49 protein-coding genes, 3 tRNA genes and 2 pseudogenes are annotated in these 57,338 nt (G+C 55.1%); 7 read left to right on the plus strand and 47 right to left on the minus strand.

Annotated elements, in window-relative coordinates:
• Positions 1-150 precede the first annotated feature (150 nt).
• The 5 genes from xerD to AC6CDK_RS03340 all read right to left on the minus strand — a co-directional run bounded on the left by xerD (position 151) and on the right by AC6CDK_RS03340 (position 8,020).
• Positions 151-1,038 (minus strand): site-specific tyrosine recombinase XerD, encoded by an 888-nt coding sequence (gene xerD, locus AC6CDK_RS03320; protein WP_192905648.1) that lies wholly within the window; start codon positions 1,036-1,038, stop codon positions 151-153.
• A complete protein-coding gene (glnD, locus tag AC6CDK_RS03325; protein WP_039644415.1) occupies positions 1,035-3,743 on the minus strand; it encodes a [protein-PII] uridylyltransferase in 2,709 nt (902 codons plus the stop codon). Before glnD ends, xerD begins: the two co-directional genes overlap by 4 nt.
• A 40-nt stretch (positions 3,744-3,783) precedes the next feature.
• On the minus strand, positions 3,784-5,130 hold the full coding sequence (locus tag AC6CDK_RS03330) for an N-acetylmuramoyl-L-alanine amidase (RefSeq protein WP_226048433.1): 1,347 nt from the start codon (positions 5,128-5,130) through the stop codon (positions 3,784-3,786).
• A gap of 46 nt (positions 5,131-5,176) precedes the next feature.
• Positions 5,177-7,792 (minus strand): DNA mismatch repair protein MutS, encoded by a 2,616-nt coding sequence (mutS, locus tag AC6CDK_RS03335; RefSeq protein ID WP_192905649.1) that lies wholly within the window; start codon positions 7,790-7,792, stop codon positions 5,177-5,179.
• 153 nt (positions 7,793-7,945) lie between these two features.
• Positions 7,946-8,020 (minus strand) — tRNA-Cys (locus AC6CDK_RS03340).
• Positions 8,021-8,217: 197 nt separating this feature from the next.
• On the opposite strand from AC6CDK_RS03340, the gene AC6CDK_RS03345 reads away from it, so the two are divergent.
• Positions 8,218-8,403, plus strand: coding sequence for a hypothetical protein (locus tag AC6CDK_RS03345; protein ID WP_082833129.1), 186 nt, complete (start codon positions 8,218-8,220; stop codon positions 8,401-8,403).
• A gap of 6 nt (positions 8,404-8,409) precedes the next feature.
• On the opposite strand, the gene pgsA is transcribed toward AC6CDK_RS03345, so the two are convergent.
• Entirely contained in the window at positions 8,410-9,003 is a 594-nt protein-coding gene (gene pgsA, locus AC6CDK_RS03350; protein ID WP_039644404.1) for a CDP-diacylglycerol--glycerol-3-phosphate 3-phosphatidyltransferase, read from the minus strand.
• An 8-nt stretch (positions 9,004-9,011) separates the two neighbouring features.
• Positions 9,012-9,620: a lytic transglycosylase domain-containing protein gene (locus AC6CDK_RS03355; RefSeq protein WP_039644399.1), complete on the minus strand. Its 609-nt coding sequence runs from the start codon at positions 9,618-9,620 to the stop codon at positions 9,012-9,014.
• A gap of 215 nt (positions 9,621-9,835) precedes the next feature.
• Here AC6CDK_RS03355 and nadB point away from each other — a divergent pair, with 215 nt between their 5' ends.
• Genes nadB through AC6CDK_RS03370 form a run of 3 tightly spaced genes read left to right on the plus strand, consistent with a single transcriptional unit; the run spans position 9,836 to position 11,944 of the window.
• Positions 9,836-11,431, plus strand: coding sequence for an L-aspartate oxidase (gene nadB, locus AC6CDK_RS03360; RefSeq protein ID WP_066357355.1), 1,596 nt, complete (start codon positions 9,836-9,838; stop codon positions 11,429-11,431).
• A gap of 7 nt (positions 11,432-11,438) precedes the next feature.
• On the plus strand, positions 11,439-11,735 hold the full coding sequence (locus AC6CDK_RS03365; protein ID WP_039644395.1) for a chorismate mutase: 297 nt from the start codon (positions 11,439-11,441) through the stop codon (positions 11,733-11,735).
• Positions 11,735-11,944 carry a hypothetical protein gene (locus tag AC6CDK_RS03370; RefSeq protein ID WP_039644393.1) on the plus strand — a complete coding sequence of 70 codons (210 nt, stop codon included), beginning with the start codon at positions 11,735-11,737 and terminating at the stop codon, positions 11,942-11,944. Before AC6CDK_RS03365 ends, AC6CDK_RS03370 begins: the two co-directional genes overlap by 1 nt.
• 2 nt (positions 11,945-11,946) lie before the next feature.
• On the opposite strand, the gene amrB is transcribed toward AC6CDK_RS03370, so the two are convergent.
• From amrB to AC6CDK_RS03405, 7 genes are all read right to left on the minus strand, one after another.
• Positions 11,947-12,750, minus strand: a complete 804-nt coding sequence (amrB, locus tag AC6CDK_RS03375; RefSeq protein ID WP_192905650.1) for an AmmeMemoRadiSam system protein B — start codon at positions 12,748-12,750, stop codon at positions 11,947-11,949.
• A gap of 76 nt (positions 12,751-12,826) precedes the next feature.
• Complete coding sequence (scpB, locus tag AC6CDK_RS03380) at positions 12,827-13,411, minus strand: SMC-Scp complex subunit ScpB (RefSeq protein WP_066357353.1); 585 nt, start codon at positions 13,409-13,411, stop codon at positions 12,827-12,829.
• Positions 13,398-14,204: a segregation and condensation protein A gene (locus tag AC6CDK_RS03385; RefSeq protein ID WP_066357351.1), complete on the minus strand. Its 807-nt coding sequence runs from the start codon at positions 14,202-14,204 to the stop codon at positions 13,398-13,400. Before AC6CDK_RS03385 ends, scpB begins: the two co-directional genes overlap by 14 nt.
• Entirely contained in the window at positions 14,201-15,184 is a 984-nt protein-coding gene (gene trpS, locus AC6CDK_RS03390) for a tryptophan--tRNA ligase (protein WP_066357349.1), read from the minus strand. The genes AC6CDK_RS03385 and trpS overlap by 4 nt, the downstream gene beginning before the upstream one ends.
• Positions 15,185-15,249: 65 nt before the next feature.
• Positions 15,250-15,930: a site-2 protease family protein gene (locus AC6CDK_RS03395; RefSeq protein ID WP_066357347.1), complete on the minus strand. Its 681-nt coding sequence runs from the start codon at positions 15,928-15,930 to the stop codon at positions 15,250-15,252.
• A 144-nt stretch (positions 15,931-16,074) separates the two neighbouring features.
• Positions 16,075-17,487 carry a type I glutamate--ammonia ligase gene (glnA, locus tag AC6CDK_RS03400; protein ID WP_039644381.1) on the minus strand — a complete coding sequence of 471 codons (1,413 nt, stop codon included), beginning with the start codon at positions 17,485-17,487 and terminating at the stop codon, positions 16,075-16,077.
• Positions 17,488-17,525: 38 nt separating this feature from the next.
• Positions 17,526-17,864, minus strand: coding sequence for a P-II family nitrogen regulator (locus AC6CDK_RS03405; protein WP_010942480.1), 339 nt, complete (start codon positions 17,862-17,864; stop codon positions 17,526-17,528).
• Between the two features lie 437 nt (positions 17,865-18,301).
• Between AC6CDK_RS03405 and AC6CDK_RS03410 the strand changes: the two genes are divergently transcribed.
• The gene (locus tag AC6CDK_RS03410; RefSeq protein WP_066357344.1) at positions 18,302-19,060 is read left to right on the plus strand and encodes a M23 family metallopeptidase; all 759 of its coding nucleotides are present in this window, start codon (positions 18,302-18,304) and stop codon (positions 19,058-19,060) included.
• A gap of 18 nt (positions 19,061-19,078) precedes the next feature.
• On the opposite strand, the gene hrpB is transcribed toward AC6CDK_RS03410, so the two are convergent.
• Genes hrpB through AC6CDK_RS03435 form a run of 5 tightly spaced genes read right to left on the minus strand, consistent with a single transcriptional unit; the run spans position 19,079 to position 26,324 of the window.
• Entirely contained in the window at positions 19,079-21,619 is a 2,541-nt protein-coding gene (hrpB, locus tag AC6CDK_RS03415) for an ATP-dependent helicase HrpB (RefSeq protein WP_192905651.1), read from the minus strand.
• A 35-nt stretch (positions 21,620-21,654) separates the two neighbouring features.
• Positions 21,655-22,341 (minus strand): HAD family hydrolase, encoded by a 687-nt coding sequence (locus AC6CDK_RS03420; RefSeq protein WP_192905652.1) that lies wholly within the window; start codon positions 22,339-22,341, stop codon positions 21,655-21,657.
• Positions 22,342-22,351: 10 nt separating this feature from the next.
• Positions 22,352-23,170, minus strand: coding sequence for a phosphatase PAP2 family protein (locus AC6CDK_RS03425; RefSeq protein ID WP_192905653.1), 819 nt, complete (start codon positions 23,168-23,170; stop codon positions 22,352-22,354).
• A 5-nt stretch (positions 23,171-23,175) separates the two neighbouring features.
• The gene (locus AC6CDK_RS03430; RefSeq protein ID WP_066357342.1) at positions 23,176-23,565 is read right to left on the minus strand and encodes a VanZ family protein; all 390 of its coding nucleotides are present in this window, start codon (positions 23,563-23,565) and stop codon (positions 23,176-23,178) included.
• A 5-nt stretch (positions 23,566-23,570) separates the two neighbouring features.
• Positions 23,571-26,324 (minus strand): SLBB domain-containing protein, encoded by a 2,754-nt coding sequence (locus AC6CDK_RS03435; RefSeq protein WP_192905654.1) that lies wholly within the window; start codon positions 26,322-26,324, stop codon positions 23,571-23,573.
• A gap of 238 nt (positions 26,325-26,562) precedes the next feature.
• Between AC6CDK_RS03435 and AC6CDK_RS03440 the strand changes: the two genes are divergently transcribed.
• Positions 26,563-28,002 (plus strand): MBL fold metallo-hydrolase RNA specificity domain-containing protein, encoded by a 1,440-nt coding sequence (locus tag AC6CDK_RS03440; protein WP_039644369.1) that lies wholly within the window; start codon positions 26,563-26,565, stop codon positions 28,000-28,002.
• A gap of 54 nt (positions 28,003-28,056) precedes the next feature.
• Here AC6CDK_RS03440 and AC6CDK_RS03445 read toward each other — a convergent pair whose 3' ends face one another.
• The 7 genes and pseudogenes from AC6CDK_RS03445 to AC6CDK_RS03475 form a co-directional block, all read right to left on the minus strand.
• Positions 28,057-29,706, minus strand: coding sequence for a capsule assembly Wzi family protein (locus AC6CDK_RS03445; RefSeq protein ID WP_039644367.1), 1,650 nt, complete (start codon positions 29,704-29,706; stop codon positions 28,057-28,059).
• A 150-nt stretch (positions 29,707-29,856) separates the two neighbouring features.
• Positions 29,857-31,266, minus strand: coding sequence for a sugar transferase (locus AC6CDK_RS03450; RefSeq protein WP_039648216.1), 1,410 nt, complete (start codon positions 31,264-31,266; stop codon positions 29,857-29,859).
• A gap of 422 nt (positions 31,267-31,688) precedes the next feature.
• Positions 31,689-32,945: a glycosyltransferase gene (locus AC6CDK_RS03455; protein ID WP_496639714.1), complete on the minus strand. Its 1,257-nt coding sequence runs from the start codon at positions 32,943-32,945 to the stop codon at positions 31,689-31,691.
• Positions 32,946-32,987: 42 nt separating this feature from the next.
• Positions 32,988-34,112, minus strand: coding sequence for a glycosyltransferase (locus AC6CDK_RS03460; protein WP_082833128.1), 1,125 nt, complete (start codon positions 34,110-34,112; stop codon positions 32,988-32,990).
• A gap of 24 nt (positions 34,113-34,136) precedes the next feature.
• On the minus strand, positions 34,137-35,489 hold the full coding sequence (locus AC6CDK_RS03465; RefSeq protein WP_082833127.1) for a glycosyltransferase: 1,353 nt from the start codon (positions 35,487-35,489) through the stop codon (positions 34,137-34,139).
• 313 nt (positions 35,490-35,802) lie between these two features.
• Entirely contained in the window at positions 35,803-36,639 is an 837-nt protein-coding gene (locus AC6CDK_RS03470; protein ID WP_152609731.1) for an SAM-dependent methyltransferase, read from the minus strand.
• A gap of 58 nt (positions 36,640-36,697) precedes the next feature.
• Positions 36,698-37,009, minus strand: a pseudogene (locus tag AC6CDK_RS03475) (integrase core domain-containing protein); the annotation flags it as partial.
• 70 nt (positions 37,010-37,079) lie between these two features.
• Between AC6CDK_RS03475 and AC6CDK_RS03480 the strand changes: the two are divergent.
• Positions 37,080-37,259: pseudogene (locus AC6CDK_RS03480) on the plus strand (transposase); the annotation flags it as partial.
• 71 nt (positions 37,260-37,330) lie between these two features.
• Here AC6CDK_RS03480 and AC6CDK_RS03485 read toward each other — a convergent pair.
• From AC6CDK_RS03485 to AC6CDK_RS03585, 21 genes are all read right to left on the minus strand, one after another.
• Positions 37,331-38,392, minus strand: coding sequence for a glycoside hydrolase family 26 protein (locus tag AC6CDK_RS03485; protein WP_145915396.1), 1,062 nt, complete (start codon positions 38,390-38,392; stop codon positions 37,331-37,333).
• A gap of 40 nt (positions 38,393-38,432) precedes the next feature.
• Positions 38,433-39,572, minus strand: a complete 1,140-nt coding sequence (locus tag AC6CDK_RS03490) for a hypothetical protein (protein WP_145915395.1) — start codon at positions 39,570-39,572, stop codon at positions 38,433-38,435.
• 6 nt (positions 39,573-39,578) lie between these two features.
• Positions 39,579-40,382: a 6-hydroxymethylpterin diphosphokinase MptE-like protein gene (locus AC6CDK_RS03495; RefSeq protein WP_201132279.1), complete on the minus strand. Its 804-nt coding sequence runs from the start codon at positions 40,380-40,382 to the stop codon at positions 39,579-39,581.
• Positions 40,376-41,011 (minus strand): HAD family hydrolase, encoded by a 636-nt coding sequence (locus AC6CDK_RS03500; protein WP_039644359.1) that lies wholly within the window; start codon positions 41,009-41,011, stop codon positions 40,376-40,378. Before AC6CDK_RS03500 ends, AC6CDK_RS03495 begins: the two co-directional genes overlap by 7 nt.
• On the minus strand, positions 41,008-41,679 hold the full coding sequence (locus AC6CDK_RS03505; protein ID WP_052269405.1) for a cyclase family protein: 672 nt from the start codon (positions 41,677-41,679) through the stop codon (positions 41,008-41,010). Before AC6CDK_RS03505 ends, AC6CDK_RS03500 begins: the two co-directional genes overlap by 4 nt.
• Complete coding sequence (locus AC6CDK_RS03510) at positions 41,676-42,599, minus strand: NAD-dependent epimerase/dehydratase family protein (RefSeq protein WP_192905001.1); 924 nt, start codon at positions 42,597-42,599, stop codon at positions 41,676-41,678. Before AC6CDK_RS03510 ends, AC6CDK_RS03505 begins: the two co-directional genes overlap by 4 nt.
• 118 nt (positions 42,600-42,717) lie before the next feature.
• Positions 42,718-43,644 (minus strand): phosphoglycerate dehydrogenase, encoded by a 927-nt coding sequence (locus AC6CDK_RS03515; protein ID WP_039644356.1) that lies wholly within the window; start codon positions 43,642-43,644, stop codon positions 42,718-42,720.
• A 7-nt stretch (positions 43,645-43,651) separates the two neighbouring features.
• The gene (locus AC6CDK_RS03520) at positions 43,652-44,428 is read right to left on the minus strand and encodes an HpcH/HpaI aldolase family protein (protein ID WP_039648207.1); all 777 of its coding nucleotides are present in this window, start codon (positions 44,426-44,428) and stop codon (positions 43,652-43,654) included.
• 8 nt (positions 44,429-44,436) lie between these two features.
• Positions 44,437-45,108, minus strand: a complete 672-nt coding sequence (locus AC6CDK_RS03525; protein WP_039644354.1) for an acylneuraminate cytidylyltransferase family protein — start codon at positions 45,106-45,108, stop codon at positions 44,437-44,439.
• A gap of 4 nt (positions 45,109-45,112) precedes the next feature.
• Complete coding sequence (locus AC6CDK_RS03530) at positions 45,113-46,141, minus strand: class I SAM-dependent methyltransferase (RefSeq protein ID WP_145915393.1); 1,029 nt, start codon at positions 46,139-46,141, stop codon at positions 45,113-45,115.
• Between the two features lie 3 nt (positions 46,142-46,144).
• Positions 46,145-47,512 carry a hypothetical protein gene (locus AC6CDK_RS03535; protein ID WP_066357334.1) on the minus strand — a complete coding sequence of 456 codons (1,368 nt, stop codon included), beginning with the start codon at positions 47,510-47,512 and terminating at the stop codon, positions 46,145-46,147.
• 71 nt (positions 47,513-47,583) lie between these two features.
• A complete protein-coding gene (locus tag AC6CDK_RS03540; protein WP_066357333.1) occupies positions 47,584-48,069 on the minus strand; it encodes a NanQ anomerase/TabA/YiaL family protein in 486 nt (161 codons plus the stop codon).
• A gap of 21 nt (positions 48,070-48,090) precedes the next feature.
• Positions 48,091-49,281 carry a GumC family protein gene (locus tag AC6CDK_RS03545; protein ID WP_192905002.1) on the minus strand — a complete coding sequence of 397 codons (1,191 nt, stop codon included), beginning with the start codon at positions 49,279-49,281 and terminating at the stop codon, positions 48,091-48,093.
• 172 nt (positions 49,282-49,453) lie between these two features.
• Entirely contained in the window at positions 49,454-50,152 is a 699-nt protein-coding gene (locus tag AC6CDK_RS03550) for a hypothetical protein (protein ID WP_039644346.1), read from the minus strand.
• A gap of 50 nt (positions 50,153-50,202) precedes the next feature.
• The gene (locus tag AC6CDK_RS03555; protein ID WP_226048180.1) at positions 50,203-51,204 is read right to left on the minus strand and encodes a hypothetical protein; all 1,002 of its coding nucleotides are present in this window, start codon (positions 51,202-51,204) and stop codon (positions 50,203-50,205) included.
• 126 nt (positions 51,205-51,330) lie between these two features.
• Entirely contained in the window at positions 51,331-54,501 is a 3,171-nt protein-coding gene (locus AC6CDK_RS03560) for an IPT/TIG domain-containing protein (protein WP_192905003.1), read from the minus strand.
• Positions 54,502-54,763: 262 nt separating this feature from the next.
• Positions 54,764-54,838: transfer RNA gene (locus AC6CDK_RS03565), tRNA-Glu, on the minus strand.
• A gap of 71 nt (positions 54,839-54,909) precedes the next feature.
• A tRNA-Gln gene (locus tag AC6CDK_RS03570) sits at positions 54,910-54,984 on the minus strand.
• Positions 54,985-55,270: 286 nt separating this feature from the next.
• Positions 55,271-55,810: a 2-oxoacid:ferredoxin oxidoreductase subunit gamma family protein gene (locus tag AC6CDK_RS03575; protein WP_066357331.1), complete on the minus strand. Its 540-nt coding sequence runs from the start codon at positions 55,808-55,810 to the stop codon at positions 55,271-55,273.
• Between the two features lie 15 nt (positions 55,811-55,825).
• Entirely contained in the window at positions 55,826-56,569 is a 744-nt protein-coding gene (locus AC6CDK_RS03580; protein WP_010942505.1) for a thiamine pyrophosphate-dependent enzyme, read from the minus strand.
• A 7-nt stretch (positions 56,570-56,576) separates the two neighbouring features.
• The coding region (locus AC6CDK_RS03585) for a 3-methyl-2-oxobutanoate dehydrogenase subunit beta (protein WP_496639715.1) at positions 56,577-57,338 on the minus strand (762 nt) is incomplete at its 5' end.

Below are 57,338 nucleotides of genomic sequence, written 5' to 3' on the forward strand. Positions count from 1 at the left end.
ACGCCTGGAGCGGCGTTTTCCCGCCCAGTTCCGGCATCGGCTCGTCGGACATGCCATCTCCGAGTAACACAATGTACTTCATGTCAGTTCCTTTCATCACAGGATCAGGATTTCACTTCACGTTACCATCTCCACACCCTGACCGGCATTTCAGCCGCGCGGGTGAAATTGCTCGTGCAGACGCTTCAGCCGCTTGCGGGTAACATGGGTATAAATCTGGGTTGTTGAGAGATCCGCATGGCCGAGCATGGCTTGCACGCTCCGCAGGTCCGCTCCGTTTTCGAGCAGATGGGTGGCGAACGAGTGCCTGAGCGTGTGGGGCGAAATTCCCTTCAGAATGCCGGCCTGCCTTGAGCGTTTCTTTAGTATATTCCAAAAAGCCTGACGAGTCATCCGTTCACCGAGCCTGCTGAGGAAAAGAAAGAGGCTCTCCCCGCCCCGGCCCAGTTGCGTCCTGGCCGAGGAAAGATAGAGCGCTACGGCGGCACAGGCCGCCTCGCCCATGGGGACCAGCCGTTCCTTCCCCCCTTTGCCCACGGCCATGAGGTAACCGGCCGAGGTGTTCACATCCCTCGTGCGCAGACCCACCAGTTCGGAAACCCGGAGGCCCGTCGCGTAGAGCAGCTCCAGCATGGCTCGGTCCCGCACCTCGATGGGGGCATTGCCGGCCGGCGCGGCCAGAAGCATCTCCACCTCCCGGCCGGTCAGGACCTGGGGCAGCTTGGCCAGAACGCGGGGCGCCTCGATGATGCTGGTGGGATTGGTTTCGGCATATCCTTCCACCAGCAGGAAGCGGTGAAACATCCGTACTGCGGACAGGGCGCGGGCGCGGCTCCTGGCGCCGAGTCCCGACTCCTTGAGGTGCGCCAGGAAATCCGCCACATGAAGCGGGCGGACAGCGGCAGGATCAGCTCCCGCGTGCTGCTCGACATAAGCCAGATAACGGTTCAGGTCCCTGGCATAGGACTCCACCGAATTGCGGGCAAGCCCCTTCTCGACCACCAGATAGCCAAGAAAAAGGTCCAGGTGCTGGTTCATTCAGCCAACTCAACCGCGGCCAGGAGTTTTTCCCTGATCTCCTCCAGCCGCTCGGCACTGGTGATCTTGTGGCCGAAGATATCCTTCACGTAAAAGACGTCCGCCACCTGGTCCACCTTGGTGGAGATCTTGGCAATGCCGATGTAGAGACCCAGGTCCGTGAGCGTGCTCGTCATCCGGTAAAGCAGCCCGATCTTGTCGTGGGTATAGACATCGATGACGGTGTAGTCCGACGACACCTCGTTGTCGATATCAACCCGCGAGGGAAAGCGGGGCTTGGGCCGCTCCGTCAGAAGCGTCGGCCTCTGGCGTTTGGCCACCAGGGAAGCCACCCGGATCTTTCCGGTCAGAATCTGGCGCAGGTCTCCATCGACCCGGTTCCAGCGGCGCTCCTCGGTTATGATGAACCCCTGCGGCGAATTGACCTGAAGGATATCGAGGACTTTACCGTTGGAGCTGGTGTGTATCTGGGCCCCGAGGATATTGATGCCATTGGCTGCCATGACCCCGGTAATCATGGAAAACAGGCCGGGGATGTCCCAGGTGCAGATGGAATAGGTCGAATAACCGCCTTCCTGCACGTGCGTCACCTGCGTGAGGACGCCGCCCGGTTCCAGGGCATGGAGGATCTTCACGTGCTCGGCAATGACGGGCGCGGGATTGGACAAAATATGGCGGATGGTCATGGCGCGCAGCTCTTCCCTGACCGCGGCGGCGGGATACTCGTCGCCCAGAAGCTCGACCACCTTCCGCTTGACCTTCTTTACCCGCTCGCTGTGCGCTTCAAGCCTGAAATCGCCCCGTTCGAGGACGTTAAAGGCTTTCTCGTACAACTCCTGAAGGAGCCTCGCCTTCCATTCCGTCCAGACATCCGTGCCCACCGCCCTGATGTCGGCATAGGTCAGCAGGTAGAGCATCTTCAGGTTTTCGCTCTTTTCCATCTGGCGGGCAAATTGGACGATCATCTTCTCGTCGTGGAGGTCGCGACGCTGGGCAATGTGAGCGAAGAGCAGATGCTGCCGCACAAGAAACTCCAGGCGCCCGCTGTCCTCCTTTGAGAGCCCCATGCGCCGGGCAATGGTGGGCATCATGGCCGCACCCTTTTCCGCGTGGCCGCCACCCTCGCCCTTGCCGATATCGTGGAACAGAACCGCGAGAAGGAGCAGCTCCCGCTTGTCTACCTGGCGCACCAGCGAGGTAAGCAGTGGCAGATCCTTTTCGTGCTCGCCCCGCAGCAGCTTGACGATCTCTTCCACCGCAAAGAGCGAATGCATGTCGACCGTGTAGATATGGTAGAGATCGTGCTGGACCTTGCAGTAAATGTGGCCGAATTCGGGAATGAAGTGGTTGAGGAACTCAAGATGATGCATCAGGCGGAGCGTTTCGGGCACCCCCTTGTCACTGCGGAGGATGGCGAAGAACGACTGGTTCACCTCCCGGCTGCGCCGGAACTTGTCATTGACCAGATGGAGATTCTTGCGTATCAGCGACTTGACGCCAACGCTGATTTCCACGCCGTGCTTCTGGGCATACTCGAAGATCTTCATGAGCCGGGCAGGCTCTTTCTCGACTACCGATTCATCGGGGATGACAAGCTCCCCCTTGAGAATGTAAAACCCGTCACCAATGGGACGGCGAGTAAAGTACCCCAGAATCCTGAAGGCCCCTTCCTCCTTCCTCATGCAGCGGGCAATGAGTGATGAGGCCAGGTGTTCAACCCGATTGGCGTGCAGGTAGTAATCACGCATGAACTCTTCGACGGCGAGGGTGCGCGCCGAATCCTCGTAGCCGAAAAACGCTGCGAGTTCCGTCTGAGCCTCAAAGGTGAGCTGGTCGTTCTTGCGGCCTGCGAGAAAATGGAGCTCGTTCCTGACGCGCCAGAGATAGGAGAGCGCCTCATGGTAGGAGGCCAGCTCATCCTCGGACAGAACCCCCTTCACCACCAGTTCCTTGGGGTCCTTCACCTTGTACTTGATCTTCATGACCCACAGGGCCGTATGAAGATCCCGCAGGCCCCCTTCGCTCTCCTTCACGTTGGGTTCCAGGAGATAGACCGATGAGCCGTATTTCTCCCTCCGCTTACGCAGTTCCGCCACCTTGTCCCGGATGAACGAATCACTCTTCTTTGCCAGGATCTGGGTCAGCATCACCTTCTCGAACTCGCGGAAAAAAACCCGGCTACCCGCCAGCACCCGGGAGTCCAGAAGTGCCGTCCGCACGGTCAGATCCGAGCTGGCCATGTCCACGCAATCCTGCAGCGTGCGGACGGAGTATCCCACATCCAGGCGCATGTCCCACAGGAAATAGAGGAGCTTCTGAGCGATATCCTCCACCCGCGCGGCATCCTTGCCGCCATAGAGGAACATCAGGTCGATGTCCGAATGGGGATTCAGTTCGCCGCGCCCATAGCCGCCAATGGCCGTGAGCGTCAGGTGCTCGCGGCCCCGTCCCGGCTGGGCCACGTCCCGCGTGATGCTCCTGAAAAGCTTGCGGATGAGGGTATCGGTCATGGCGGTGATATGCTTCACCACCGTCGTGCCGGCCGCCCCGCCACGGTGGATGGCCTTGATCTCCTCGCGGTAATGGGTGAGGAAGTGCTTGCTGGCGGCAAGGTAGAGCGGTCGTTTTTCCTCAAAGGATGCCCGGCCGGCGTCGCCGCTCTCCTGGAAGGTGTCGGGGAAGTATCGGTCAATGTCGAATTGCATATCACCTCGATGAATATAGGGTGCGTGTTCCGACTGCCGCTTACTTGAGGCTGGAAATGTATGCCTTGATTCCCTCCAGGACGCCTTCGGCGGCTCGTTCCTGATAAGAGGAATCCCTGAGGCGCTCTTCTTCGGCCTCGTTGCTGATGAATGCTGTTTCCACCAGGATGCTCGGCATGGTGGCACCCACCAGCACGTAGAACGGCCCCTGCTTGACCCCCAGGTTTTTGGTGGACGGATAATGTCCCTGGAGCTTGCGGTAGAGAGCCTTCTGGACCTCCTCGGCCAGATGAGCTGAGTCGTTGAGCTTGTAGTTGGCCATGAGGTCGAAGAGGATCGCCTGGAGGAGACTTACCTTTTCCAAGGACGTGCCGTTCTCGCGGGCCGCCAGTTGCGCGGCCTTCTCGGTCTTGGCCAGGTTGAGATAGTAGGTCTCGATGCCCGATGCGCCGCGATTGAGCGAGGCATTGGCATGAATGGACACAAAGAGGTCGGCGTTCACCTTGTTGGCGATGGCAGTTCGCTCCTCCAGGGGGATGAAGACGTCGGTGGAACGGGTCATGACCACATCAATCCCGAGCTCGTCACGGAGTTTTTCCGCCAGGTTGAGCCCGATGGCCAGCACTACGTTCTTCTCCTGGGTACCATGGGCGCCCACAGCGCCCGGGTCGTGGCCGCCGTGGCCGGGATCCACCACAATGCGCCTGATTTTGCCCGGTTTGAACCGTGCTCCCGCACGGGGCTTATCTTCCCTCGGCTCGATCTTCTTCGGCTCGGCCGCCACTGCCGGGGCCGGCTGGATTTGCTCCGTGAGACGGCTGATCTCCAGGGGACGCACCCCCTTCACGTCAATGATGATCCGGAAGGGATCCGATAGGGGGAATACCTTGTAATCCTTCACATTCTCGACATCGAGCACCACTCGTACCACATCAGCGCGGTACTGACCCACCCGGGCGGTCTTCAGCAAGCCGTCGCCGACCGAGAGATCCTTCACGCCGGGACCGAGGCGCGAAGCGTTCAGGTCGATGTAGATACGGGAAGGATTCGCGTCGGACACGTGCTGCTTGATCTGGTTGGATTCAAACCGCACCTCCCGGTCCAGTGTTATGACGACCCGCGTGTAATCGGGGTTCGACCAGTAGCGGACATCTGTTATCAAAGCCAGTGCCTCGCCAGCCGCTGCGCCGTTGCTCTCCGCGGGCTTGGCGGTCCCGGCCCCGCCGGGGGCAGATTTTCGCGTCTCAGCTCCCCCTGTCTTTTTCGTCGTGGTCACCCTGGCTGCGGAAGTCTTCTTTCGTGCCGCCTCCTTGGTGACCGTACCCTTTTTCGAGGCGGTCCCTTCCTTTGCGTGAATATCCGCAACAAAGAGCAGGCTCCAGGACATCAGCACCAACAAAAAACCATATGTCAGCGTGCTTCGCATCACGACCTCAGACCATCCTTTTCAACTCGTCCAGAATATTGAGCGCTTCAAGGGGGGTAAGGGCTGCAATATTCAAACCAGCAATCCGCCGGCGCAGCAGGTCATCACCCTGGTCGAAGAGGGACATCTGCGGCGACGGTTTTGGCGTTCCGGCCCTTTTACCCCGGGCGATACGCGGTATGCCCCCCTCGGCATACTCTCCCTTTTCGAGGTTGTGGAGAATCTCTTTGGCCCGCTCGATGACCTCCTGCGGAAGTCCGGCCAGGCGGGCCACCTGGATGCCGTAGGAGTGGGAGGCCCCTCCCTCGACGATCTTGCGGAGAAAGATTACCTGATCGTTCCACTCCTTCACCGCAACGTTGCAGTTCTTTACCCTGCTGCGCGTCACCGCAAGCTCGGTCAGCTCGTGGTAGTGGGTGGCAAAGAGGGTCTTTGCCGCGCACCGCTCCGTGTCGTGCAGATACTCGGCCACGGCCCAGGCAATGGAAACCCCGTCAAAGGTAGAAGTTCCCCGGCCGATCTCATCGAGCACGACCAGGCTGCGCGGCGTTGCATTGCGCAGAATCGCCGCGGTCTCCATCATCTCGACCATGAAGGTCGATTGGCCCCGCGCCAGGTTGTCCGACGCGCCAACCCGGGTGAAGATGCGGTCGACCACGCCGATGCGGGCTTCGTCGGCGGGCACGAAGGACCCTGTCTGGGCCATGAGAACGATCAGGGCCACCTGGCGCATGAAGGTCGATTTACCGGCCATGTTGGGGCCGGTGATAATGACCAGTTGGTTTTCCCCGTTGTCGAGCTGCACATCATTGGCAACGAACCGCTCGGACCGGTTCAGGGCCTCCACCACGGGATGGCGGCCGCCGGTGACAAGGATGGCGTCCCCTTCGTCCACCGTGGGCCTGACATAGCGATGGTCGTGGGCCACATCGGCCAGGGCCGCCAGCACGTCCAGGGCCGCAAGCCGGTCCGCGGTGCGGGCGATCCGCTCCCCCTGGGCCGCCACCCGCTGGCGGATCTCCTGGAAGAGCGCGTATTCCAGCTCCACGATCCTGTCTTCGGCCCCGAGCACCTTTTCCTCGTACTCCTTCAACTCCGGCGTGATGAAACGCTCGGCATTGGCCAGGGTCTGGCGCCGGATGTAGTCGTCAGGGATGGCCGACAGGTTCGACTTGGTCACCTCGATGTAGTAACCGAACACCTTATTGTAGCGGACCTTGAGCGAAGAAACACCGGTGCGCGCCTTTTCCTGGGCTTCCAGGCGGGCAATGAACCCCTTCCCTTCCCGGCTGATGCTGCGCAGTTCGTCAAGCTCAGGGTGGTACCCTTGCGCAATGATCCCCCCCTCACGGAGAACAAAGGGAGGATCGGGCACGATGCCACGGCCGATGAGTTCCTCCACGTCAGCGAGGGGATCGATCCCGTCCCGCAGCCTGGCCAGGAGCGTTGAGGCTGACGGCGCCAGGAGGGCGAGAAGCGCCGGCAACCGTACCAGGGAAGCGCGCAGGGCAACCAGATCCTTGGCAGAAGCAGAAGCGAGGCTGATCCGTCCGTTGAGCCGCTCCAGGTCATAGACGCCATCAAGGGCTGCCCGGATTCCCTGCCTGAACTCGGCATCAGCGGTCAACTCCTCGACCGCATTAAGCCGTTCGTTTATTTTTTCAATAGATACAAGAGGATAATTAATCCACTGCTTAAGCTTTCTCCCCCCCATGGCCGTCACGGTCCGGTCCAGCAAACCGAGGAGAGAGCCGCGCCGCTTCCCATCGCCGAGGGTGGCGTTCAACTCCAGGTTGCGCCGGGAGGATTCGTCCAGCACCAGGAACTCCTGGGTTCGGTAGGCCAGAAGGTGGCTGATGTGGCGAACGTCCCCCTTCTGGGTCTGCTGCAGATAGTGGAGCACCGCGGCAACGGCCCGGAGGCCGCAGTCCATGCCGCCGCACCCAGCCGCCTCCGCGGAGGCGACCCCGAAATGATTGCGCACCATCCGCTCGGCATACTCGGCATCGTACACCCATTCGTCAATATAGCTGAGCATCCGCCCCGCCGCCAGGTCCGGGCGCTCATTCCCCGCCCCGCCGTCCCTGAACGAGAGTGGCATCAGGATTTCACGGGGGTTGACGCAGGCCACCTCCGCCCACGCGGCATCGGCGGAATCGGTTTCGGTTACGCGGAAATCACCGGTGGAGAGATCGAGGTAGGCAACGCCCCAGCGGGCCGTGCCGGGGAAAAGTGACAACAGATAATTGTTCTCCTTGGGAGAAAGGCTCTCGGCGTCGATCACCAGGCCGGGAGTAACCACCTTGACCACTTCCCGCTTGACGATCCCCTTGACGCTTTTGGGGTCCTCAACCTGTTCGCAGATGGCAACCTTCTCGCCCGCCTCGACCAGCTTGGCGATATACGGTGCCGCTGAATGAAAAGGGACGCCGCAGAGGGGAATGTCAGCACCGTCGCCCCCCTTGTTGCGCGAGGTCAGGGTGATGTCAAGGATGCGCGACGCCTTGACCGCATCGTCAAGGAACATCTCGTAGAAATCGCCCAGACGAAAAAAGAGGATTGCGTCCGGGTGATCGGCCTTGATCTCCAGATATTGGCGCATCATGGGAGTAAGTTCGGACATGGGAAAACCTTGCTGCTGGTGGAATTGATGGGGCATCGTAGCAGAAAAAGCCGTCCGTTGCAAAACCGAAACCCCCTTTATCATCAGGTTCCACGGCCGGTCCCTAGCCAAAAGCAAAAAAGGGGCTAGCATGAGCTAGCCCCTTTTGCATATTGGAGGCGGCGACCGGATTTGAACCGGTGAATAAAGGTTTTGCAGACCTTTGCCTTACCACTTGGCGACGCCGCCGATCATCGAATCGGACTTTGGTTTATACCGGTTTTGTCACCTCCTGTCAACGCCAAAAATGGCATCGATGAGCCAGCCAGGGCCCTCTCCGGGATGCCGGCTTGACAGGCAGCAGCTTTGCGTGAAAAAATGCACCCCCATCGGGGGCGTTTCAAACGTCAAACGAAAACGGCACCATAGAGAAAGGGAAACGGATCATGGCTGAACACACGACATGCAGTTGCGGAGAAAAACATCAGGGGCATCTCTGTGTCCTCAAGAGCAAGGGACTCATGGACGAGGTAAAACACCTGACATCGTCCCCCACGGTATCCTGCTTCATGTGCGGCGCCGAGGCAAACTCGGCCGACAATGTCTGCGAACCGGTACAGTTGGATAAATAGCACCCGCTAGCGGGCGATGACCTTGGTGAACTTGACGAGATAGTCGACACCGGACCAGATGGTGATGATGGTGGCGATCCAGAGGTAGAACATCCCCACGTTATGCATGTTGACGTAAAGATAGGGATGATCGATGCCGAAGAACCAGTGGTAATCGAAGTGGAGCAGAATGCCGAGGATGGCCACGATCTGGAAGATGGTCTTGAATTTACCCAGATCACTGGCCGGGATGACGATCCCCTCGGTGGAGGCGATGCCGCGCAGGCCCGTAATGATGATTTCTCTGCCGAGGATGACCAGCACCATCCATGCGGGGATTCTACCAAAGGGAAGAACCATGATCAGGGCAGCCATTACCATCAGCTTGTCGGCAATGGGATCGAGAAACTTGCCGAATACCGTAACGATCTCCATCTTGCGCGCCAGGTAGCCGTCCAACCAGTCGGTGACCGAGGCGATGGCAAAGACCGCAGCCGCCCAGAAGCCCGCCTCTTTCGAGGGAGAAAGCAACAGTACTGCCATGACCGGAATCAGGGCGATCCGGACAAGGGTGAGGATATTGGGCAGGTTCCAGATGGGGCTGGCGGTTTCGGGGGCCATTGGTTGTCTCAATTCGTCTGATAGGATTTCTGGTAGCTGAGCACCCGGTCAATATAGGTGCGGGTTTCCTGGTACGGGGGGACGCCTCCGTACTGGGCCACCCGCGACATGCCGGCATTGTATGCGGCCAGGGCCAGAGCCACATCCCCCTTGAAGGTGTCCAGAAGGAAGCGGAGATAGCGCACCCCCCCCTTGATGTTCTCCTTGGGATCGAAGGAGTTGGCAACCTTCAGGTCCTTGGCCGTTTTCGGCATCAACTGCATCAGGCCGCTGGCCCCCTTGGGGGACAGGGCATTGGGGTTGTAGCCCGATTCGGCGTGAATCACCGCTTTCACCAGAGAACGGTCGACACCGTATTCAAGGGCACACTGATCGATGATCGGCTCGAACTCCCTGGGGTCGCGGACGCAGTTCGCCAACCGGAAGGTGGTCCGGAGCTTCTTGTCGCGCTTGATGTCGCGCATGAACACCTTAAAGCGTTTATCGGTGGGGGCATCAGTGAAATGGACAACCCCATCTTCGTCCTCGTAACGGTAGATGTCGGCCAGGGCCGGTGCGATTCCTGCAGAACAGATCATCGCCCCTGCCAGCACCACGATCGTGAACGTCTTTGTCATTACTCCTCCACAGCGGATATGGCATGCACCGCTGCGTAAAGCCATTCAAAATATAGACCAACGCGCTCACCAATGCAACCCCAAGGGAGCCACACATCGTCCAAGCGCCCAAAATACCTTGACAAACCACAGACGGGGGAGAATAATCGCCCAGTTATGCCGTTTACACACTAGCCCCGCAGCTACCTTTCCCTTTCCCTTCTAGGAGACAAGCAATGAAGATCGAGAGCGATTTTCTGGTCATCGGCAGCGGAATCGCCGGACTTTCCTTCGCGCTCCAGGCAGCGCGTCATGGAACCGTCGCCATAGTGACAAAACGCGAAGTAACCGAATCGGCAACCAACTATGCCCAAGGTGGGATCGCATCGGTTTTTTCCCAGGACGACACTTTTGACGCCCACGTGGAAGATACTCTGGTCGCAGGCGCGGGCATCTGCCATGAAGACGTGGTCAGGATGGTGGTGGAGGAAGGCCCGAAGGTCATCCGGAACCTGATCGAATGGGGAGTGCAGTTTACCCGCAGCGGCGAAGCCTTCGACCTGACCCGCGAGGGTGGGCACAGCCAGCGGCGCATCCTGCACGCCGACGACGTCACCGGCCGCGAAATCGAGCGGGCGCTGGTGGTGGCGGCCCGGGAAAACCCAAACATCCGCATTTACGAACACCATATCGCCATCGACCTCATCACCGAGGCGAAAGTGACCCGCAAGCGGGTGGCCCCCAACCGCTGCCTCGGCGCCCATGTTCTCGGCATCGAAGACAATGTCGTGAGAACGTTCGCCGCCAAGATCACCCTGCTTGCCACCGGCGGGGCGGGCAAGGTCTATCTCTACACCTGCAATCCCGACGTGGCAACCGGCGACGGCGTCGCCATGGCCTACCGGGCCGGCGCCACCATCGCCAATATGGAGTTCATGCAGTTCCACCCCACCACTCTTTACCATCCCCACGCAAAATCGTTCCTCATATCCGAGGCGGTGCGTGGTGAAGGGGCGATCCTGCGGCGCCGCGACGGCACCGCGTTCATGGAAAAATATCACAAGCTCAAGGACCTTGCCCCCCGTGACATCGTGGCGCGGGCCATCGACAACGAGATGAAGACCCACGGTGATGACTGCGTCTTCCTCGACATCACCCACAAGGACCCCGAGTACGTCAGAAACCGCTTCCCCAATATCTACCAGACCTGCCTCGAATTCGGGCTCGACATGACAAAGGATCCGCTCCCGGTGGTTCCCGCAGCCCACTATCTCTGCGGCGGGGTTGCCGTGGATGCCAACGGCGAAACCGATATCCGCTACCTCTATGCCATCGGCGAAGCCGCCTTCACCGGCCTGCACGGGGCAAACCGCCTGGCGAGCAACTCCCTGCTTGAGGCCGCGGTCTATGCCGGACGCGCCTTTCAGCACGCAGTGGAGGAGTTGCGGCAGAACCACTTCGAGTTCCCGGTCATCCCCGGATGGGATTCAGGCACTGCCACGGACAGTGACGAAATGGTGGTCGTCTCCCAGAACTGGGATGAAATACGGCGCTTCATGTGGAATTACGTGGGGATCGTCCGCTCCGACAAGCGGCTGGAGCGCGCCCTGCGGCGCATCCGCCTCATCCAGGAGGAAATCGAGGACTACTACTGGAACTTCACCGTCACTTCCGACCTGATCGAGCTGCGCAACATCGCCACCGTGGCCGAGCTCATCGTCAAATGCGCGCTCCAGCGCAAAGAGTCCCGGGGACTTCACTACACCATCAACTACCCGGAACGCGACGACATCCACTGCAGACACGATTCCTTCATCAAGAAGCAATTCTGAGGCGGCAATGACCATTGACCAGATTCGCCAAGAAATCGACCGGCTGGACAGCGAATTGCTCAGGATCTTCAACCGGCGGGCAGGGCTTGCCCTGGAGATCGGCGCCATCAAGAAGGACAAGGGGTTGCCGGTCTATGACCCGACACGGGAAAAAAAGATCTTCGATCGGATGCAGCGGGAAAACTCCGGTCCCCTGGACGACGGCGCCATCGTGCGGCTTTTCGAACGGGTCATCGACGAATCGCGGCGCCTGGAGCGGATCATGACGCACCGCGGGGAATCCGACGGCAGGAAGGAGCCATAATGCTCATCATCATGAAAAAAAGCGCCGATGAAGAGGCGCTCGTGAACATAAAGGAATATCTGATCAACCGCAACTTCGACATCCACCAGTCCACCGGCGCCAACCGGACCATCATCGGCGTCATCGGCGACACGGAAACCCTGGACGCCCCCACCCTGGAGCGGATGCCCGGCGTTCTGCAGGTAGTCAGGATATCCAAGGAAGAGTAGACTTAATAGACCGCAACCGCCGCGTAGGCAACCACCTGCCTGTTGTCCCCCGTCACATCGCCACTGGTTCCGTACCTGACCAGTTCCGCCCGGGACGCGCCGAGCTCCCGGGCCGCCACCAGCATGACCGCTGACGGGATCACACCGCACATGGTTATGCCCCGTTGCCGGCACACCTTCAACAGCCCTTCGGCGTCCAGCGCCAGCACGCACGAAAGCGCGGCCTCGTCCTTGAGCCGGGCGCTCTCCGCCGACTCGTAATGGGTCATGTCTGAGCTCGCCACGATCAGGACCTCTTCGCCATAGGCGGCAATTGCCCGGGCCAGACCCTCCCCCACCTGGCGACACCAGCCATACCCGCCGCCTCCCAGGCACATCGGCACAATGGCAACGTCACTGTTGAGATAGCGCAGGAACGGCACCTGCACCTCCAGCGAATGTTCGAAGCGGTGGGCAATCGCATCGAGCTCCACCTGGGGCACCTGTTCGAGAACAAGCGAGGAAAGCCGCTGCTCGATCGGAACCTCTCCCAGGGGCGACAACCATGCTCCGTCGGGATAGAGCGAGGCGACAGCGCCAAGGCCATGGTGGTTGGGGCCAAGAATGACAACGGTGCGGGGGATGGCAATCGAGCCGTAGACGGCGCCGGCAATGGCACCGGAGTAGATGTAGCCGGCGTGGGGGGCGATGATGCCGGTTGCGCGGCGCGGCGCGGGAACGGGCCGGATCAGGCGGCCGAGTTCCTCCTCGAGCTTGCGGGGGTCATCGGTATAGAACTGTCCGGCCACTGCTGGTTGACGTACCATGGCATCCTCCTTGGCACCCGTGACCCCGCGCCGCCCCCTGTGGCAACGCATCGACATATAACATATACCACACTTACTACTCTCTGCCCTCTTCCGGAGGGGCTGCCAGCGGCAGTTCCTCCTGCTGCTCGAATGCCGCGGACTCGGAAAGTTCGCGGATCTCCTTAAGTGACGGCAGGCTCTTCAGGTCCCTCAGGGCAAACAGTTCGAGAAATTCGCGGGTGGTGCCGTAGATGAGAGGTTTTCCGGGAATATCGCGCTTGCCGAGAATCTTGATGAGCTTCTTCTCCAGCAGGGTCTTCAGCACTCCTCCCGAATCGACCCCGCGCAGGTATTCGATTTCGGCTCGGGTGACCGGCTGACGGTAGGCGATGATGGCCAGTGTCTCCAGAGCAGACTGGCTGAACCGGGCTGGCCGGGCCTTGGTGAGCCGCCGGATCACATCCCCATTGCCGGCGGGAGTCCGGAATTGGAATCCGCCACCCACCTCAGCCAGGACAATACCCCGGCCCTCTCCGCCATAGCGTTCCAGCAGGCGATCAAGAGCCTCGCGGATAGCGGCCCGGTCAAACTCTTCCAGCAGCGAGCAGAGACGATCCAGAGACAGCGGTGTCTCTGAAACGAAAAGCAGGCTTTCCACAAGGGACTCAAGCCGGTGCATCAGTCAACTCCCCGGCGGCATCCGCCGAATCCGGCACCGCCGGCGCGATCCAGATGGAGCCGTAGCGGCTCGCCTGTACGACCCGCACCATCTTCAGCTTGCACAACTCAAGCACGGCGAGAAAGGTCGCGATGAAAAAGTCCCTGTTGAATCCCTCGGGGAAAAGATCGTCAAACAGGAGCGACTCCTTGCCCTCCAGAGCGGTGAGGATATCGTTGATCCTCTCGGCAATGGTGATCGATTCGGAGCCCACTTCATGAAAGCTCTCCTGGGAAACCCGGTCGAGAACCCGCCGGAATGCCTCGATCAGTTCGAACAGCTCCACCTCTGCCGGCTCCTCCTCATGGGCCGGTTCAAGCTCATCCCCCGCTACGGCCCGCACATGCACGTCGCGGCCGAGCAACTCCCGTTCGGACAGGGTGAGCGCGGCCTCCTTGTACCGCTGGTATTCCAGCAACCTGCGCACCAGCTCCGCCCGCGGGTCGGCCTCTTCATCCTCTGTGCCGGACTCATCTTCGGGCGCCGGCAAGAGCATCCGCGACTTGATCTGGATCAGGGTGGAGGCCATGACGATGAAATCGCCGGCCACCTCCAGGTTGAGCTCCTTCATCATGCGTATGTACTCAAGGTACTGGCGCGTGATGGTGGATACCGGGATATCGTAGATATCCACCTCGTTCTTCTTGATGAGGTGCAGGAGAAGATCCAGAGGGCCTTCGAACACCTCGAGCCTGACCGTGTAGGGCGAAGCGGCTCCTTCAAGGCCGAGCGTGAGGGTTTCCCCTTCGCTCATAGTCTGATGGCGTCCCGGACATCGGTCATGGTCATGGTTGCCTCGCGGGCCGCCCGATCGCTTCCTTCGGCCAGAATCTCGTCCACCAGTTCCGGACGGGCCGCCAGTTCCACGCGCTTGGCCCGGAACGGCGCCAGGGTCTCCACCAGATGACGGGCAAGGATCTTCTTGCAGTCCACGCAACCAATCGTTGCACCGCGGCAGGCTTCGACGATTTCGGCCCGTTCGTCGTCAGGGACGTAGAGACGGTGAAGGTTGAAGGCCACGCACCGGTCCGGCTCGCCCGGATCGCTGCGGCGGACCCGCTGGGTGTCGGTCACCATGGACATGATCTTTTTGCTGGTCTCTTCGGCCGTCTCGGAGAGATAGATGGAATTGCCGTACGACTTGCTCATCTTCCGGCCGTCGAGCCCGAGCACCTTGGGGGTTTCCGTGAGGAGCGCCGCAGGCTCGGGGAAAACTTCACGGTAGAGGTAGTTGAAACGGCGGGCGATTTCGCGGGTTATCTCCAGGTGGGGGAGCTGGTCGTGTCCCACCGGCACCTTTCCCGCCCGGTAGAGGATGATGTCCGCCGCCATGAGGACCGGATAGCCGAGGAAGCCAAAGGTGGAAAGATCCTTGGCATCGAGGTTGTCCTGCATCTCCTTGAAGGTGGGATTGCGCTCGAGCCACGACACGGGCGTGATCATGGAGAGGATCAGGTTGAGTTCCGCATGCTGGGGCACGAGGCTCTGGCGGAAGATCACGCTCTTGGCAGGATCGACCCCGAAGGCAAGCCAGTCGATAACCATTTCGCGGATGTTGTCGCGGATCGCGCCGGTGTTGTCGTACTCGGTGGTAAGGGAATGCCAGTCAGCGGCAAAGAAGAAACATTCGTACTCCTCTTGAAGATCCCGCCAGTTTGCCAGCACCCCGTGAAAATGGCCGAGGTGAAGCTTGCCGGTCGGTCTCATGCCGCTTACTATCCGCTTGTTGCTCATTGCAGGCTCCTTGCCGGCACGGGACAACGGGGGATCATCGCTTTGCCCCCGGGTCCGCGCACCCGTTATCTCATCAGAAAATGCGTGACACTGTACACCAGACCGCTCTGGGGACCGGCAAGGATGCTGATGCCCAGATCCACCACTGGAGAGATGACTTTTGCAAATATGTTGGTGAAAAAAACCAGCACAATGATGACGATCATGCCGTAGGGCTCGAACCGCGCCAGGAGCTCGGCCTGGCGGTGGGGCAGAAGCCCCACGGCCACGCGGCCGCCGTCCAGGGGAGGCACCGGAATCAGATTGAAAATGCCCAGGAGCAGGTTGATGTAGACCGAAAAGGCGAGCATCAGCACGATCGGATCCAGGGCCATCTGAAGGGCTGAACTATCAGGCAGCATGCTGCCTGCCGCGGCCAGCCCGCGCATGGCCATGGCCGAGAGGAAGGCCAACGCGAAGTTGGTAATGGGCCCGGCGCCCGCAACCCAGACCATGTCACGCTTCGGATTGCGCAGGTTGCCGAAATTGACCGGCACCGGCTTGGCCCAGCCGATACCGACGATGAAAACCATGAGGGTGCCGAAGAGGTCCAAGTGCTTGAGGGGATTCAGCGTGAGCCGGCCCATGTAACGGGCCGTCCGGTCGCCGAGGCGGTCAGCGACAAAGCCATGGGAGACTTCATGGCAGGTGATGGCCATGAGTGCCGGCACGAGCATGATGGAGAGCTTGAGAAAGAAATTTTCCATGAATGGGGCTTTTTCACCTCGTAAAATCGGTCATTTCTAACAGATATGGGACAGAAAGTCAACGAAGCAGCCTGATCCGCCGGTGCAAAAAAGAAAGGCGGGATTGCTCCCGCCTTTCGCTTGCCGCAGATGCTGCCCCCTCAACTAGACGTCGTAGTAGAGAGCGAACTCGAGGGGAACCGGGCGCATCCGGACCTGGTTGACCTCGGCTTCCATCTTGTACTCGATCCACTTCTCGATGACGTCGGGAGTAAAGACGTCACCCTTGAGAAGAAACTCGTGATCGGCCTCCAGGGCCTTGAGGGCATCTTCGAGGCTTCCCGGAGCGGACGGGATGTCCTTGAGCTCCTCGGGAGAAAGCCCGTAGATATCCTTGTCCAGCGGCTGGCCCGGATCGATCTTGTTCTCGATGCCGTCAAGGCCGGCCATCAGCATGGCGGCAAAGGCCAGGTAACCGTTGCAGGAGGGATCCGGAGTCCGGTACTCGATCCGCTTGGCCTTCGGGTTGGTGGACATCATGGGAATCCGGATGGAGGCGGAGCGGTTACGGCTGGAGTAAGCCATGTTAACCGGAGCTTCGAAACCCGGCACCAGACGCTTGTACGAGTTGGTGGTCGGGTTGGTCAGGGCGCACAGGGCCTTGGCGTGCTTGATGATACCACCGATGTACCAGAGGGCCATCTGGGAAAGCCCACCGTACTTGTCGCCGGCAAAGAGGTTCTGGCCGTCCTTCCAGATGGACATGTGGCAGTGCATGCCGGAGCCGTTGTCACCATAGAGCGGCTTGGGCATGAAGGTAACGGTCTTGCCGTTGCGGTAGGCAACGTTCTTGATGACATACTTGAACCACTGGAGCTGGTCGGCGATGTCGACGAGGGAGGAGAACCGCATGTCGATTTCGGCCTGGCCGCCGGAGGCAACCTCGTGATGCTGGCACTCGACCCGGATGCCGACCTTCTGGAGCTCCATGACCATCTCGTTGCGGAGGTCGTTCTGGGAATCGGTGGGGGAAACCGGGAAATAACCTTCCTTGTGGCGCGGCTTGTAGCCCAGGTTGGGGAACTCTTCACGACCGGTGTTCCAGGCACCCTCCACCGAATCGACCACATAGAACGACTGGTTGGCTGATGAGTCGTACCGGACGTCGTCGAAAATGAAGAACTCGGCCTCGGGGCCGAAGAAAGCGGTGTCGCCAATGCCGGTCGACTTCAGGTACGCCTCGGCCTTACGGGCGATGTTGCGCGGGTCGCGGGTATAATCTTCCTTGGTGATCGGATCGAAAACGTTGCAGATGAGGGAAAGGGTCGGCACGGCGATGAACGGATCCATCTTGGCCGTTGCAGGGTCCGGCAGGAGGATCATGTCGGACGCGTGGATGGGTTGCCAGCCGCGGATGGAGGAACCGTCGAAGCCCTGACCCTCCTCAAAGGTATCTTCGCCGAACTCCGAAATGGGCACGGATACGTGTTGCCAGATACCCACGAAGTCCATGAATTTGTAATCGACCATCAGCGCGCCGTTCTCTTTGGCGAAGCTTACTACCTCTTGTGGCGTCATTTACACAATCTCCTTTCGAAAACAGATAGAATAGGATGCTACAGCGCGTCTTCGCCGCGTTCGCCGGTCCGTATGCGGATAACCTCTTCAACCGGAGTCACGAAAATTTTTCCGTCGCCGATGCGCCCCGTCTTGGCGGCCTGCTCGATGGTGTCGACCACCTTGGAAACGATGTCGTCGGCAACAATGATCTCCATCTTGATCTTGGGGATAAAGTCCACGACGTATTCAGCACCGCGATAGAGTTCCGTGTGTCCCTTCTGGCGGCCGAATCCCTTGACTTCCCCAACCGTGATTCCCTGAATGCCTATTTCGTTGAGCGCTTCCTTCACTTCATCCAGCTTGAACGGCTTGATAATCGCTTCGACTTTTTTCAAGACACATCACCCCCTTGGGATAGTTGAAAAGTTGGAGGATTATAGGTTTACCACCCCCAAAAAGCAAGGCGTATCCCCCCGGCGTCTTTGGTGAAGATATAAAAGCAAATAGTCTGCCCACGAAGAAAGAAAAATACAAACCATTGGTAAATTCGGCATGTTAAAGAGAATGGCTTGGCATCGGAAAGAAAACGGGGAAAATGTGGCACAAAATAAAGGCACTTCAAGATACCCTCTGCACACCAAATGGGCACAAATGCCCGAAAGTCCGTTTCAGCGGCATGGTTTGCAGGGTAGCTCCGCGCTTTCTTCCGGCCATCAGCCACTCCAGGCAAGGAACCAAACCCGGACAGCACTGCACCCGGCTTTAGCGGCAAACGGTCAACGCCCGGTTAAACTTGTCTTGTTCCCGGCCGATAGGTATAGTGGAGGCCATCATGATCCAGGGACACACGGTGCGTATCATCATGCTCGCTGCGCTGGTGGGGGTGACTGCTCCCGAACGGTCACGGGCCGACATTTACCGGTTCGTGGATGCGGACGGCGTGGAATGTTTCACCGACGCCCCCATGAACGGCAAGGCGTCGCTCTATCTGCGCGAAAAAAAGGCAGCCCGGCCCGTCACCCGCCGCACTGTTCCGCACCACCTGCGGGCGACCGGCATCACCGGGGCATCTCCCGCAATCAGCCCGACCACCCCGTTCCCGCCAGACGCATCCGCGGCGCCTCCGGTCCAGGGGAGGATAACCTCCCTGGTGGGTCTGCGCCACGATCCCATCGACGGCACCATGCGCGAACACCGGGGCATTGACATCGCCGTGCCCGAGGGGACCCCGGTCAGGGCCATCGCACCGGGGCGCGTGGCCTTTGCGGGCAGTCGGCCGGGCTACGGCACCATGGTGATCCTTGAGCACCCGGACGGCATCATCACCCTCTACGCCCACAACTCCATGAATGCGGTGGCTGAAGGGACAACCGTCTCCGCCGGAGATACCATCGCCCTCTCCGGCTCCACGGGGAGATCCACCGGGCCCCACCTCCACTTCGAAGCCTGGCGGGGCGACATGAACGTCACATCATCCTATCTGCCCGGCGCCCGGGGCGATCGGATCGGCACCGCCCCTACCCCCCGCGCCGCGGACACCATCCGCAAGATCCTCCAGGCCGACGGAACCATACTGCTGACCAACCACTGATTGCCGCCACCACTCCCGCTACCCTTCTCCCGCCCGTTTGGTCCTGCGGGTCGGGGCCGCGCTCCAGGGATCATCGGGCCAGGGATGCTTGGGGTAGCGTCCCCGCATCTCTTTCTTGACCTCCTGATATGCCCCGTTCCAGAAACCGCGCAGATCGGACGTGACCTGCAGGGGACGCCCTGCAGGGGACAGGAGGTGGACCACCACCGGCACCCGCCCCCAGGCCACGGCAGGGGTGTCGGCGCATCCAAACATTTCCTGCAGCTTCACTGCCAGGGTCGGAGCCCCTTCCGCATCGTACGCCAGGGGAATCCGCGAACCGCTCGGCACCGTCAGATGTGTGGGTGCCCCCCCGTCGAGACGGCGGAGCTGGTCCCAGGAGAGCAGGGCTTTCAGCGGCGGCAAAAGATCGAGAGACGCCAGGTCGGCCCGGCTCCGGGCCTTGCCCAGAAAGGGGCCGAGCCAGTCCTCGAGTGTTTCCAGAAGTCGTTCATCGGAAAGATCGGGCCAGCCGTCGCCGGGGCAGACCCGGCCAAGAAAGCGGACCCGTGCCCGGAACTGGCTGGCAGCCGGCGTCCACCCCAGGGCCGCAATGCCCGGACCGGTGCGCAGCCCCGCCAGCAAGGCGTCGCGGAGTTCATCGCTCGTGGCGGAGACGGGATGGCTCTCCAGAACGAGGGCACCGTAGCAGGCTTCATCCCGGGCGCTCACCCTTCCTTCCCGCTCGTCCCAGGTCACCCTGCGCCGGCGGATGATGTCGCCGGAGAACTCGTCGTGGAACCGCGCCGGATCAAGGGCGCTCGCCTGGCGGATCAGATCGTCCCCCCGCTCACCGCGCTCCACCAGATAGGCCACGATCAACTGCTCCCCGTGGAGGGAACTCCGCTCCGATAACCGGGCCCCTCTGCCGTTGGCCAGCAGATAGCGCCGCTCACCCCCCGGGCGGGCCTGGGCGATCCGATCGGGGTATGCCCACGAAAGCAGCAGCCCCGTTTCCCGGACCGGATCCGCAACCGCGCGCCCCTTTCCGTCCGGAGCAATCAGGCGCCGAAGATGCGATGCCACACGGTCCACTGCCCGGCAGGCAGAAGAATCAACCTGATGATCCCTTCCCCCTCTTCCCTGCCGCCACTGCCCAAGGGCCTCCACCCGGACGAGCATGTCGCAGCCGGCCCGCTCGACGGCCTGGCCGGCCCCGGCGTTACGCACGATGTCCCGCTCAGTGAGCAGCGCGGCCACGTCGCACGCAAAAGGCGCCGGACCGCGCTCGGCCGCGCGCAGCAGCATGTGAGCCAGGCGAGGATGGAGAGGCAGCTCAGCCATGCGCCGTCCCGTTTCGGTTATCACCCCCCGACCGTCAAGGGCATCGAGTGCCTTCAGAAGGTTTCTCGCCTCCTCCAGTGCCCCGCGGGGAGGAGGATCGAGCCAGGCAAGGGACGCCGGATCACTCACTCCCCAGTGTGCCAGGTCGAGGGCCAGCGGTGCCAGATCGGCGATGAGGATTTCCGGAGGATCTGCCGCCAGGAGCACCTGCTGGTCATGCTCTGGCCAGAGGCGGTAGCAGGTTCCCGGTCCCAGGCGGCCGGCCCGGCCGGCCCGTTGGGTCGCCGACGCGGCGGAAACCCGTTCGGTGACCAGCCGGTTCAGCCCCGAAGCCGGATCATACCGCAGCCGCCGGGTCTGGCCACCGTCCACCACCACGCGGACACCTTCAATGGTGAGACTCGTTTCGGCAATGGTGGTTGCCAGCACCACCTTGCGCCGGCCGGGGACCGGCAGGATCGCCCGCTCCTGCTCCTCGAACGGCAGATCGCCGTAGAGGGGCACCACCAGCGGGGCCTGCAGCGGCGGGTCGTCAGCGAGCAGTTGGCCGCAGCGCCTGATCTCTCCGGCGCCGGGGAGGAACGCGAGGATATCCCCTTCGCACTCGCGCACTGCAATCCGGACGGCACGCGCCACGGCCGAGGGGAGGTTCTCCCGGTCGTTGGGCGGCATGTGCCGCAGCGCAACGGGGTGGCTTCGCCCCTCGCTGGTGATGACCGGTGCGTTGCCGAGCAGGGCCGCGATCGGCGCCGCAGCCATGGTTGCCGACATGACGATGATCCGCAGGTCCTCCCGCAGCCCTGCCTGAACATCGCGGCAGAGGGCGAGGGCCAGATCCGAATGGATGCTCCGCTCGTGGAACTCGTCGAAGATCACGACACCGACCCCCTCAAGGAGCGGATCGGACTGGAGGCGGCGCGTAAGGATTCCTTCGGTCACCACTTCCACCCGGGTTCGGGCAGACACCCGGCGGTCGAAGCGGATGGCGTACCCCACTGTGGCGCCCGCCTCCTCCCCCAGACTGCGGGCCATCCAGCGGGCAGCATTCGTCGCGGCCAGCCGGCGCGGCTCCAGCATGATAATCCGTTTGCCGTTCAGCCAGGGAGCGTCAAGGAGCGCAAGGGGAACACGGGTGGTCTTCCCGGCCCCCGGCGGCGCCTGGAGCACTGCGGCGTTCCGCAGCTCAAGGGCCGTCAGCAGGTCGGGGATGACGTCGTCAACGGGAAGGCGGTTCATGGGGAAGAGGGGTGGAAGCGTTGTACTCGCTAACCTTACTCCTGGCCGGTCAATGCCACCAGGTCGTCAAGGCTCACATCGGCCAGGGAGTCGACGACCCTGCGGGCACCACCGAGCCGCACGGCGGGATAGCTGTTGGTGACGGCAAGGACACCGATCCCGGCCCCCGTGGCCGAGGCGATGCCGGCCGGCGTGTCTTCTATCGCGATGCATGTGTTCGGCCGGATCTGCCGATCGGGAAAGGTCGTTGTCAGCCGCCGCACCGCCAGGGCGTAGCTGGCCGGGTCGGGTTTGCTGGCCGACACCTCGTCGGCGGTGACCATGACGTCAAAACTATTCGAAAGACCGAGCCCCTCCAGAATCGGCAGAATGTCCGAGCGGAGGGCGCCGCTGCAAAGCGCCAGGGGGCGACTGGCCCTGATGCTCCTGATCAGTTCGACAACCCCCGGATAGGGCGTGACGCCGGAAGCGATGATCCCTTGGAACGCAGCCGCCTTGCGGGCGATGAGACCTTCGAGTTCGCGGTCTTCCAGGTCCGCGCCCCGCACCCGGAACGCTTCCCGGAAGGCGTCCCGGTCGTCATAGCCCATGTAGACCTCCACGTAGGCCTCCCAGGAATAGCCGAACCCCATCGGCTCGAGAATGGCCTGGAACGCCCGGTAGTGAAGCGGTTCGGTATCGACGATGATCCCGTCGAAATCGAAGATGACGGCAGACAGCATGAAAAACCTCCTAAAATTTCCCTACCAGGGCAAGGGTGGCAGCGCCGTCCGCCACTGCCGGCACAAGCACCAGATTTCCGCCGCCGGCGTGGTAACGGGTGACGATCCTGCCGGCCAGTTCACCGATGGCGGCCCCCAGGAGCACGTCGCTGGCCCAGTGCTTTCCCTCTTGCATGCGGGAAAACCCCACAAAGGCGGCGGTGGCATAGGATGCGACACCTACCGGCACGCTCCCGGATGTGGACGTGATGACCGAAGCCAGTGCAAAGGAGCTGGCCGTATGCATGGAGGGCATGGAATCGTAGTCTGATTCCAATGACAACGGACGAAAGGTCCCCGATCCCTTGCCCGTCAGGGGCCGGGCGCGGCCGATGGCCTGCTTGAGCACCAGCGTTGCGGCATCTGCCAGGAGCGCCGCCTCGCCCATCATGAGCCCCGCATCCCGCCAGCGGGGGGAACCGGCCAGCAGTCCGCCACCGTAAACGGCACCCGCCACTCCCAGATGAATGACCGGGTTACCCACGAGACTGCCGGCATCGGTGACCCGGTCGAGAGTCCGGCCGCGCGTTCCTGCCACCTCGTCACGGATATCCTCGTCGAACTGCGACAGGACTCCCACTGCTCCCGCCACGGCCAGGGTTCCCCACAGGGCACCGTTATCGATGCCGAAGGGTGCCGTTACGAAAGCGGCGGCCTCGTCGCGGAGCGTCCGTGCCTCCCGGCCCAGGAATTCACCCGACCAGGGCATATCCTCCGCTGCTGCCGTAGCTGCCGTGAGCGTCACCAGAACGGACGCCGCAACCATCGCCCCCATAAGGTGTCGAACCATCACTCCTATGCCTCCCTGTTCCCGGCAGTACCCTTGCGGGAGGCAAGAAGACAGACGAGACCGGCTCCCACCGCGTCCGCCACCAGATCACCCAGCTCGGCGGTGCGCGTCGTGGTCAGCGTTGCCTGGGCAACCTCGATCAGGGCGCCGTACGCCACGGTGGCGCCAAAGGCCCAGAGCCAGCAGCGGCGCACACATTTTCCGTACACGACCAGGAATCGCCCGGCACACCACGCAAGTGCGCCAAAGGCAACAGCATGCTCCACCTTGTCCCAGCCGGGGAAGGGAAGCGGTTCCGCCTTGGGTGCCGGCATCAGGGTCAGGACAAGGATAGTTCCCCCCCAGACGGCGAGAAGAACCGTGTAGAGCTTCCTGCGGGATTCCGGGGTAATCATTCCGGCTAGAGGCCTGCCGCGATGATCACGCCGGCGGTTACGGCTACCTGTGCCAGGATTGTCGTTATGTCCTTGATCTCCCGCATCCAGGCGATTCGCTCAAGCTTCTGGGGCACCACGAGCGTATCTCCGGGCTCCAGGGGAGACGACAGGAATCCGCCGAACGTCCAGCGCCGGGCATAGTCGTCCCAGCGGATGCCGAACGAAGACTGCTGCCTGCTGAAGACCGAGCCGTCAGCCTTGATAAGATACATGTCATCCAGTTCGGCATCGCGGGTGGCGCCGCCGGAACGCTCCAGGTAATAGGCCACGTCCCTCTGCGCAATATGCAGGAACGAGGTGGGGTTGTAGACGGACCCCATGACCGACACCACGCTCGGTGTCGGGGGTATGTAGAGCTCATCCCCACCCTCCAGCTCCAGATCATAGGGGCTGTGTGCAAGCGCCTCGGCCTGGGCGAGCCGGATCACCACCCGCCCCTCGGCCTTGGAGGTCTTCAACTTCGCCAGACTCCTCAACAGCCCGTCGAGGGCGGCCTTGGTGGCTTCCAGTTCCTCGCGGGACGCCGCCACCGACGAGAGTTCAGCCTGCTTGCGGTAGACATCCTGCTCAGTCCGGGTAATGACCTCGTCCATCCGGCGCTGCTGTTCCTCCCGTACCGACCTGCGGGTGAACTTGGCCCCCTTGAGACTGGCACGCTCGGTATAGCCGCCTGCCCGGGCGATGACCGAACTCAGCCGCTCCCCCTTGGCAATGGAATAGGTGCCGGGAAATTTCACCTCGCCCCGCAGGGTTACGAACCGGTCGCTGGCCTCAAGCCAGTTCTCGATACTCCGGACGATGAGGACATCGTCGGTCTGCAGGGGGAGGTTATGGTCGGGATCGCCCGCCATGGCCTTCTCGAGGTTGATATCCAGACGGGTCGCCCGCGCACCGTCGCCATTGACATCGATCCTGGTCAGCTCCGCACTGCCCAGAAAGGCATTGCGCTTGGGGCTGCCGGCCACGGTCACCAGATCGCGCACCGTCATGCGCGGGAAATACTCATAGCTGCCCGGGTTGAGCACTGCCCCGCTGATGGACACCGTATGCTTCTCGAGCATGTCGGCCCGGGAGAACACCCGCACCGTGTCCTGCTCCTGAAGGGGGAGATTTTCCTTGGGATCGCCCTGCATTGCGGCCCGCAGATTGAAGGTGACCACTTCCCGGCGGTACTCGGGAAGGGCAAGCCGCGTAATTTCAGCCGACTCCAGATACGATTCGGGAAGAAGGGCCGACGGATCCGGAAGAATATCCCTGACCCGCATTCCCTCCTTCAACTGATAGGGACCGGGCCGCGTCACGTTCCCCGCCAGGGTGACCACCTTGCGCACGGCATCGAACACCGGGAACACGGTGACCATGTCGCGGTCCTTCAACTCCACCCGGGAAAGCTCGGCCTCCAAGTCGCCCCCCTTGGGCTCATAATCGAGCACGACCCGGGCGCTGTTCCCCTCGATCCGCTCCAGTTGGATACGGCCCGTATCCCCTGCCGCCGTGATCCCCCCTGCCATGACCACCAGCCGGGAAAGCGACATCGCGCCCTTCAGCTCGTAGATGCCGGGACGCCGCACTTCACCCGCAACAGCCGCAACCGGCCCGATCACCGGCACAAATACCGTATCGCCGCTTTGCAGCCTCACGTCATTGCTACGGTCGCCGTTGAGAAACATATCATAGAGATCAACAGACCGGGGCTCGGCTCCCGGCCGCGACACCCTGATCGACCGCAGGCTCCCGTTTTTCGAAGGCCCCCCGGCCGCGGCCAGGGCGTTGACCACCGTGGCCAGGGAACTGACACTGTACACCCCGGGCGTTTCCACCTCACCCACCACGTAAACCTGAATGGTCCTGAGGCTCCCCAGGGTCACGTTCAACTCGTACCCCTTGTAGTAGCGGGCCAGGGCCTTGTCTATGGCTTCCCGCGCCTGGCCGTAGGTCAGCCCCCAGAGCTTCACCGGACCGATGCGCGGGATCAGGATCTCGCCGTTGCGGTCCACCGTCGGCTCATAGCGGGCGGTGAAGCTGCCCCACACATCGATTCTGATGGAATCGCCCGGACCAACGACATAGTCGGGGCCCACGGGCAGATTTTCGGTCACGGCAAGACTTGCGAGACTGTTTTTAAAGAATTCATACCCGAACTGGCGGAGAGATCTGTTGAGGGGAGTCGGTTCGAGCTTGTCCAGCAGCGTCGGGCTCTGGCGGGCAAAAGCACGCTCCAGGGACGAAGCGGACGCATCCAGGGCCGTGGGGATAACCCTCATCTCCTCGGAGGCAAGCACCAGCTTGCGATCCGCGTTATAGCCCATGACCCTCACGAAATAGGGCCGCTCATTGGTCAGATTCTGTAGTCTGAAGGTGGCGGCGAGACCCGCGTCGACCTTATTGCCGTATGCGTTAGGCTCGGTACCGTAGTGAATCACATAGTTCGACGGGGTTTCCTCCGGGCTCTTGGGTGCCGTTGTCGATGCCCAGGTGAGAACGATCTGTCCGTCGGCAGGTTCGGCCTTGAGCAGCAGCTTCGCACCTTCCTCCGTCTGTTGCTGGGAAAGCTGTCCGGCAGCCTCACCAACGGCGGGCGCCGCACCCTTGCTTTCGGAGAGCTGGCGCACCACGGCCTCGGGGGCCTCGACCGCCCTCGCAATGGAGTTGGCAGTGCCGGCAACACCGGCAATCAGGGTGAACAAAGCGATAACGTTTGCCTTCCAAATCCTCATGCGTCGTACCTCTATCAGGCTGCTGTTAATACTGGTGCGGCCGGCCAGCGTTGGTGCCGCTCGACGTACCGGCGGCCATGCCCGGCTGAATAACGGCGTGCTGCGGACATGTCTCGATAATCCTTAGTACCTTTACCTCGCCTTCCAGTCAACCGGAAATGCGCATATGCCCTTGACTTCTCCCCTGGCATTTATTAACAGATTTACACACTGATTCGATTAACTTCGGGGAGAACCGATGCAGATCATCCATCATGGCGGTAAATTCGGCGTCACCGGGTCATGCCACGAGCTCGTCATTTCCGACAGCGCCGCCATCCTCATTGATTGCGGCCTGCTCCAGGGGAATGACGACCGCAACGGCAGAGGTGGCAGAACATCGCCTTTCATCGACTTTCCCCTTGAGCGGATCAAGGGGCTGGTGCTCACCCATGTCCACATCGATCACTGCGGTCGCATCCCCCACCTGCTGGGAGCGGGGTTCCAAGGGCCCATCTGGTGCAGTGAGGCATCCGCCCTGCTCCTTCCCCTGGTCCTCGGTGATGCCGTCAAAGTCGGCATCAGCCGTGACCGGCACCTCATCGCCCGCTTCCTCGATAGCGTCAAAAAACGACTGATCCCCCTCCCCTACGACAGGTGGCACCACCTGGGATGCTGGGACGGCCGCTCCGTTTCGCTGCGGCTCCAGCAAGCGGGACACATCCTTGGCTCGGCGTACGTGGAGGTGTCGGTCAATCCGTCGCCTCAACCGGAGCAAACCGCAACCATCACCGGGCCAAGGGATGACACGATCGTTGTCTTCTCCGGGGACCTGGGCGCGCCCTTCGCCCCGTTGCTGCCCGACCCGACACCGCCCGAACGGGCAGACATCCTGGTTCTCGAATCAACCTACGGCGACCGGCAGCACGAGGGACGCGAACAGCGCCGGGAACGACTGTACCGGGTCATCGTCCGGGCGCTTGAAAATCGCGGCGCCCTTCTGGTGCCCGCCTTCAGCATCGGCAGGACCCAGGAACTGCTCTACGAGATCGAGGACCTCATCAGCCGGCACCGGACCGAAGAGGCGGCCGCCGGCCTGCCGTGGGACGACCTGGAAATCATCGTCGACTCTCCCCTGGCCCTCAGCGTCACCCGGGTCTATGACCGGCTGCGCAGGCTCTGGGACAAAGGAGCGCTCGAAACCATTGCGCAGAACCGTAACCCCCTATCGTTCGAGCAGATGACCATCATCGAGAGCCATGCCGACCATTGGGCCACGGTGGAGTACCTCCGCAAGACCGCCCGTCCCTGCATCGTCATCGCCAGCGGTGGCATGTGCGCAGGGGGACGTATCGTGAACTACCTGAAAGCCCTCATGTCAGACCCGCGCACCGACATCCTCTTTGTGGGCTACCAGGCCGCCGGCACCCCGGGAAGGGATATCCTTGAGGCGGCACAACAGCGCCGGGAAGGCGACGCCCCGGTCTTCATCGACCTGGACGGCGGCACCTACCCCCTGCGGGCGGCCGTCCACACCATCAGCGGCTATTCGGCCCATGCCGACCAGCGGAATCTTGTCGAATTCGTCGAGGGAATTGCCGTCTCGCCAAAAATCATCAAACTTGTGCACGGGGAAGAGGCGGCGCGGACTGCACTGGCAGGGGTCCTTGCAAAGAAGGGGTATGAGGTGGAACATTAGCCTAGCAGCGATTATTCATCAGGACAGTGGGAATGGCCGGGAATCGTGGGGGAATCAATACCGGTAGGTAAACGCCAGGGTCGCGAGCTGATTGGTCCGGTCGCTGCCCGGCACGAGATCCACGTTGGAAATCCGCTCCCAGCCGTAATTCACGTTAAGATCCACATCACCGTAAAACGGCAGGCGCCAAAAGGCGCGGAGCGCATCTTTCCGTTCAACAGCCTGCATGACCCCGTTTGCCGGATCATACCTGCCGGCGCTGTTGACTTTCAGACGCCCTTCCTGTCCCCGCTCGGTGTGAAAATATTCCAGTGCCAGCGAGTTGCGGGCCGAGAACCAGTGACTGTACCGGATGAAAAACTCCTCTGCCGCCCCCCCCTGCGAATGCCCGGGGGTCATCCCCTTATACACGTAGCCGGCCGGAAACTGCCAGTCGGTATAGTGCATGACACTCCCCCGATAATACTCGAACCGCAGGTCGTCCCGACCGGAAGGCGTCAGGCAGGGGATGAAGATACCGGCCACATAGCTTTCCACAAACGGCCAGAACGACGCCGAATCCTCGCCCGAATACTCGCCGTAAATCTCCGTGTTGCGCAGCCAGGGAATCCTGAATCGCAAGTCGATCCCCGCGATCGAGTTCACATGATCGTTATCGGCGCCACCGAAAATCTGATCGAACAGACTCACATCGCCGGTGAATCCCGGCCCCCCCTCCTGGCGCACCAGGTTCGCGCCGATCTCGAACCAGGGCTTCGGCTTGAGGGTGAGCTTCATCCCGAAAAACCACGGCTTCCGGTAATCGGCGCCACTCCCCGTTGCATCGAAGCGCGAGCCGATCAGGACATACTTGAAGTCGCCCAGGTACTCCTTGATCCAGCCCACATCAACGGGTTCAGGGCTTGAAAGCTTGACCATGTCGAAGTTGGCGGCATTAGTGGTCAGGGTCGTGGCGCCGCGATAGCCCGGCCCAAACCAGTTGGCGTCCCGACCGACCTCCAACTCGATCCCGCCGCTCCCGAGCTTCAGATATCCCTTCTGCAGGCTCAAACGGTTGGTTTCATCCGTGTGCAATGCGTTCGGCTCCACCAGCACGGTCGCATAGCGGCCGAGGTACCCTTCCATGCTCCAGCGGAACTCAAGGTTATGCCCGTCCCCGTAGACAACCCCTTCGTTATTCTCCAACAGAGGCGTACCCTCGGTTCCGGACTGGTGGGCCACGCTGGGCGGCTGAGGTCTCAGGTTCCCGCCGATGAACCCGAAAGCGGACTGATTTGCCGGATCGAGCACATCCCGGTTGTAACTGCGGGGCTTTCCATCCAGGTACACATACCGCAACCGGGCGGAAGCCACCGGCGTATAGTCTACCAAAGGCGCCTTTTCCGGCTCTTTCCTCAGGGATGCCTCCCGGGGGACCAACTCCCGGATGCGCTTGATAACCTCGAACGCCAGCGGGGGAATCTGTTCTTCGTTTTTCACGAGATTCGCCTCAGCCTCCAGGAGAAGCCGGGCCGCTTCGGCCTTCGAGTATGGCCTTATCCCCTTGGTATCAGAGGTAATCAACCCAAAACCGGCAAGTTTGTCCAGGTATTGATAGACAGGGCTGTCAAGAGGGATGTTGTTCGAGGCGAGCGCCCAGACATGCCCGGGGAAAGCGGAAAGGAGGAACAGAACGATTAACAGTCCGAGCGGGATACGATTCATTGGGTCACTTACTCAAGAGGGATCTGAACGGTTCAACACGGCACTATATGCTGAATTTATTGGCGATTACGAGCCGATGCTAGCATGAAATGCAGAGAAATCAATTAAAAATCACGTACCCTGCCCGTGCATCACGTGGTGGTCTATAGCCTACTGTGCCCCTGTACCGAAAAAGACCACACCGACCGTCTTGAAGATAATCTTCAGATCCAGCCAGATGCTCCACTGATCTATATATTTCAGGTCAAGCTTTACGATCTCATCAAATTCGTTGATGCGGTTTCGTCCGCTGACTTGCCAGAGCCCCGTAATTCCCGGACGGATCGAGATGCGTCGTCGATGCCAGTTTTCATACTTGGCCACCTCGTCCGGAGTCGGCGGTCGCGTGCCCACCAGCGACATCTCGCCGCAGAACACGTTCCAGAACTGGGGCAACTCATCCAGGCTCGTCTTGCGGAGGAACTTGCCTATCCGGGTGATCCTCGGATCGTGAGCAATTTTGAAGATGGCACCGCTCATTTCGTTGAGATGCTCAAGCTCCTTCTTGCGATCTTCTGCATCGACATACATTGAACGGAATTTCCAGCACTTGAAAATGCGGCCATGCTCCCCTACCCGCTCCTGGCCGAAAAAAATCGGCCCTGGAGAATCAAGTCTGATCGCCAAGGCAATAAAAGGATACAGGGCGCCGGTAATAAGCAGCCCTATGGTGGAGCCGAAAAAATCAAGGCACCGTTTGAGGAACAATTGGGTGGCATCGAAATTCTTGCTGTAAAACGTGAGAATGGGGATCTCATCGTGAAACATGCTCATCTCACGCCGGGAAATCTGCATCTCATAATGGTCCAACACCATGCGGACCGTTATCCCCATCTCCTCCAGATCGTGCAGATAGTCGTCGATATTCTCTTCCCACTGGCGGGAAAGACAAAAGACAACTTCATCAACGGGGTTTGATTTGCAGATGTCCACAAGTTGAGGCATGGTGCCCAGCACCTTGTAGCCTGACAACGTGTCAGGCAGGGAATTTGTTTTCACTCCGAGAAACCCGACTACTTTGAGTCCCCAGTCGGAGTGCTGCTCAACCAGATGAATGAACCGTTTCGAACGCTCGTTAGTGCCGACTATGAGAATATTTCTGAAGTTGTAACCGCGTCGCCGGATATGGGAGAGAATCAGCTTGAGGGTCAGTTTACCGAGGGTAAGAAGTAAGAATGAAAGCAGGATGAAAATGCCGAACAGTATTCGCCTGAAGCCGCCGGGCTCTATGAAATAAATCAACGATGCGGTGATTATGCCGCCGATAACGTGAACTTTGAGTAAATCACTTATGAGCTTGGGGATGGAATGGGTTCGCGTCGATGCATACATCCCGTATTTTGAAAGCAAGAGGTGCCAGACGGGGATAATTACCAGCAAAACCCAGAGGTAGTGATAGAAATCGCCAATGCTGCCGATTCTGCTCCTTATCTCATAAGCAACGGCAAAAGCGATAAATATGAGCAATACATCGACAAGCTTGTTAAGCAAGGTAAATTGTTTAGCTTGTTCTTTCAACATATTCGATAACGACACTAAACTGCTGAGGTACAAGTCTGTATAAATAAGTTATAATTTCAACTCGACTTCCGTACCCAGCAAAACGTGTAACACCCCATGATTATTATTAGTTTGACATCTTGATCTGGCTTAAAAAGCTTTGTTTCCCAATAAATCCACCCGTACAGAAAGAGGGTTATGTGAGCCAGATTGTAACAGGGATTGCAACCGTAGAAAACCAGATAAGTTCACTCTTTCACAGTGACAACCTCGGCCTGCTATTTCGGCAAAACCAACATCGAAAAAGAGAAAGTGATGTGTCTCGATTCCTTGCAAGCCCTAAATCCCACCTGTCAAATCCGAATGCAGCAGCCAAGCCTACGTAAGCGTCTACCCCTCAAGCAAGTTCCGCACACACAGGGCCGCTAACAGCAACGACCTACTTACCTGGCTAACCCCGCCAATAGATGCAAATAGTCTCGTTCAACCTTTTCGAATAGGAAGTACCTACCAATCATTTTCTTGCCGTTCTCGGAAATTTCCATCATGAAGGCGACATCGCCGAAAAGCCTGATGACAGAAGCGGCAATCTCTTCTGGTGAGTTGGCGATCAGACACTCTTTGCCATGGTTTGCCGGAATCCCTTCAATCCCGATATCATTGGTTACGACCGGAATGCCGTGCGCCATCGCATCGAGTATCTTCGTCTTGATCCCGCTGCCAAACGCTATTGGCGTCAGAAATATATGACATTCCGCAAACAAATCATCAACTGAATTCACGTAACCCGAAAGATGCACTCGAGGATTTCGTTGGGTAATCATCACTGCTCTGTCATCATAGCTCCCGGCGATGTCGAAAATATAGCTGAAACCTCGTTGTTCGAGGGCTGGCAAGACTTCATCAATGATATATCTTATACTGGCGAGATTCTGGTTGGTTAACAAATTCCCGAAAAACAGCAATCGGCAGGGAAAAATGCAATTAGATAACGTGCCGGGGGAAACGCGCCTCACCGTCGGGGGAATTGAATGAATATTCCCCCCCCCCGTTGTTGTTTTCAACCCCTTCGCTTCTAATGGTGAGACAAGAGTCACTACATCGAATCGATTGACCGCCTCTTTCTCGCGTCGGCCTATCTTCAGAGCCTCGTATCGCAGCACGATGGGTTTCAGATAACGGTTCGCCAGACGGGTTATCGCTCGTGGGAAAATCGCATAAAATGTTCCCAGCAGGTCATCATCAGCAGACATATTATATGAAAACCGTATGTAACGTCCCGAAAGCAGATCGTCCATTTCCAGAACCTTGGGGATATCCTCATCCTCAATGAACTGACCGCATCTGATCATGTCCGCTATGACAATATCCGGTTTGAACGTCGCCAAGGTGGCACGTATTTTCCTGCAGGCAGCACGAGAAAAGAAAAGCCTTTCTTGCAAAGACTTACGATGTTGAAACAAGAAATTGAACAACAATTCAGGTTTGGAAGGGAAATAGAGTGGTTCAACAAGACTTAATCCTAATTCTCTTTTGATTTCCGCGCAGGTTTCTTCGGAATTGGCGGGATCTTTTTCGAAATAAAGAAGGCCGAGTCGATATTTATTTTTGAGCATCGACAGAGACTGGACTATCATTCTTTCGCGCCCGCCAGTAACGGGCACTGGTTTTCTTGTGGCAATATATAAGACTCTAACCACCTATCACGGCTCCTTTATACTTAACCTTTGGCAACCGGCAACTTAACACATCACCTCCGCTAAAAACTGTTGTAACTTCTGTGTCTGACGTAAAAACGAGAAACTATCCGCATTGGGAAATTCACCGCAGAAAACGAGTTTATCAAGTGATCCTTGCGTGTTTATAAAATCGATCCATTGCTCTGGCGTATCCATAACAACCACTGATGGATCCGGGGCAAGACTCAGCCCTTGAATAGCAAGTGGCGTACATATCATAGGCATTTTATTATAGATGCCCTCAGCGACTTTGACATTGACGCCTGCACCAGTGACGATCGGATTAACCATTACGTCAACAGCATTCCAGATCATTCCGATATCATCAACAAAGCCATGACCAATAACGTTTCTTCCATTACCAAGGTGCTCCGACATCAAACCGAATAGATGCAGTTCATAGTCGATCGAAAGATATGGCAGAATATATCGGGACAACCATGAAACAGCATCACGATTTGGCCACCACTCCATATTCCCGAGAAACCCCAATAACACCTTCCCCCCCTGAAACGCACTCCTCTGCCGCACCACAGGTGAATAATCAAAGGATGGATTCAAGGCGAGTACGTTCATTCCGGCACCGAGCGCGTTCCAGAATTCTCGGTCTTCGCAGGAAATGGTGATCAAATTACCCACTTCCCGCACCTTATCGCGTTCGAATTGTCTGTATTTAACAGCATCTCTCTTCAACATAGAGCCCATAACAGGCCAACCGTTATACTTTTCAACGTATTGCATGTACAAACAATGCTCAATGTTATGGGAAATATGGATTACCGGTACATTACGAGGGAGCAAGTCAACTACCCAAAGCATCTCAGCGTGGTCGAGAACAACAAGATCGTATTCGTTTACTGTCAATTCATGCTGGATTCTTTCGGAAAATTCTCGTGAATAAAAATATCGTACTTTTGCTGGAAACTCCGAACAGGCAGACTGTAACAATGAAGAGATTTTCCTAAATGTCTTGGTAACTTTGGGATTTGATGGCAGGCAATACAACTCCGAGATCTCAATATCCGGGATCGCAGAATTAATAAGCTTAACAACTGATGAAGAGAATACGGAGCCGCCATTGGATAAACTTTCATCCTTGACATGGGAAACGAACAAAACTGTTAACATCGACGGTCCTTATTCGTGATCCATTTAATTTGCAAACCAGTACCCATAGTCAAGTTCATATCTGACATCGTTGGCTCTTTGACGTACCTCCCGGGCCGGATTACCTCCCACTACGCTGTACGGTTTGACATGCTTTACCACCACGGAACCGGGGTAGATTACTGCCCCTTCACCGATCTCGACACCAGGCATAATTAAAGAATTTGCAAAAATTACAACGTTATCGTGAATTTTGACGCTGGCACCTTTCAAACGAAAAAACGGGTCGTCTATCTCATGTCCAAGAGTATAGATTTTTACGTCGTGGGCAATCGACACATTCTTCCCAATGAATATGCCACGTCTGTTATCGAGATAACAACCGGAGTTCACAACAGTATTATTGCCTAGCTCCAGTCTGCCGAAATGGAAAAAACGCACGGGTGAATGTATATAGCTTTTCTTGCCTACTTTTATACCAAATATGCGTAAATAGAATTTTTTAATCACAAAGAGCGGAATGAAACTATATGACAGATTCAAATATTTCAGGAGTATAAACACAAGTTGTGTCTTTACTTGTTGCACAGATGGAATATTTAATATTCGCCTGATAGTCACTTTCAACCAGTGCTCGATGAAACCAGCATAGACCTTACTACGAGGGAATCCATGCTTCAACAGAATGCCCATATATTGTCGGAAGGCCTGCATTTTCTGACGATCGCTGATCCCACCTATCCGCATATTGATTGTGTTATCCAAGCGTTTGAATTCGACCCCCACCTTATGGGCCCGAACCAACCAGTCGGTATCCACCGCTATCGGTATACCCGGATTGAACTTTCCCACAGCGTCATAAGCCTTTTTACTTGCAAAGCAGGACGTGTGCATGAAGCCAAAGCCAATACATATCTTGTTGGGTCTGAAAATTTTGCTGTTTCTACCGACCTCAAAATCAAATTCATCGATAAATTTTGTATTCCCATATGTTAACATCGGTCGGGTGATATCGATCCCACTGATAGCAATTGAAACAGATGAAGAATCATAATAATCATCAGTATTGAGGAAACCGATGATTTCGCCTCTGGCAAGAAGCAAACCTTTATTCCAGGCATCTCCTATACCTTCATCCGGTTCCGAAATCCAATAATCAATATGTGATTCATACTTCCTGATAATATCAACGGAACCGTCAGTTGAACCACCATCAACTATCAAATACTCGATGTTATCGTAAGTTTGTGCAACAACGCTTTGTATGCACTGTTCTAGGTGCTTAACACTGTTAAAAGAAGCGGTAATTATCGTAACAAGCGGCTTGTCTGGTAACGATTGTTTATGGAAACCATTTAAACGCCTGCCACCTCCAAGTATTGTCTTAAAGGAATTCATATTATATCCTGACCATGTTAAACCTCAAAACTTGAGGTTGATAAACTTCCAGGTTTAAGGTACTCGCCCCTTAATAAGTCTGAAATTTGTCTCAGACCGGTTGATACTTGCGGTTGCTTCCAGGGGGAAACTGAGGAAGGTGAACCTTGTACTCACTGGTCAGTTCTGCTAGGGTCTTTCCCCCGGACAGAGCTGCCAAGCTAACATATGCCTTGAACTCGGCCGAGCGGTGCTTCCGTTTTCCGTGCATCGAACCGTCCCCTTTCATGTGCAGTCCGTTGTTTATACACCTGTCTCAATTGCCGGCAACACTTCAGTTACGAGTAGAATCTATCTTATGCCTAGCTATAAAATTCATCCCGAAGAACAGTACATTTACCAAGGACAATTTCCGAACCAAAAAATTTTCAATGGTATTTACTGTTTCAGATTTAACAAGAGAATATACGAATGGAGGGAAAAATCTTATATATTCAAGGGAATTTAACTCTAAATCTAAACCAGCGGAATTAAAATATGATGACCATTGTTTAATATTCCGTATATTTTCATCCCCAATAACTACTTCTCGACCTAAAACATCATCATAATAAATTCTAACTTTATTATGTCCCCGACGCCAATATAGTAAAGACTGCTGTATGGGATTTGCCCCATTCTCCTCAATTACAATAATTCTACCATTCGCTTTTAAAGCATTTTTCAATATAGAAAGCGCATCTGAAAGTGGCTCTAGATGGTGTAAGGTATCCTGGACTATAATAATATCAGCAAATGATGGAGCTGGCGGATCATAAAATATATTACGATATTCTACCGTAAACAATTCTACAGGACCGAACTGCCTCCAGTAATTAAAGCGATCAAAAATTAAATTATAAAAAACTGGTTCAATGGTATAACCAATTGTTCTGATTCCGTTCATGGCTAAAAACAATCCAGTAGTCCCATAGCCACAACCACAATCCCAAACAATATTGTCACTGCCTACAATATTTTTGTAGACATAATTAAGCCTTTTCAGGAAATACAATTTTCTAAATTCAAAAGAAATGTCTTTTTTGGCAAACTTATAGTAACTGTGCATGGGAGTTGATTCTTTATTGCAAAGTTCATCTAAAAATAGCTCCCAAAACATTTCTGGGGTCATGCTAAGCCTCTTACTAAAAGGGGTTCTTTCGCAGAATTTGTGGTTAGATTATCTGACCTCAGGACCTCAGTGGGCACTGAGAGGGCGACCCCTCCGGACAGGACAGTTTGGCGGGGAGGAGGTAGAAAGCCTCCATGGTCATGCCGCCATTTTGAAGGAGCGGGCGGCGCGGTCTTTGCCAATATGCCTCACCCGGTGTTCTGTCGTCCAGACTGGAGTGAGGACAATTCATGTTGTAGTCGATCCAGCGATTGAGACCTTCTAGTATCTCGCTGCCGGGCTCATAGGCGTGCAGGTAAATGCACTCGTACTTCAGAGAGCGCCAGAGCCATTCGATCATGACGTTGTCCCTCCGGCGCCCCTTGCCGTTTTGCCCCCCCGAAAACTCAGCCATTGCAACCCTAGAGATTTAGGTCTAGAACTCCCAGAGGAGACTAGACATGAAAGTGAAACGATTTATCGAAGAGCAGATCATTGGCATCCTGAAACAGGCAGAAGCCGGCATGAAGATCATTGATCGCCGCAGGATGCACGGCATCAGCGATGCTACTTTTTACACTTGGCGCAAGAAGTACGGCGGCAGAAATGTATCTGATGCCAAGCGCCTGAAGCAACTTGAATTGCCTCCCTCCTTCGTCAGTCTGCGACTGTCCACCTATCACACCGTCAGAATTCCGGGCTCCATCTCTCTTCATTGAGCATCAATAAATCGTTTATTAGACAAAGCCTTTTTATAAACCTCCAATTGTGCTCTATTCCTATCAATATAATAGCTAGGCATATAATTAAAATAGCTAATGCCTTTTACTGCCGGTATGTTATTCAACACCACATCCATAAACATTCTCACCCAAGCAGCATCGCCCGGATATGGACCAGGATACCATTTACTATAATTATCACCAGTCGCCCATTCAGATATAAAAATTGGTTTATCATAGCTATTGGCCAAGTATTGTAATTCAATCGGACTTATTGCATTATAAAGGCTAGGGGCTACCCAGTCTACAAAATCATCTCCTGGCCAATAAGCTTTCCATCCTTCCTTAGAAGGATAATTATCAATTTTTCTGCCATTTACATCTGGAGCCCAAGCGAATGCAACGTTAGTAACCCCCCTATCTCTAAAGATTCTTATTATTCTTTGCCATACTTTTATATACCTACCTGCCGTCCAATCAGACTTCTCGGGATGCTTTGCAGCAAATGCTTGCGACCATGGCCACCAGTCTCCGTTCATTTCATGATTCCAGCTCATAAATAATGGTTTTTTAAAAGCTTTCGCGGCATCTGCAGCTTGGGAAAAATAACTATCATACTTACCAGCAATAATATCTTCAGCACTCCACCATAACCCCGTCTTTGTATTCCAATCAGCAGTCGATGCCTTAATAAATGGAATTGCACCAATCTTATCAACCTTTTCCATCATTTTTATATAAAATGTCCAATCTCGATATTGACCATTACTCCATACAGGAGCGAAAAAAGTAATAACCTTAGGCTTATGACCAACAAGTGCGACATAATTATCGTAATAGTCATAAAACTTCGGATCTTCAACATTTAAACCCACCCCATGATATAATAGATTATTTGGTGGCTCAAGTTTACTTGGCGCAGCATAGACACATGATAATAGCAGTAAGCATATCAAAGCAGTAAATATCAATATTCTAGTTACCATATTATCAGCATTACCAATCTGTCCACTTACAGTAAATACACAAGTAGTCTGATTATGTTTGCCCACATTGGCCTCCTTAGCTTTAGACAGACTAACATGGCGTTAATTATACCAAGATGTAGAACAAAAGAACAATCTGCGGAGATAGCAAATTGCCTGCTAAGAACAAATACATAAACATTACAACAATAGATATTTTTTTAAAATCCTGTCTAACAAGAACCGATGTCAAAATAAAAAACATAAAAATTGTTCCTGCAATAACGCCATACTCAATATATATCTTCGGTATTACAGAAAAAGCTACTTCAAATGGCAAATTTAACCTATCAACAGTTCCAGGCCCTAGCCCATACAATACCGAAGACCCTGATAAAAATTCTTTTAATACAACAAAAGGGGCAACAAACCTTATAAAGCCGCTTGCACTCTCAGAGTTAAACTCATCCAATCTGCTCAGCAATATATTGACGTATGAGGGTAAAAAATAATACAGTAACCCTAGAACAGAAGTAAATAACAATATATTTTTCAATCTCAATAACTTATGGAAGTTAATAATAGCGAATACCAATAGTAGCAAAATACCAGTACCAGAGAAGGAAACTATCAACGCAACTGAGTAAATTAAATAATTTTTCAATCTTTTAAAAAACAAATACTCAATAATTAATGACAATGCTGCAAATTGTGAAAAAAATGATGGTTCTAAAAAAAACACCCCATTAGATTTAATCCATCCAGAACCCTGCTTAGCTTCGTAATAAGTCTTAAACCCTGCTTGGATATAGTCACTAGGGATATATTCAAAGTAATCATTTAAATTGATAGCTAAATATGAAGATGCTATAAATTGTGTGATACCAATAATTGAAGCTGCAAACATATATTTTTGAAATGTACCAAAAACATATTCTCTGGTACATTGATGATTTACCCAGAATATAAATGGAAGATACAACAGACTAAAATAAAGCAAAGAATATATTGAGCCACTTTTCATCCATTTGCCTGTGGCAAGGCTAAATAAAATAACTGTATTGTATGCCAAATACATAAATAGAGCGTGTCTATTTATTGTGATTTTATTGAATAAAAGGAAAGCAAACAAGGCAACAAACACGACAAATAATATTATTGGGAACTGAAAACTGCCAAAAGTCACAACAAATCTTTGTCCGAAAATCAAAACGAGCAACAATACATTAATTAATGTCTTACTCGTATTTTTAAAATTAAGCTCCATATATCCTCATGATAAAAATTGAGTCAAACCATATCTTTCAAATATCTCAAGATTTCCGCCCTCAGTGGCATTCACTATTTTTCTACCATAGCTTTCGTACATATCCCGCGCCAACGCATAGGCAACTTCGCTCTGCATTAGATCTGGGAGCTGCCACCTTGCGCCGCCCGCAAAATAGTTAGGATCGAAGTGACTTTCATCTTTGACGCCCGAAACCACGACCTTGTTTGATTGCCCTTTCACAGCGAAATTATGGTCGCACCCAATAAGGGCAACATCCTTGAATCCCATGTGAAATGCCAGTTGCATAGCGACAAATGTTACCGTGTATCCCTGAAAGACACTTATTGAGCAATCGCGGGCAAATTTCTGCTGTTCGGCACTATGAAGATATATAATGTTATTACGTGATCTCACCGTCTTTGTCGCATAACGGTCGAGGAATAGCGGGATGTTAGTTTCATTAAAAAATTGACAATTTTGGTCTATAACAAATGGGTTCATTGCTACGATACAGGAAGGACGAAAATCAGACTTGTCGAAGAGTAAATTAATTTTGTTCAGACCAAAGGTGAAAACACCCTTCAGAAGCGAGAGATCACTTTTCAACAAGCTGGGGCCATTGCAGATGATTACCGCTTTTCCTCCCGAATATCTATCTTTCCAGAAGCCAAGACGCTTGCGAGATATCCAAGACTGGACATGCAAGTCCCATTTTATCCGATCACAAACCACCTTCAATGCATGGCCATAAGGATTTATAGTCGGCCGCAACGCACGCAAGTGATTTTCTTCATTGTCATTCAACACGTCCACTCCTTTAACTCAATGCTCTTCAGAGTATGTGTCCCCGCCGGGAAACTACAAGTTTCCCCATTGATTATTCCTATAAAATACACGCCTGATTCTCTAGCTGCCTCGTAATCGGTCAACGCATCACCCAGGAATACGCATTTGGATGCATCGTACCCTTTACGCACCAGGATGTCGGTGATAATTTCGACCTTTTTCCGCGGCGATCCGCACACCTCAAGAAAATAGCGGGAAAGTTGCCGCTCTTTTACGATATGCCGCACCTCCTCTTCCGGCGTCCCAGAAACGACGAAAGACGGGATTCCTCTGGCCCAAAGATCATCAAGTGTCGTCAGCACGCCGGGGATGAATGGTGCGTTCAATACCTCTTCCATAACCAAGCTCGAAAATTCATCGCCGAGCAATTTCAACTCGGCATCGGAAATTGGCCTATTCAACAAATTATTGTAATAATGCCGAAACTTTTCAAAACGAGAGATCCCACCATTGGCAAGATGGTATTCCAAGACCGCCTGCTCAACCTTCGGGCCATACTTACTGAACATACGCACAAAAGCTTTCGTTTTTACGTGGACCGAATCAAGTATTACCCCATCAAAATCCCAGAAAACAGCCTGTAATTTCATAATCCTGTCACCTCGGCAATAATGGTGCATGGCGCGGCATCAGTCTCTCGTACGAGGAGGGGCGCCACCGTCACCTTGAGAATTCGTTGAGATACGTTGAGGGGGGTGAGATTTACATCCTCAATCAAGAGGATGGGCGCCGGCCCCCCAAGGAAGGCGCGATGGGCGCTACGCCCAGTAACGCGATCAGTCCAAGAGGAAACGGAAATTGCATCAAATCCGATTGCGCGCAGAGAACAAAATCTTGTACGCAGATAGTCTGCCATCTCGGGGCGAAATACCGGCCCGGCTTGCCAATAGGTCGGAGTCCCTCTGAGCTCGCCGGTCCCCGTCTTGATGAGCAACAACTCGATGTCGGATGGAAACTGGACTTGTTCCAGCACTTCCGGGCCGACAACCCTAACTGGCAAACGGTCGGAAAGATCCAGTAATGCGATCTTTGAAAAAATCCAGTAATCCGGCGGATACTCTTGCAGGCTTTTGCCCTCAGAGAAAAAATGGAGTGGGAGATCAACGTGAGTTCCCGCATGGTTGAGAAACGACCATCTGGAAGTGTTGCACACGTCACCGGCGGCAATGGAACGGACGGATTCAACCTGAAACGTTTCATCTCCACCGTAAAAAGGGGTATCGTCCCCCAAGAAATGCGAAAGATAGATCCGATTCACGATGTTACGCCGTTCCTGTCCACCAGCAAGCCGCCCTCTTCCATTTTCTCCTGGTGAACCAACTCGTAAAGTTCTGCCATGCATTGCAGCAGGCCTTGTCCCATATCGATATGGGGGTTATTCACGAGCTTACGCCCAAGCTTGGGGCTAAAGTTGTAGGGGGTGATTTTGTAATGAGCTTTCCGTTGTGAAGGAAGAATTTCAATACTGACGTGTGCGCCTATCATTTCCTTAACCATGTCAAGCAGGTCACGATAGCGCATTTTCTCATTGCCAGTTAAGGTGATATGCTGATTTTCAAACTCCGGGGCCAGAATCTTTACACTAATTTCCGCGGCATCCCGGACATGGATAAACTCTCGCAGTTCCTCTCCGGTCCCGTGATAGGTAATCATGTTGTCACGCAGGGCGTGAAGAATCAACCGATAGATACTATTGCGCTCGTCGGCACGGGTACCGTACAGGGAGCCATACCGTAAGCAGGTATACTTAAGGCCAAATAGTTCATGATAATTTTCGATAAAGGATTCGCAGGCTTGCTTGCTGGAGCGATAAAAGTAGCCAGAATCGCTATAGACGTACGCAGAACTGCCGAAGACAAATCTCTGTATGCCGGCCCGGCGGGCTGCTTCCAGCAAGTTAACCGTACCGAGGATATTAAACTTGACGGTATCGACCGGCCGGCTCGTACATTCATCTATATCGGCAATGCCGGCAAAATGATAAATTACATCAAAGCCTTCAACAGCCCGTTCAACTGCGGCTTCATCGAGAATATCCCCGTTGATCATTGACTGTCCTTCCCTCAAATAAGGAGAGGGGTGAACGTCAAATAAGGAAACTTCGTGTCCTACTTCGGTCAAGGCATCGGCTACATGACTACCGAGAAAACCGGAGCCACCTGTTACCAAAATCTTCATTTCTACTTCTCCTGACATCAATTACTGTGTACCACTCAATGTTGGCCTTAGCTGTGTACCAACTCACTCCGGCATGGGTTCCCAATACGGCAGAATGGGTTCTCAGCCTCAAGCAACATTACGACACTAGTTCCTGCAACGCCTTCAGAAGATTATCAACTGCCTGGCGCTCCATGATCATGCGCCCCTCCCGGGCATAGGACCCAATATGACCCGTGAGGAGAGTGTTTTTCAGCCCTGTGAGCGGACCGGAATAAGGCTCGATCTCGAAACAATCCAAGGCAGCACCGGAAAGCTTTCCAGCCGCAAGCGCACCGGCTAGGGCAACTTCGTCAACGAGACCACCCCGCGAAGCATTGATAAGTACAGCCTCCGGCTTCATTAACGCCAGTTTTTCACCATCAACAAAATGATGACTTTCCCTTGAGTACGGGAGATGCAGGGAAACCACATCTGCTACGTGCAGTAGATATTCGAGTGTAGTCAATTCAATGCTCGGATGGCCGGTACAATAAGGATCGTAGCCAATCAAGCGGCAACCAAACGCCGAGGCAATACGCGCCACGCACGAGCCGATTCGGCCACAGCCGATGATCCCGACCGTTTTGCCGTACAACAGCGTGCCCATGGGGCGTTCCCATTCGCCCCGGCGGATGGATGTATCGGAAAGATGAAGAGACCTGAGCAGGGTGAGTATCAACCCGATCGTCAACTCGGCAACGGGAATGGTCGGAGCATCCGGTGTGTTGGTAACTGTTATGCCCAACTCCGTCGCTGCGGCGAGATCAATCGAATCCATACCAATTCCACATCGGGAAATGGCCTTGAGAAAAGGGGCCGTTGTCATAACCGCTCGCGTTAGCGGCTCTACGCCGGCAATCATCCCTATCGGCCGGAACTCTTTAATTAAAGCAGCAACCTCGTCTTCGGAAAGTTTTCGCCGGTAAGGGTTCAATATCGGCTTCAACCCAGCAGACTCCATCGAAGCAAGGAGGTCGGGAACATCAGCCGCAAAAGACGACGTAGTGATTAGTACGTTGTTCATAGCTCTCTCACTTAACTGGAATCTGCCTGTGTATTTCCGACAAACCGTTCATGCAGGCATTCATAAGCATTGTGATATCCAAACTGTATGCAATGAAACGGTATCCTTCGCGGTATCGCCGAACGACTTCAGCCACATCAGGTTGCACGACATGGATACCGGCAGCAACCCCGTGTCGTTGGCAGGCTGCACCTATGGTATTAACTGCAGCAACCATCTCGGGGTGATCGAACTGCGCCGTTATCCCTATTGAAGCAGATAGATCGTAGGGGCCTATCATTACTGCGTCTATTCCGGGCACAGCGAGTATCTCGTTGATGTTGCGCACCGCATCCATATGCTCAATTTGCACGCAGACAAAGGTTTCGTCATTTGCCACTGCCACCGATTGCTGAAGATGCATGCCGTAGCCGTTAGCCCGGCAAAAGCCAACCCCTCGCATCCCTTGCGGCGGATATTTGACCGCTCTGAGCAATTCGCGAGCCTGGTCAGCATTGTTTATGAAAGGAGCTATGACCCCCGACGCTCCCGCATCCAGAAAGCGTTTCGTCTCGGCATAAGTATTACCTGCCAACCGGACCAGTGGTGCGCAGTGCGGATTGCCCGACCTGATGGCCTGAAACAGTATCTGGGTTTGCACTAGATCAACGGCAGAGTGCTCGACATCCACGGTCAGGAAATCGAAACCCGTCAAAGCCATTGTTTCGGCAATAATCGGGCTTGCCGAATTAAGCCATGAGCCAACAACCGGTTGTCCCGATTTCAGTTTTAGCTTGATAGACATCATCCCCCCTACTTTCTCACCCGCGATTTGAATAGCAATTCAGCCAACTGGAAATCTTCCTCTTCATCTATGTCTACGGCTTCCAGCTTGTTGACTTCAAACATCTTCGGGCTGAGCCCGATTCTCTTGTTTCCGGCGGCAGCAAAGGAGGCTTTGGAGAATAGATAAAAATTGGAGTTTTCCTCGAAAAGTGGCGGCAAATCCTGGGTACGCAACAATTCCTGCGGATTATGATTAACAGGCGCTCCCGATTCCCAGTAAAGCCTGCTCTGCAAACGGGTAACGGAAAAAAGTGAGTCGTAGACGCCAATTCCGGCAAAATAGTCCCTGATGGCCTTCTCAAGCGTATTGATTGTGAGCAGGGGGTTCGTGCTATGGGTCTGGAGAAAATGTTCTCCCGTCGAAGCCGAAAGATCGCAGCCGATAATATCGTTCATCGGTACAAAGTCGCCACACAGATGCTCAGGACGCTCGTTCACGCGCACTTTCGAAAAGTGCCTCCGCGCATCCTCGGCAATCTCACGACTATCGGTATTGATAACGAAGGAGGATACCAAGGTTGATTTTTGAAGCACTCCTGCAACGCAATGGTACAGTGGGCGCCCACAGAACAGACGCATGTTTTTGTTGGGAACCCGCTCAGAATGACCTTTCATGGGTAGGAGAGCCGTAATTTTCATGCTTTTACCTTTTCAATCGGGACAACTTGCTTACTAAACGTTTGCAATACCAGTTAGTATGTGCAATCAAATTGTAAACAAATCTGTAATCCTCGAGCTGTTTTAAATAATTGACTATTTCCTGGTAATTGGCTTCACAACATTGAGTTAGACTATCACCATAAAGCGGATCTACCTTAAACAATGATTCAATCTTTTCATTGCCACAAATAAATCTATAACCATATAAATTCATAATATATTTTAATGATGATAGAGAAAAATTGTAATTATGTGCATGGGTAAGATATTTTATAAAATCACAACAATACACGTATTTGTTTTTGAGATCTAATAGTCCGGGCACACCGACATAAATTATACTATCTACTGTGCAAATTTTACTCAAGAGCTTTAGCTGATAAGATATATCTGTAAAATGCTCCAAAACGTGAGACAAAATTATTATATCAAAGGTTTCATTACAATTGCGTACATATGAAGACAAACTTTCGTCTGTCAGTTTGATGCCAGTTTTGCAACCGTACTCTACAAATTTTTGATTAAATTCCAGGCCATAAGATTCGACCTTGATCCCATCTGCACAAGCCGATTCAGTAAACTCTCTCAGATTAGAACCATTGCCCGCACCGATTTCAAATATTTTTAAATCCATTTTAGCGAGGTAAGGTTTTACCATCTGATAAATTTTAGCACCCTGGCCTTTTGAGAAGAGGTTGATATCCTCCTGCAACGTACCAAAAGTCAACGGATGGTAAAACGTGTTGTAATATTGGCCAAGCGATCTTTCCGATATATATGGGTTTGTAAAGATCAATCCGCACACGCGGCATATGTATGCTGAAAATGGGAGTCCGAATCTATCATATGAAGCAATCTTTTCAGGCTCTGCACTACCGCAAAGACATTCAGCCCTCACGCTGGTGACAATCTCGCCGCCATCTATAGCTTTTAAAAAACTTGCTCTATACTGTTGTTGGACTTTATTCAGATCAGCCTTGAAGCTTTTACAGTTCAGAAATCTCGATACCATTGATCACCTGCAGTTAAGGAATATCAGAAACGAACCAAGTACGCCCGACAGAAAAGGCGCAAATGAGGTCTGTAGTTCAAACTCCACAAATTTGAGGTTAAAGGCTTTGTATGAGTGGTATGCTGCAAACCAACAATAGAACCCGAGATATCCGGCTATCATCCCGACCACAAAGGCATAGACCCCAATAGATTGTAGCAGTAAGCAACTGGTCAAGAGATAGATAATCCCCATCCCACCGTTCGCTACATGCCAGATAATATGATTTGTTGTGCTATAGAGTTGGACATGCATGGCTCCATAACGCTCGAGGAAGAAAGCCAACCCCATGAGCGACCAGAGTAATCCTTCGGGAAAAGGCGCGTGACTCCCAATATGGCTAAGGATTGGCGCACCGGCAAGCCCCAGCCCGACAAACCCTGTTACATATGTCCAGTGAGCAAAAGTCATTCCTCTCTTTGCCACCCGCAACAGATCAGCGCGTCGATCCTCGGCGTAAAGCCGGGAAAGAAGCGGGATTTTACTGTAAAAGGGCGCTTGTGAAAACTGACTGACCATCTGAATGAGGCGCAGTCCCAATAAATAAGTAGCGACACTGGCGGCATTACCGATTTGAGCATAAATTATGCCGCTAGCCTGGATCAGCCCATAACTCATCAGAATACCCAACCCGCTACGCCACGCACTCGGCCATACGGCATCGAAGATGTCCCTGTTAAACGGCTGGCGGACAAATGTGCGTAGAATCCCATGCTCCGCCCATCTTGCAAGGCATCGATCCCGGGCAACATTAATAACCAACCACGCCTGATTGGCGATTACCAAGCCAAGCAGGCCACCGCCGGCAAGCAATACGAGAAAACTGGACATAATCGCCGCAAGGGACGTTACGGTTTCCCATCTCCGCACAAGGGCGACCTGATTCATCCCCTGCAAGTAGGAACTGTATAATGCCCCTTGAAAAGAAATGCCTGAGGCGATGACAATAATCCCCCAGGCAAGCCAGGCTGCGCCCTTGCCTGAGACCGCAGTAACAGGTCGTTGCAGGGCGATTGTGCCGGCAACAAGCAGTAGAAAGGTCCAAATCACTCCTAGGTAGCGATAAACCCGACTCATTGTCGAGTAGACCTGATTCAGGGTCTGGAGATCAAACGTGCCGGTGCCAGCATGATGACATTCTTTCAATTCCCTGATACCTGCCCCACCCCTCACATAGGCAATTACACGAATAAAAGTGGGACTGAAGCCTGCATCCACAATTGCCTGAAGCCCAATCATGGTCATAAAGAGATACCAGAGGGAAATCTCAGCGGCACTCAGTCTGGTCAATAGAAGAGGAAGAACAATAATCAAGCTTAAAGACTTGGACAAAAAACTTCCCCATGTCATGAGGGTCGGGGAATTCCAACAGCTTGCCAAGTATGTTTTGGCTCGGGCCACCATCATTGTGAGATACTTGTTTTCAAGTAATACGAGGTCCGCACTTTTACTACTACTTTTTTTATCCAGGCTGGCATCCCTTCTACGTGTAACTGCCCCGCATGGGCATCAGAGGGGAAAAAAGCGACGAACTTCTCTTTGGTAAGATCAACGCGGAGAGAAAAAGTCGGCGGCATCAAGTAGAACTCCACGTCTTTGGCGGCATCATAGGGCTGGGATACCGTCATGCTACTCGCTGGTTGCCATGCCATTCCCTCAGCGCCAGCAAGAACCGTCTGAATGTCGATATATTCTTTATGAGCCTCGAACGCGACCTCATTGGAGCTTTTGGTTTGATAACTCATAACACGCGCGAAGACGTCGTTGCCTATCAGTGGATACTCGCCATCGGCGCTGTTTTCATCCAGATTGGCAAGAAACTCAAGTACTGCTTTCCAGGCATCGCCGGAGAAATAAAGCGCCCAGTTTTCAAAAATGTCAACTATCACTCGTGCTTCCCGCGTGAGCGGCTATTCGCCTTTAACCAGAGAAAATATGTACTGCCAGCGTTGTCGCTCCTCAATCGTCATCCGCTCTCGATACTCAATCAAGAAGGCTGCCACAGTCGACCCCATCAATCCCAGTAACGTCCCCATCAACACTATAGCCGATCTCTTGGGCTTAGCCTTCTTATCCGGCACTCGAGCACGTTGAATCACCTGGATACCTGCAACGTTCATTTCCTCAGTCAATTTGGCCATTTCATACTGTTTGGTTAGCAGCTCCACCAAAGACTCCTGGATCTTGAAATCCCGCATCAAACGGAGATACTCTTCACCAAGCGCCGGTACGCTTCCTACTGAGGGGATTGCCCCGCCCTTCCCGTTGCCCTCGAAATGGGCAATCTGCTCTCTGAGTCGATCGATAACTACCTTCTGGTTTTTGACCTCTTGACTGGAATCTGTCAGCGAGCGTTGTAGCACCGCAAGCTTCACCTGCTCGGCTGCCAGTTGCGCAGTCAGATCGGCAATTCCTTGAATAGCACCCTTTGCCTGTTCAGTAACATCTACCATCTTGTTCTTTGCCTTGAACCCCTTGATCTTTTCTTCCGCACTGCTCAGGCTGACCTTTGTCTTAGCGAGCTGTTCCGCGAGATAGGCCTTATTCTGGACCGCACCGGTTACATTGAGGTTAATCATCATCTTTGCCAACTCATCAACATAGGCATTGGCAATGTCTGCCGCTAGCCGTGGGTCCTTGTCTTCGACGGTTATCGAGATGATGCCGTCTTTCTTTCCGGCTACGATGTCCACTTTTCTGCCCAGTGTCTTGTACACATCATCGCGGGACTTTGCGTTGAAGACCTTCATGAGATTGTACCGGTCGATGATATCATCGCTCACGGCATTGCTTTTCAATATCCCGATACAGCGATCGGCCGAAGTACCATTACCGAGCAGGTCGCCAGCAAGGTTGGCCATTCCGCCACCCACTTGCCCAATCATCAACCCCATCAGGCTTTGGTCCTGCTGAGGAGGAAGAACCAGAGCAGTAGTGCTGTAAATTTTGGTCAGGAGGAGACTCCCGCAAACAGAGAGCACGAATACGGCCAGTGTCGTTCGAACAATAAGACTCTTTCGCTTTGCTAGGACTTCCAGATAATCGAGAAGGTTGATGGTTTCGTTGGTTGTTCCGTTGTTACCTGGCTGACTACCCTGCATACCGACCTCAGTACTTAAAAAGGATGATTTATCATTCCCACGCAGCAACGACGTCTACGCGAATTTCCCAAAATCATTCAAAAAACTATCCAACTGATCAACAAAAAGATAGGGGGTGATCATTATCCCGACCACCCCCCATGATAAACAATACCGACTCCCAGTCAAGGCATTAGAAAAGCGGCATCCAGGCGTAGGTACCATTAGCTTGTTTAGCACATACTTCCAGAGTATCTGCAACACCTGTGGCTGCTTGAGTGAACCACATAGTACCGCGAATCGTTAAACTGCAGGTAGGTTTCGTGGCAGTTGTGTTAATTCTGATGCCACCATTTACTTCGAGTTTTTGGGTAGGAGAAACAGTATTAATACCTACGTTCCCAACACTCGTAATTCTCATTCGATCTGCTCTTCCCGTAGTCCCTGCAGGGGCTGTCTGAAATGACAGGTAAGTCGGCGCCGAGCTATTCGTCCATACACCGTCAGCGTATGCAGAAATCCCCGCGCCGGCGACACCAAGTGAGCCAATGTAACTACCAAACATAAGATTGCCAAGACGGTCATTTGCTTGGGGTAGACCGTTGTTCGTTGCGGGATCGTTATTGTGGAACATGAGAATGTTCCCGCCCCCGCCAGACGTAGTGCCAGTATAATGAGAGATAATCTTGGTATCGTTAATATTCGTGCCTTTGAGATGCAGGGGAACTGCCGGAGCATTCGTCCCAATCCCTACATATCCCGTATCCGTCACCACCATCTTATCCGTGGTGCCTGTCGCATCCTTCACAATCAGCTTATTCGCCGCCTGGGCCATCACCGGCATAAGTGCTACAACTGAAGCCGCAACCGCCAACGTAACCTTTCTCTTCATGTGATGCTCCTTTCCCCGTAAGGATGTGTGCTAACATAGCAAAATGAGGTTTAGTTTACAACGATATTCTGGGCAATTAATGTGCCAGCCGCCACCGTGATCGTGCCGACCGTGGTCGTCAGGGTCGTACTGGGTGTATAATCTCCGTTGTAACCTCCCTTCAATGTTATGGTCTTGGCTGCGTTCATGGTCAGAGGTCCAAGGGAGGCGGAAGTGGTTGCCATGGCCTCCAGTACGGCTCCGGTTGTTGCAGTGTTGTAAGCATCTTGCACAGTGTCAAAATAAGATGTAGTTCCCGCTATCCGGATGGCTTGGTATTTGGCGAATTCCGCGCCCACTGATTTTACTGCATCGAGGGACGCGATCACACAATCACCGGTTCCGGTGCACGCGCCAGTCCATGACTTGAAATAAGAATCTGCGCTCGGAACCGCGATAAAGGTTACCTGGCTGTTCTTTTCGAAACCGCTCATGCAGGTGCCCGCTACGCAGGCTATGCTGGCGGGAACGCTGGTCACGGTTCCCGTTCCGGCACCGGTTACGGTTGCCGCAACCGGTGCCTGGGTATCGGAAAGATAACAGGTTGTCAGCACGAATGATGATTCAGAGGCACTCAAAGTTACGTCGTTTGTATCCTTGATGCCAGTCCCTAGTCCCTGGTCCATCGCTACAGTAAATGCCGGAAGAGGGTCTCCTGGAATAATGGAATATTCAAACCCGAAAAGCGGTAGCGCTGTAGTGTTGATACCGTCAAAATCGGCCCACACATATAACAAGGTGTTGCTATCCTTTTCAATGGGAATGGGAACTGCACCCGGCGTGGCTGCCTGATTGAGAAGTGTCGAGTCGGCGTAGGTTGCCGAGTTGGTATTGTCGAGCAAGAATGATATCGAGCCTACCCCCGTAAACGACGGAGTGAGACCAACCGTAACAAACGCCTTACTCACGACTGCTTCTGCATCTTGATCCATGGGCATGGCAACCAGTACCCCGACCGCCAGGAGAATCATTCCCCCAAACCTCTTTGTGTACCTGTTGCGCTGAGAATTCATGCTAGTTCTCCTTGCACACGAAGCAATCGTGAGCGGAAGGTGAGCTGTAAAAACTTGATATACCACACTTTACACAATTCGCGAGGTGAACCGCAAATTATAATTTTGTAACACGTAACACACAGGTTACTGAACCGCTACATTACTGAGTGTTACGCTGCCGAGCCACACCGTCAGTCCGCCGATCGTTGTATAGCCAGTCACAGAATTGAGGGACGGATCATACCCCCCCGACAAGGTTACTGCAATATCCCGGTTCAGATCAAGGGCCGTAAAGGCCATCGCCTTGGCCTTGATCGTGGCGCCGGTGACGGCAGCCACATAGGCATCACTAATCGAGCCGAAATAAACCGTTCCCATCTGAACATTCGGGACAATGTCAAATGTCGCTGTTGCTGATTTATCGGTACCGAGCGTCACCGAACAATTGCCGGTTCCGGCACAGGCGCCGGACCAGCCGGTGAAGAGTGACCCGTTGCCGGGGGTAGCGGCAAGGACGAGCGAAGAACTGGAATCGAAATCGGAACTACAGGTCCCGCTGGAACAGACAAAGGCCAGCCCCTCGGTAATGCTGTTGACCGTACCGCTGCCGGTGCCGGCCACATTCACGGACAGGGTGTTCTGCAGGGTGAAGTTTTCCGCGCTGGTCGCCGTACCGCCGACGGTGGTAACGGTTACCCGGCCGGTGGTCGCACCTTGAGGAACGGTGACCAGAATCTGTGAGCTGGCAGTAACACTGATGATGCCGGCGGTAACGCCGTTGAACTTCACGACATTGTCCGTCGGAGTGGCACCAAAGTTATTACCGGAAATCGTTACTTGGGTCCCGGCCTTCGCCTTGCTCGGAGAAACAGTAGAGATTGCGGGCGACGGAGGCGGAGAACCAATAATGCCCAGTTCGACTACAGCACCTCCAGGAACGAGAAAGCTTGGCGTGGTGAAGAACCAGCCACTTCTGGTCGCGGTCAGGGTGACATAGTCGTTCGCATCGATGTTGCGCACCCGGAAGATGCCACTCTCGTCAGTGGCAGAACCGGTGAAGGTCGTGGAATTCAAATACTCAACCATATACGGTGACTGAGGATGAAAGCTGCTGGAGGCCGTTGCCGTAACGCCACTGACACCCGAATAATCCTGACTGTTGAGAACTCGGGCCAAAACGGCGGACTTGCCGCTACCAAGCCCCAGCTCACTGCCGGTGTAAAGGTAGTATGGCGTGTTGCTGTAGTCGATATTGGCGGTAAATGTATACAAAATATCGGTATAGACCGGCAAGTAGCCATCCTTGGCGATGATCAGCCTGAACGGTGTGCTGTTGCCTGGCAGCCCGGAAAGGGTAAAAGTCCCGTCAGCAGCCGAGGTGGTTTTTTCCAGCGGGTAATGTTCCATCTCGATGGTGGCGCCGGCGACGGGGAGGTTGCCGGAATTCAACACCTTGCCGGTAAAAGAAACGGTATTCCCGATATAGAAGGGCTGGGAACTGGTGGCCGGAGACTTACTGGAAATGGTTACCGTAAGATTCCCGTTTCCGGCATTCGGTACAACTGCAGTCAAGGTCGTGCCATCAGGAGACACTGACGAGGCTGTCACCGAAACATTGCCGCCAAACGTGACAGAGTTGTTGGCTGCAACCGGATCGAAGTTGATGCCGCGAATGGTAACGGTACCGCCGACATTCGAGGATGCCGGGTAGAAAGCGGATATGGCCGGTTGACTGGTCGGCGTGAACTGGGTCTGATACCCGCCAGAATTGCCATTGGAGTCAACCACGGAAATCGTCCAGTAATAGGTAGTGCCGTCAACCAGCAAACTCTGGCTGGCGGTATTGTCGTAGTTATAGACGACAGACGTAGTACCCGACGAGATCGGAGTATCGCTTGACGGGCTCCAAAACTGGCCACCGGGGCCGCTAAGCCAAACCTGATAGGTGTAGGTGGCCGGCGGTGCAGCAGGTGCCGTCCAGGCAAAAGTCGGCGTTGCATTGGTGCTGTACGGAACTAGACCAACCGGCGAAACAGGAGTCGGATAACTGTCGATAATTGCCGTTATTGAGGCGTTGAGAGTTTCAAAAGTACCATCGGAATAATACGTCGTGAACGCATAGGTGTCGCCGACATTGACCGAACCGCTCGGCGAGAACCACCAGTTGAATTCGTTCCAACGGGACAATCCGATGGTCGTGGCGGAGATGCCAGGGCCTGAAACCGTGACGTTGACCGGTTGTTTCTGCATGCCCTCCAACCCCAAGTCAAGATTCAACCAACTGTAACCACTCTGCACCATCCCATGATTGGTGGTGACGATGGCCCTTGCATTTCCTGCTGAAAGGGTTACTGTCGGCGCGACCTTATTGCTTGAAGCAACGGTAATCGACGGTGCCGCCTGATCGGCATTCGTCTGCTGGATGTCGCCGTAATCGAGCGTACCGTTATTATTCATGTCGAGCAGCCCATACACCTGATATGTGCCGGGGGGGACATTATTGACGGTATAACTTTGGGAGCCGGAGGGACTCGAAACGAAGGTAGTACAAAACACCGGAATGTCGCCCGACTCGTTGACAAGAGCGACCAACAGTGGACCAGTGGCCGATATTCCGGTCAAATTAACGGTGCCGGTAACCGTAACGCCAGAAGTGGTGGTAACAGGAGTCCAGGAAGAAGCTGCCGACGCTGCGCCGACCAGGGCCTCAACCTTGTACCAATAATTGGCCAATCCGCCGACATGGGCGAAGAAATCGTTGTCGCCGGAAGCGACATCCTTCGAACCGATAGTCGCCCCTCCGTTCGTCGAGCTCCAGGAGATTCGGTACTTATCGGCAATGGGCAGTTCGCTGCCGGTGGAATTGTCGGTTTCCCCATTCCACATCACGAAATTGCCGCCGTTACTACGGTAGACAATCACCTGTGGTGCTGCCGGAGCTACCGGCGGCGGATTATTCAAGATGATCGTTTGACCGGTCACATTCGTCGAGTTGACGTTAACCTGGGCAGAACCGGCTGGATCGTTGGCGTGGCGGATATTGGTCCCCTGGGTAGCGACAAATGCCTGGAGCGTATACGTTCCAGATGGAACCCCGGTGATAGTGAAAGCCCCGGCAGATTCGATACTGACCCCGGGACCTTGATCTCCTCCTGATGAAGGAAAGGCAGTGATGAAAATACGGCCGGGCTTACCGCTGCTATTGATGACGGTCCCCGAAATGTTATACGCCATGGCGCTTGTGGCCGTGAGCAGGGTAAAGATCAACGTCAAAAACAACCGTATGTTGCCAAAAACCCGACCATGTATGACCATTTTCCCAATCCTCCTTCGAGCCTGTAAAATACCGCTTCACGCTCTTCCCGACAGAGGTAGCCCCGGAAGAGTAATCACTGTATTATTACGTAACAGCAATATGTATACCCAATGCGGACCGGAAAATGATCTCAGTATAACACGAAAAATTCGGTGAAGAATCAGGTGATACTACGTGAGGAAAAGATGGTCAACGCTTTTGCCCGGCAGGATGTGGATAAAAAAAGCGGCAACCCTCTCTATGAAGGATTGCCGCTTTGGATGGTGATCCCAAGGGGACTTGAACCCCTGTTACCGACGTGAAAGGCCGGTGTCCTAACCACTAGACGATGGGACCAAACTCTATCGTTTGCTTCTGAACCTGTGCCGCAGCCACTGTCGACACTGGCCGTCCGCCAGATGTTGAACTGGCTGGGGTGCAAGGATTCGAACCTTGGAATGCCGGAATCAAAATCCGGTGCCTTACCGCTTGGCGACACCCCAAGAGGAAGGACAATTATCTATCACGAGACCCCATGGAGCGTCAAGCATTTTTTTCAACTTTTTCTTCCGGGCATCCCTACCATTCTTTTACCCGACAGATCCCCCCGTGCGCCTCAGCAAACAACTTCTCAAAGACTCGTGCCCGGATTCGTGACGACCCGGCCGGGTCGACCGAGCAAAACCACAGGCGTAGCAGGGCTACGTTGAGGATTTTGCGAGCATGAACCGGTCAAAGACGACACGGAGACCGGATGCGGGTCCGCGAAGTACGTTTGCGGATGAATCCTTAGCCGCCAAAACCCGCGCCGGCTGCAATGGCCTTGACGTTGGCGGGGATGAAGCGATGATTGCGCTCGGGGAGCGTTTCCTTGAGGGCATCTTCCAGCGACTGGAGGGAAACCGCGCCGGTCCTGGCGGCATAGGCGCCGAGCGCAACCATGTTGACCATGCGCGGATCGCCCAGTTCCACGGCAATGTCGTTCATGGGGATGGTGACGACCGTAATATCGGAACGCAGACCTGCGGGCACGTCCACCAGCGAGCCGTTGACGATGCAGAGCCCGCCGGTTTTGACCTTGGCAAAGAATTTGTCAAAGGATGCCTGGTTGAGGATGACCGCAACAGAGGGGCTGCCGATGACGGGGGATCCCACTTCGTCGTCGGCGATGACAACGGTGCACATGGCAGCACCGCCCCGCTTCTCGACACCGTAGGAGGGGAAGAACGAAACGTTTTTCCCTTCGATGATGGCCGCCTGGCCCAGGATGTTTCCGGCGAGCAGGACTCCCTGGCCGCCGAAGCCGGCAATGAATACGTCATGACGCATGAAAATACTCCCTGCTTAGAGTTGAGCGGTGTTTTTGAAGACGCCGAGCGGGAAATAGGCACACATTTCGGTCCCTACCCGTTCGTTGGCAGCCAGGGCGTCCATGCCCCAGTTGGTGGGACATGAGGAGAGTGCCTCGATAAAGGAAAATCCCTTGCCCTCGGCCTGATAACGGAAGGCTTTCTTGATCTGGCGCTTGGCGTCCATGAGATTCTTGGGGTTGTTCACGGCGACCCTGGCCGAAAAGGCCACCCCCTCCAGTTGGGCCAGCAGTTCCGCCATCCGGATGGGCGAGCCGTCCTTCTCGTTCTTCCTGCCATAGGGCGAAGTGGAGGTCCTTTGCCCGACCAGAGTGGTGGGAGCCATCTGACCGCCGGTCATGCCGTACGTGGTGTTGTTGACGAAGATAACCGTGATGTCTTCGCCGCGGTTGGCCGCATGGATGATTTCGGAGGTGCCGATGGCGGCCAGGTCCCCGTCCCCCTGATAGGTGAAGACAAAGGCGTCGGGACGGGCCCGTTTGACCCCGGTGGCCACGGCGGGAGCCCGGCCATGGGGCGCCTCGACCACATCGATATCGAAGTAGCCGTAGAGAAAAACGGAGCATCCCACCGAGGCAACCCCGATGGTCTTCTTCTGCACGCCGAATTCATCCATGGCCTCGGCCACGAGGCGATGGAAGGTGCCGTGATGGCACCCCGGACAGAAGTGGGTCTGGACATCCTTGAGACTGACCGGTTTCTTGAAGACCTGTTGCATATGTACCTCAATAAAATTTTCTGATCTGTTCCAGCAGTTCTTCCGGCGTGGGGAGCGAACCGGCACCGGGGGGCCTGCCGTAGAAAAAAACGTCGGTTCCGGCGGTCACGGAGAGACGGACATCCTCCACCATCTGACCCGCGTTCAGTTCGATATCGAGCACCTTTTTACAGCGCGCCGTAACGGTGCGGTATGCTTTCTCCGGAAAGGGGAACAGGGTAATGGGGCGCAGAAGCCCCACTTTAAGCCCCTGCTCCCGGGCGCTCATAACCGCGGTCTTGGCGATGCGGGCTGCGGAGCCGAAGGCGGTCACCAGGAATTCGGCATCGTCGAGCATGAATTCCTCCCAGCGCGCCTCCTTTTCCTTCAGTTCGGCGTAGCGGGCATGGAGTTTCCAGTTGTGGGCCTCAAGTTCGCCGTCGCCCAGGTACAGGGATTTGACCACGCGCTGTTCGCCGTCACCCTTGCCCCGTACGATCCAGTCTTTGGACGGCAGCACGCACGAGGGGCGCGGGTTCGGGGTGAGGGGTTCCTTCATCTGGCCGATGACCGAATCACCGAAGATCATGGCCGGCATCCGGTAGATGTCGGAAAGGTCGAAGGCGAGCATGGTCAGATCGTACATCTCCTGAACCGACGAGGGTGCGAGGACGATGATGTGATAGCCCCCGTGCCCTCCCCCCTTGACCGCCTGGAAGTAATCCGCCTGGGATGCGTCGATGCCGCCGAGCCCCGGACCCGACCGGCAAATATTGACGATGACGCCGGG

This window comes from Geobacter sp. PheSNFMC, from assembly GCF_059620965.1.

What these genes read in the sequence shown, in the direction of transcription:
- xerD (WP_192905648.1), bottom strand. Translation starts at nt 1,038, where the DNA reads ATGAACCAGCACCTGGACCTTTTTCTTGGCTATCTGGTGGTCGAGAAG.
- glnD (WP_039644415.1), bottom strand. Translation starts at nt 3,743, where the DNA reads ATGCAATTCGACATTGACCGATACTTCCCCGACACCTTCCAGGAGAGC.
- AC6CDK_RS03330 (WP_226048433.1), bottom strand. Translation starts at nt 5,130, where the DNA reads ATGTCCTGGAGCCTGCTCTTTGTTGCGGATATTCACGCAAAGGAAGGG.
- mutS (WP_192905649.1), bottom strand. Translation starts at nt 7,792, where the DNA reads ATGTCCGAACTTACTCCCATGATGCGCCAATATCTGGAGATCAAGGCC.
- AC6CDK_RS03345 (WP_082833129.1), top strand. Translation starts at nt 8,218, where the DNA reads ATGGCTGAACACACGACATGCAGTTGCGGAGAAAAACATCAGGGGCAT.
- pgsA (WP_039644404.1), bottom strand. Translation starts at nt 9,003, where the DNA reads ATGGCCCCCGAAACCGCCAGCCCCATCTGGAACCTGCCCAATATCCTC.
- AC6CDK_RS03355 (WP_039644399.1), bottom strand. Translation starts at nt 9,620, where the DNA reads ATGACAAAGACGTTCACGATCGTGGTGCTGGCAGGGGCGATGATCTGT.
- nadB (WP_066357355.1), top strand. Translation starts at nt 9,836, where the DNA reads ATGAAGATCGAGAGCGATTTTCTGGTCATCGGCAGCGGAATCGCCGGA.
- AC6CDK_RS03365 (WP_039644395.1), top strand. Translation starts at nt 11,439, where the DNA reads ATGACCATTGACCAGATTCGCCAAGAAATCGACCGGCTGGACAGCGAA.
- AC6CDK_RS03370 (WP_039644393.1), top strand. Translation starts at nt 11,735, where the DNA reads ATGCTCATCATCATGAAAAAAAGCGCCGATGAAGAGGCGCTCGTGAAC.
- amrB (WP_192905650.1), bottom strand. Translation starts at nt 12,750, where the DNA reads ATGGTACGTCAACCAGCAGTGGCCGGACAGTTCTATACCGATGACCCC.
- scpB (WP_066357353.1), bottom strand. Translation starts at nt 13,411, where the DNA reads ATGCACCGGCTTGAGTCCCTTGTGGAAAGCCTGCTTTTCGTTTCAGAG.
- AC6CDK_RS03385 (WP_066357351.1), bottom strand. Translation starts at nt 14,204, where the DNA reads ATGAGCGAAGGGGAAACCCTCACGCTCGGCCTTGAAGGAGCCGCTTCG.
- trpS (WP_066357349.1), bottom strand. Translation starts at nt 15,184, where the DNA reads ATGAGCAACAAGCGGATAGTAAGCGGCATGAGACCGACCGGCAAGCTT.
- AC6CDK_RS03395 (WP_066357347.1), bottom strand. Translation starts at nt 15,930, where the DNA reads ATGGAAAATTTCTTTCTCAAGCTCTCCATCATGCTCGTGCCGGCACTC.
- glnA (WP_039644381.1), bottom strand. Translation starts at nt 17,487, where the DNA reads ATGACGCCACAAGAGGTAGTAAGCTTCGCCAAAGAGAACGGCGCGCTG.
- AC6CDK_RS03410 (WP_066357344.1), top strand. Translation starts at nt 18,302, where the DNA reads ATGATCCAGGGACACACGGTGCGTATCATCATGCTCGCTGCGCTGGTG.
- hrpB (WP_192905651.1), bottom strand. Translation starts at nt 21,619, where the DNA reads ATGAACCGCCTTCCCGTTGACGACGTCATCCCCGACCTGCTGACGGCC.
- AC6CDK_RS03420 (WP_192905652.1), bottom strand. Translation starts at nt 22,341, where the DNA reads ATGCTGTCTGCCGTCATCTTCGATTTCGACGGGATCATCGTCGATACC.
- AC6CDK_RS03425 (WP_192905653.1), bottom strand. Translation starts at nt 23,170, where the DNA reads ATGGTTCGACACCTTATGGGGGCGATGGTTGCGGCGTCCGTTCTGGTG.
- AC6CDK_RS03430 (WP_066357342.1), bottom strand. Translation starts at nt 23,565, where the DNA reads ATGATTACCCCGGAATCCCGCAGGAAGCTCTACACGGTTCTTCTCGCC.
- AC6CDK_RS03435 (WP_192905654.1), bottom strand. Translation starts at nt 26,324, where the DNA reads ATGAGGATTTGGAAGGCAAACGTTATCGCTTTGTTCACCCTGATTGCC.
- AC6CDK_RS03440 (WP_039644369.1), top strand. Translation starts at nt 26,563, where the DNA reads ATGCAGATCATCCATCATGGCGGTAAATTCGGCGTCACCGGGTCATGC.
- AC6CDK_RS03445 (WP_039644367.1), bottom strand. Translation starts at nt 29,706, where the DNA reads ATGAATCGTATCCCGCTCGGACTGTTAATCGTTCTGTTCCTCCTTTCC.
- AC6CDK_RS03450 (WP_039648216.1), bottom strand. Translation starts at nt 31,266, where the DNA reads ATGTTGAAAGAACAAGCTAAACAATTTACCTTGCTTAACAAGCTTGTC.
- AC6CDK_RS03460 (WP_082833128.1), bottom strand. Translation starts at nt 34,112, where the DNA reads ATGTTAACAGTTTTGTTCGTTTCCCATGTCAAGGATGAAAGTTTATCC.
- AC6CDK_RS03465 (WP_082833127.1), bottom strand. Translation starts at nt 35,489, where the DNA reads ATGAATTCCTTTAAGACAATACTTGGAGGTGGCAGGCGTTTAAATGGT.
- AC6CDK_RS03470 (WP_152609731.1), bottom strand. Translation starts at nt 36,639, where the DNA reads ATGACCCCAGAAATGTTTTGGGAGCTATTTTTAGATGAACTTTGCAAT.
- AC6CDK_RS03490 (WP_145915395.1), bottom strand. Translation starts at nt 39,572, where the DNA reads ATGGAGCTTAATTTTAAAAATACGAGTAAGACATTAATTAATGTATTG.
- AC6CDK_RS03500 (WP_039644359.1), bottom strand. Translation starts at nt 41,011, where the DNA reads ATGAAATTACAGGCTGTTTTCTGGGATTTTGATGGGGTAATACTTGAT.
- AC6CDK_RS03510 (WP_192905001.1), bottom strand. Translation starts at nt 42,599, where the DNA reads ATGAAGATTTTGGTAACAGGTGGCTCCGGTTTTCTCGGTAGTCATGTA.
- AC6CDK_RS03515 (WP_039644356.1), bottom strand. Translation starts at nt 43,644, where the DNA reads ATGAACAACGTACTAATCACTACGTCGTCTTTTGCGGCTGATGTTCCC.
- AC6CDK_RS03520 (WP_039648207.1), bottom strand. Translation starts at nt 44,428, where the DNA reads ATGTCTATCAAGCTAAAACTGAAATCGGGACAACCGGTTGTTGGCTCA.
- AC6CDK_RS03525 (WP_039644354.1), bottom strand. Translation starts at nt 45,108, where the DNA reads ATGAAAATTACGGCTCTCCTACCCATGAAAGGTCATTCTGAGCGGGTT.
- AC6CDK_RS03530 (WP_145915393.1), bottom strand. Translation starts at nt 46,141, where the DNA reads ATGGTATCGAGATTTCTGAACTGTAAAAGCTTCAAGGCTGATCTGAAT.
- AC6CDK_RS03545 (WP_192905002.1), bottom strand. Translation starts at nt 49,281, where the DNA reads ATGCAGGGTAGTCAGCCAGGTAACAACGGAACAACCAACGAAACCATC.
- AC6CDK_RS03550 (WP_039644346.1), bottom strand. Translation starts at nt 50,152, where the DNA reads ATGAAGAGAAAGGTTACGTTGGCGGTTGCGGCTTCAGTTGTAGCACTT.
- AC6CDK_RS03555 (WP_226048180.1), bottom strand. Translation starts at nt 51,204, where the DNA reads ATGAATTCTCAGCGCAACAGGTACACAAAGAGGTTTGGGGGAATGATT.
- AC6CDK_RS03560 (WP_192905003.1), bottom strand. Translation starts at nt 54,501, where the DNA reads ATGGTCATACATGGTCGGGTTTTTGGCAACATACGGTTGTTTTTGACG.
- AC6CDK_RS03575 (WP_066357331.1), bottom strand. Translation starts at nt 55,810, where the DNA reads ATGCGTCATGACGTATTCATTGCCGGCTTCGGCGGCCAGGGAGTCCTG.
- AC6CDK_RS03580 (WP_010942505.1), bottom strand. Translation starts at nt 56,569, where the DNA reads ATGCAACAGGTCTTCAAGAAACCGGTCAGTCTCAAGGATGTCCAGACC.